The sequence below is a fragment of the Streptomyces sp. NPDC004327 genome (genome assembly GCF_042873935.1).
GTDB lineage: Bacteria > Actinomycetota > Actinomycetes > Streptomycetales > Streptomycetaceae > Streptomyces.
The window spans coordinates 1-56372 of the sequence record NZ_JBIAME010000014.1 but is presented as its reverse complement, the minus strand read 5'-3'; the positions used below and the strand labels follow the sequence as shown (position 1 = coordinate 56372).

The window sequence follows — 56372 nt, the reverse complement described above, 5'->3', positions numbered from 1 at the left end:
TACGGGCACGGGCGTGTCCGGGATCTATCTGCTGCTCGGGATGCGTCCGGACGGGGTGCTGACCACCGTGGACATGGAGCCGGAGCGGCAGGCGCACGCGAAGGCGGCGTTCCGCGCGGCGGGTTTCGCCGGCAACCGGGCCCGCTTCATCCCGGGCCGCGCCCTGGAGGTGCTGCCCCGGCTCGCGGACGGCGGCTACGACCTCGTGTTCTGCGACGGCGACCGGCTGGAGCTCCTGGACTACCTCGCTGAATCGTTGCGCCTGCTCCGGCCTGGCGGTCTGGTCTGCTTCGAGGGCGTCTTCGCCGACGGCCGCACGGTCGACTCGGCGGCCCAGCCGGCCGAGGTGCAGCGGATACGCGAGCTGCTGCGGACGGTGCGCGAGAGCCGGGAGCTGCTGCCGACGCTCCTCCCGGTGGGCGACGGCCTGCTGTGCGCGGTGCGCCGCAGCACGTAGGCCCCGGCCCTTCCCGGCCCGCCCTTCCCCTTCCAGGCCCGGCCCCCTGGCGCCCCTCGGCGCCCCTTCCCGGCCCGGCCCTTCCCGCCCCTTCCCGGCCCGGAGGCCTACCGCCCCGACCGGCCCCTGACGCACCACTGCCCCGGCGCGGTGGGTACCGGACCGGGGCAGAAGCGGAAATTCGCGTCAGGCTTGTCCTAGCCGACGACGTCCTTCAGGGCGTCGCCGAGCGCCTTCGCCTCGTCCGGGGTCAGCTCGACGACGAGCCGGCCGCCGCCTTCGAGCGGAACGCGCATGACGATGCCCCGCCCCTCCTTGGTCACCTCGAGCGGGCCGTCACCCGTCCGCGGCTTCATGGCCGCCATGCTCGTTCCCCTTCCTGAAACCAGCTCATCGTCAGCATCGAACACGATTGCTTCCAGGTCATTATCCCGCATCACAGGACCCGATGACCAACATCAGGTGGCATCGCTTCCGCAACGCGCTTTCACAAAGCCGCACATTTCGCCGATCCACCTGCGATACTTCGCCGCCCTCGGTCGGTGCTCGACGGGCCCCCGGACGGCGATTCTTTGACGCAGCTCACATGTGCGACGGGGGTGATCTCCGCCATGCTGAGCAGGTCACACAACGCGACGAAGCGCAGACGCGAAGGGAAGCCTCGATGGCCGACACGGTCCTCTACGACGTGAACGACGGGCTCGCCACGATCACCCTCAACCGCCCCGAGGCGATGAACGCCCTCAATGTGGCGGCCAAGGTCGCCCTGCGCGACGCGGCGGAGGCGGCGGCCGCCGATCCGGCCGTACGGGCGGTGCTGCTCACTGCGGCCGGCGACCGCGCGTTCTGCGTGGGCCAGGACCTGAAGGAGCACATCGGACTGCTGCAGCAGGACCAGGAGTCCGGCACCAGCAGCACCATGAACACGGTCCGCGACCACTACAACCCGATCGTGCGGGCGCTCACCGGGATGGCCAAGCCGGTCGTCGCGGGTGTGAACGGCGTGGCCGCCGGAGCCGGTTTCGGCTTCGCGCTCGCCGCCGACTACCGCGTGGTCGCCGAGACCGCCTCCTTCAGCACCGCCTTCGCCGGCGTGGCGCTCACCGCCGACTCCGGCATGTCCTGGACGCTGCCCCGGCTCGTCGGCCACAGCCGCGCCTCCGACCTGCTGCTCTTCCCGCGCACGATCAGCGCGCGGGAGGCGTACGAGCTGGGCATCGTCAACAAGCTCGTACCGGCCGATGCGCTCGCCGAGGAGGCCGCGAAGGTCGCCCGCAAGCTGGCCGCCGGCCCGACGGTCGCCTACGCGGCCCTCAAGGAGTCCCTCGCCTACGGCGCGGACCACTCCCTCAGCGAGGCCCTCGACAAGGAGGACGAGCTCCAGACGAAGGCCGGCGGGTCCGAGGACCACCGGATCGCGGTGCAGGCGTTCATCGCCAAGGAGAAGCCGAAGTACCTGGGCCGCTAAGGCCGCCCAGCCACCGGCCCCCGCCCCGGGCCGTCAGGACCTGGCCGGCTCGCGCCCTAGGCCCGGCCGCGCGCGATGCAGCCGGTGACGTGGTCGTCGACCAGGCCGCACGCCTGCATCAGCGCGTAGGCCGTCGTCGGGCCGATGAAGCGCAGGCCGCGCTTCTTCAGGTCCTTGGACAGCGCCGTCGACTCGTCCGTCACCGCCGGCACGTCGCCGATCGTGAGCGGCGCCGGGCGGGTCGCCGGATCCGGCGCGTACGACCAGATCAGCGCGTCGAGCTCGCCGGGGTCCCAGCCGGCGAGCAGCTTGGCGTTGGCCAGGGTGGCGTCGATCTTGGCGCGGTTGCGGATGATGCCCTCGTCGGCGAGGAGCCGCTCGCGGTCGGCGTCGGTGAAACGGGCCACGTCGGCGATCCGGAAGCCGGAGAACGCCTTCCGGAAGCCCTCGCGGCGGCGCAGGATCGTGATCCACGACAGGCCGGACTGGAACGCCTCCAGGCACAGCCGCTCGAACAGCGCGTCGTCGCCGTGGACCGGGCGGCCCCACTCCTCGTCGTGGTACGCCACGTAGTCCTCGGTCGACAGGCCCCACGGGCAGCGCAGCCGCCCGTCCGGACCGGCGACGGCCAGGCCCACGGCCGGCTCCGTGCTCACGTCGCTCATGCCTCGTCCTCCTCGCCCCGCTCGTCCCGCTCGCCTCTCTCGCCGCCGGACCGGGCGGTGGCGAGCGCCGCCTCCAGGCCGGCGATCCGCGAGTCCCGCTCCGCCAGCTCGGCGCCGAGCCGGCCGAGGACGTCGTCGACGTCCGCCATCCGGTAGCCACGGGCCGCGACCGGCAGCCGCAGCGCCTCGACATCGGCCTGGCCGACCGGCCGGGCCGCGGGCAGCGGGTCCACCAGCTGCTCGGGGGCCACCTCCGGCAGCACCTCGCTCTCGCCACCGCCGACCACGGCCAGGGTGACCGCCGCGACGACCACGACCATCGTGATCAGCAGAAACCAGAACACCTGCGCGCCTTTCCCCGTCAGTCTTCCGTGCGTGGAAAACGTCCCGTGCCGATCGTGCCATGCGCCACCGACAGTTAGGGTCGCAGACGATGCAGGCGGCCGGTCGCGACGGAGGACATAAGGGATGCTGCGCTTGGGACGGCGGGAATTCGGACCCCACGAGCCGGTGATCATGGCGATCGTGAACCGGACCCCGGACTCCTTCTACGACCAGGGGGCCACCTTCCAGGACGAGCCGGCGCTCGCCCGGGTCGAGCAGGCCGTGGCCGAGGGCGCGGCGATCATCGACATCGGCGGCGTCAAGGCGGGCCCCGGCGAGGAGGTCACCGCCGAGGAGGAGGCCCGGCGCACGGTCGGCTTCGTCGCCGAGGTCCGGCGCCGCCACCCCGACGTCGTCATCAGCGTCGACACCTGGCGCGCGGACGTCGGCGAGGCGGTCTGCGAGGCCGGCGCGGACGTGCTGAACGACGCGTGGGGCGGCGTCGACCCGCGGCTCGCCGAGGTCGCCGCGAAGTACGGCGCCGGGCTCGTCTGCACCCACGCGGGCGGCGTCGAGCCGCGCACCCGGCCGCACCGGGTCGAGTACGAGGACGTGATGGCCGACATCCTGCGGGTGACCATCGGCCTCGCGGAGCGCGCGGCCGCGCTGGGCGTGCGGCGCGACGGCATCATGATCGACCCCGGCCACGACTTCGGGAAGAACACCCGACACAGCCTGGAGGCGACCCGGCGGCTCGGCGAGATGGCGCAGACGGGCTGGCCCGTGCTCGTATCGCTGTCCAACAAGGACTTCGTGGGCGAGACGCTGGACCGGCCGGTGAAGGAGCGGTTGCTCGGCACGCTGGCGACGACGGCGGTGAGCGCGTGGCTCGGCGCCCAGGTGTACCGGGTGCACGAGGTCGCCGAAACGCGTCAGGTGCTCGACATGGTGGCGTCCATCGCCGGGCACCGGCCGCCGGCGGTGGCACGGCGGGGACTGGCGTAGTCGGACGGGCGCGGGAGGAGGGCGGGGCGCCTGCGGCGGGCTCTTCCCCCGCCTCACCCCACCCCGCCCCTTCCCGGACCGGGGGCTCCGCCCCCGCCACGGGTCCTCGGACTCCCCCTGCGCCCGAGGGACGTGGGGGGGGACGCCCGGACGGGCCCATTCCGCCTAGCGGCCCGTCTCCTTCGACACCAGGGACACCGCCTCGTCCACGTCGTCCGTCACGTGGAAGAGCAGCAGGTCGTGCTCCGATGCCTTGCCGCCCGCGACGACCGAGTCGCGGAGCCAGTCGACGAGCCCCTTCCAGTACTCCGACCCGAAGAGGACGATCGGGAAGCGGGTGACCTTGCGGGTCTGGACGAGGGTCAGGGCCTCGAAGAGCTCGTCGAGGGTGCCGAGACCGCCCGGCAGGACGACGAAGCCCTGCGCGTACTTCACGAACATCGTCTTGCGGACGAAGAAGTAGCGGAAGTTCACGCCGATGTCGACGTGCGGGTTGAGGCCCTGCTCGAAGGGGAGCTCGATGCCGAGGCCGACCGAGACGCCCTTGGCGTCCCGGGCGCCCTTGTTCGCCGCCTCCATGGCGCCCGGGCCGCCGCCGGTGATCACCGCGAAGCCCGCCTCGACGAGCGCGCGGCCGAGCCGTACGCCCGCCTCGTACTCGGGCGTGCCCGGCTTCGTGCGGGCCGAGCCGAAGACGCTGATCGCGCTCGGCAGTTCGGCGAGGGCCCCGAAGCCCTCCACGAACTCGGACTGGATGCGCATGACCCGCCAGGGGTCGGTGTGCACCCACTCCGAGTCGCCCTCGGTGTCGAGCAGACGCTGGTCGGTGGTGCCGGGCTGGACCTGGTCACGACGCCTGAGCACCGGTCCGAGGCGCTGCTCCTCCGGCTTCTTCGGCTCATCGGGTACACCCATGGTCCGCTCCTTTCACCGTTCTCTGATCTTCCCGGTCAGGGTAGGTCCACAGAGGTGAAGAAAAGCGAAATTACGGGAATCGGACAGTGATCCTGTGGCCGGCCGGGGCCGGGGCGGGTCAGTGCAGCTCGGTCAGCCAGTCGCGCAGCCGCGCCTCGCAGTGGTGGATCCGGTCGACGTGCACGTGCTCGTCCCGCTTGTGCGCGAAGAACGGGTCGCCCGGGCCGTAGTTGACCGCCGGGACGCCGAGCGCGCTGAAGCGGGCGACGTCGGTCCAGCCGAACTTGGGGTGGGCGGCGCCGCCGACCGCCTTCATGAAGGCCGCGGCGGCCGGGTGGGACAGGCCGGGCAGGGCGCCCGGGCTCTCGTCGTCGATGATCGTCTCGGCGACGCCGCAGTCGGCGAAGACCTCGTGGACGTGGGCCAGGGCCTGGGCCGGGGAGAGGTCGGGGGCGTAGCGGTAGTTGACGGTGACGACGCACTCGTCGGGGATGACGTTGGTCGCGACGCCGCCCTCGATGGCGACCGCGTTGAGACCCTCGTGGTACTCCAGGCCGTCGATGACCGGCTTGCGGGGCTCGTAGGCGGCGAGGCGGTCGAGGATGGGGGCGGCGGCGTGGATGGCGTTGGAGCCCATCCAGGAGCGCGCGGAGTGGGCGCGCTCGCCGGTCGTGCGCAGCTTGACGCGGAGCGTGCCCTGGCAGCCGCCCTCGACCTGGCCGTCGGAGGGCTCCAGCAGGACGGCGAAGTCTCCCGCGAGCCAGTCCGGGTGGGCGTCGGCGATCTGGCCGAGGCCGTTGAGGTGGGCGGCGACCTCCTCGTTGTCGTAGAAGACGAAGGTGAGGTCGCGGTTGGGCTCGGGGACGGTGGCGGCGATGCGCAGCTGCACGGCGACGCCGGACTTCATGTCGGTGGTGCCGCAGCCCCAGAGGATGCCCTCGTCGTCGAGGCGCGAGGGCACGTTGTCGGCGATCGGCACGGTGTCGATGTGTCCGGCGAGGACGATCCGCTCCTCGCGGCCCAGGTTCGTGCGGGCGACGACGTTGTTGCCGTACCGGTCGACGGTGAGGTGCGGAAGCCCGCGCAGGGCCTGCTCGATGGCGTCGGCGAGCGGCTTCTCGGTTCCGCTCACGGACGGGAAGTCGACGAGGACCGCGGTGAGCGCGGCGCCGTCCAGCGTCAGGTCCAGCGGGCGGCCGTCGGGGGTCTGGTGAGAAGCGGTGTCAGCCATGTGCCGACCCTAACCCGGGCTCCAGTACGGTGGGGCGCGTGTCCGAGCCCCGCCGTGTCCCCGCCCCCGCCCGCCGCGGCCGCGCCGCCCGGTTCGTGGCGGCGTTCTCCGTGCTCCTCGGCCTGGTCGCCTACGTGACGGTGCACTACGTCACGGGCAGCAAGGGCGCGCCGCGCTGCCGGGTCGGAAGCGGGGCGAACCAGTACGAGTTCACTCCGGAGCAGGCGTCCAACGCGGCGACGATCGCCGCCGTCGGATCGAGCCGCGGCCTGCCGGAGCGCGCGGTGACGATCGCGCTCGCCACCGCGATCCAGGAGTCGGGGCTGCGCAACATCCAGCACGGCGACCGCGACTCGCTCGGCCTGTTCCAGCAGCGGCCGTCGCAGGGCTGGGGCGATCCGGAGCAGATCCTCGACCCGGTGTACTCGTCGACGAAGTTCTACGAGGACCTCGAGAAGGTCCCGGGCTACTCGCGGCTGCCGCTGACGGTGGCGGCGCAGAAGGTGCAGCGCAGCGGCTTCCCGCAGGCGTACGCGAAGCACGAGCCGGACGCCACGCTCCTGTCCGCCGCCCTGACCGGCCGCGCGCCCGCCGCGCTGAGCTGCACCGCCGACACCAGGAAGGGCCGCCCGGGCGATCCCGTACGGGTCCGGGACGAGGTGGTCAGGGCCTTCGGCAAGGAGACCGCGCCCCGGCCCGCCCCGACGGCCGGCGGCACGGCCGGCGCGAACGCGGCGGTTTCGGCCGTCGAGCTCACGCTCCCGGTGCGCGAGTCGCGCGACCCGCGCGAGCAGCGCGGCTGGGAGCTGGCGCAGTGGGCCGTGGCCCGGGCCGGCGAGCTGCGCATAACGGAGGTGTCGTACGGGGACCGGGTGTGGGTCGCGGACGACTCGGCGGGCGGGTGGTCGACGGCGGACGGCGGCGACCGCGACCGGGGCACGGACGGCTCGTCGGTGCGGCTGAGGCTCGCGGCGGGCTAGCGGCGGACCGGCGGCCGTACGAGACCGGCCGGCGAGAGGGTCCGTACGAGAGCGCCGTACGAGAGCGTCCGTACGGGACGGGCCCCGCGAGATCCGGCGCCCGCCGGCGGCCGTACGAAAGCGACCCCGCGAGGGCGACCGCACGAGAGCGTCCTACGGGTGGGGCGCAGGTGCGGGGCGTGCGTGCGGGGCGTACGGGCAGTCGTGCGAGGTATCCCCCGAAGGTGTCGCGTGCCCGGCGCGCCTCCCGCCCCTCCGGAAGGGTTCACATCACCCTGTCATGTCACCGCAAGATCCTTGCGGGGCAAGGGAAGTGACGGTTCACCAACCCCGCTCGCTCTGCGGTGTTCGTCCGCTTTCCTCCCCGCACGACAATACGACGCATTACCCAGTCTTTGCCTTCGGCGTCCGCAACCTCCCCCGCCCCGGGGCCGGTTGTCACCGCGTACACGTCCTCACGTCCCCTCGTCGAAGGAGCACCATGTCCCTCCCCCTGACCCGCCGGATCGCCCAGGCCGCCCTGCTCGTCGCGGCCGGAGCGGCCCCCGTGGTCGCGGCGGCCGGCTCCGCCGTCGCCGCGGAACCGTCGCTCGCGCCCACCGGCGCCCTGTCGGGTCTGACCTCGCTGGACAAGGCCGGTGCCGAGGGCGCCCTCGGCACCGCGACCGGCGTCGCGAACAAGGTCCCGGCCGCGCAGAAGCTCACCGGCGGCAACGCCGCGGGCCAGGCGACCGACACCGTCGGCCGGACCACCGGCACCGTCACCGAGCAGGCCGAGGCCCCGACCGGCGGCGCGCTCGGCAAGCTGCCGACCGGCCAGCTGATGGGCGGCCTGCCGCTCGGCGGCTGATCCACGGCGCGGAAAACAGGAGGGCCCGGGGAGCGTGATGCTCCCCGGGCCCTCCCGTGCGTGCGCGGTCAGCCCAGGCGCTTCACGGCGGCCTCGACCCGCTCGTCGGTCGCCGTGAAGGCCACCCGCACGAAGCGCTCGCCGGCCTCGCCGTAGAAGTCGCCGGGCGCGACCAGGATGCCCTTCTCGGCCAGGTGGGCCACGGTGTCCCAGCAGGGCTCGTCGCGGGTCGCCCACAGGTAGAGGCTGGCCTCGCTGTGCTCGATCCGGAAGCCGTGCGCCTCCAGGGCCGCGCGCAGGGCGGCGCGCCGGGCCGCGTACCGCTCGCGCTGCTCGGCCACGTGCGCGTCGTCGCCGAGCGCGGCGACGGTGGCGGCCTGGACCGGGGCGGCGGTCATCATGCCGCCGTGCTTGCGGATCTGGAGCAGCTCGCCGAGGACGGCGGCGTCACCGGCGACGAAGGCGGCGCGGTAGCCGGCCAGGTTGGAGCGCTTGGAGAGCGAGTGGACGGCGACGATCCCCTCGTACGAGCCGCCGCAGACGTCCGGGTGCAGCACGGAGACCGGGTCGGCCTCCCAGCCCAGCTCCAGGTAGCACTCGTCGGAGAAGACGAGCACGCCGTGCTCGCGCGCCCAGGCGACGATCCGGGTCAGCTCGTCCTTGCCGAGGACCTTGCCGGTCGGGTTGGACGGGGAGTTGAGCCAGAGCAGCTTCAGGCCGGCCGGGTCGAGCTCCGTGCCCGCGGGGTCACTCGCGAATGTCTCCGCGTCGTAGACGACGGGGGTGGCGCCGCACAGGCGCGCGCCGACCTCGTAGGTCGGGTAGGCGAGCCGCGGGTAGGCGACCGTGTCGCCCGCGCCGAGGCCGAGCTGGGTCGGCAGCCAGGCCACCAGTTCCTTGGAGCCGACGACCGGCAGCACGTTCTCGTGGGCGAAGCCGGTGGCGCCGAGTCGCCGCTCGCACCAGCCGGTGAGCGCGTCGCGCAGCTCCTTGGTGCCCCACACCGTGGGATAGCCCGGCGAGTCCGCCGCCGCGACGAGGGCCTCCTGGATCAGCGCGGGGACCGGGTCGACCGGCGTGCCCACGGACAGGTCCACGATGCCGTCGGGGTGCGCGGACGCGGTCGCCTTGTAGGGCTCCAGCTTGTCCCAGGGGAAGACGGGCAGACGCGAAGAGACGGGGGCGCTCACGGTGGGGCTCACTTCCTCGTACGTACGGAGAACACAACGGTCCCGTACAGCGGCTGCGACGCCGTACGGGACCGAGGGTGGATGATCGTCCGATCAGCCGTTCTGCGGCGGCAGGGCGGCGATGAAGGGGTGGTCGCGCTCGATGAGACCGAGCTTGGAGGCACCACCGGGCGAACCGAGCTCGTCGAAGAACTCGACGTTCGCCTTGTAGTACTCCTTCCACTCCTCCGGGGTGTCGTCCTCGTAGAAGATCGCCTCCACCGGACAGACCGGCTCACAGGCCCCGCAGTCGACGCACTCGTCCGGGTGGATGTACAAGGACCGCTGGCCCTCGTAGATGCAGTCGACGGGGCACTCCTCGATGCACGCCTTGTCCTTGACGTCGACACAAGGCTGCGCGATGACGTAGGTCACGCTGTCGTTCCTCCTCGATAGGGCTGGTCTGCGCGGGAGCGCGGTGTCGTCGATGCCCGCCCCTAGTATCTCCGTTCTTGGGGACGATCCGAACAGGAGGGGCTGAGAAGCTGTGGAATTCACCGATGGCGGACGCCTCGAAGTGCGAATTACCGCTGCTGACGTGGGGAAACGTGTCTCAGTTCGGTACGTGACGGACTCGGTCGCGGCGGGGGAGAAATTCACCGACGCGGTCGGGGTTCTCACATCATGGGACGAGGGTGTGCTGCTGATCACACGCCGGACCGGGCAGACCGTCCGGATCGCGGAATCCGCCCTCGCCGCGGGCAAGGTCGTCCCCGCCGCCCCGGCCCGCCGCCGCGGCCCCGCCGCCACCTTCCCCGAGCTCGCCCGGGCCGCCGCGCGCGCGTGGCAGCCGCTGGAGAGCGAACCGCTCGGCGAGTGGACCCTGCGCGCCGCGGGCGGATTCACCCGGCGGGCCAACTCGGTGCTGCCGCTCGGCGACCCCGGCATACCGCTGGACGCGGCGCTGACCCGCGTACGGGAGTGGTACGCGGCGCGCGAGCTGCCCCCGTACATCCAGACGTCGACCGGCGCGGAGGGCGCCCAGGAGCTGCTGAGCGCCGAGCTGGAGCGGCGCGGCTGGGTCCGCGAGGTCTCGGCGGAGCTGCGGATCGCCGGGCTCGCGCCGATCGGCGACCTCGACGCCGACGTGTCGCGGGTCCGGCTGTCACGCTCGGTCGACGACCCGTGGCTGCGCCGCTACCAGCGCTTCGGCGAGCCCGGCCCGCACGTACTGAAGGTCCTCGGCAGCGGGCCGAGTGTGTGGTTCGCGTCCGTACCGGGCACGGGAGACATACCGGCGGCTATCGGACGCCTGGTGGTCGACGGACGCTGGGCCGGTTTCATGGCGGTCGAGGTCGGTCCGGACCAGCGGCGGCGCGGGCTCGCGACGGCGGTCATGACCGCGCTCGCCCGCCGGGCCCTGGACGAGGGCGCCTCGGCGGCCTGGCTCCAGGTGGAGTCGGACAACGACGGCGCGCGGGCGCTGTACGACGGGATGGGTTTCACCGTGCACCACCACTACCACCACTACCGAGGGACCGGGACCGAGGCGTGACCGGGGCAGGCGCCGAGGGCGACGACGACGGGGCGCGCGGGGGCGGCGAGGCGCACGGCTGCGGCGGGTCTCACGGGAGCGGCGAGGCGCACGGGGGCGGGGACGGGAGCGGGGTGACCGACTGGCGGCGCGAGTTCGCCGAGGAGGCCAGGTCCGAGCGGCCCGACCTCGCCCGGCTCTGTCTGCTCGTCGGCGCCGTCGCCGACCCCACGGTGACGCAGGCCGACCTGGACCTCGCCGAGATCGAACTCGACCGGCTCGCCGGGCTCGTCCCGTACGGGACCCGCGGCGCCGATGCCTGGGTCGCGGCCCTCGCCGAGCTGCTCGGCCGGCGCGCGGGCTTCCAGGGCGTGACCGCCGACTACCAGCGCCTGGAGTCCTCGCTGCTGCACGAGGTGCTGCGGCGGCGGCGCGGGCTGCCGATCCTGCTCTCCGTGGTGTGGCTGGAGGTCGCCCGGCGGGCCGGTGCGCCGGTGTACGGGCTCGGGCTGCCCGGCCACTTCGTCGTCGGCTTCGGCGACCCGGCCGAACTCCACCTCGCCGACCCGTTCGCGGGCGGCCGGCCCATGACTGCCACCGACGCCGAACTCCTCGTCGCGAGCGCCACCGGCGAGGCCCTCGACCCGGCGATGCTGCGGCCCGCGACGGCCCCCGCGATCGTGCTCCGCATCCTCAACAACATCCGCGCCTGGGCCGCCGCCCGCCCCGAGCGCTCCGCCGTCGCCCTCTGGGCCGTCGAGCTCTCCCTCCTGCTCCCCTCGCACCCGGCCCGGCTGCGCTACGAGCGTGCCGAACTCCTCGTCCAGCGCGGCGACTTCCTCACGGGCGCGGCGGAGATGGAGGCGTACGCGACGGTCATGGACGCCGTCGAACCGAGCGCGGCGGAGACGATCAGGCAGCGGGCGAAAGCGGCGCGGGCGCGGCTGAACTGAGGCGCGGCCGAGCTGAGGCGCGGCCGAGCTGAGGCGCGGCCGACGGCTACGGGACCTCGTGAGCGTCGCCGCGACGGATCCGGTAGAGCACGCACGGGCGGAGCGGGCCCTCGGGGCTGACATGCCCGGCAGCCGACCCGACCGGCGTCCGGTGTGCCGACCGTAATTCGGTTGACCGGGCCGCGGGCCGCCGATGCACTGGGGCGGGGCACCACGAACCGGGGAGACAGCGACAGGCATGCGGATCCGTTCCACGACCGAACAGGACCTCGGCGTCTTCGTCGACACCCTCCACGCCGCCTTCGGGATGGTCCCGGAGACCCCGGACGAGAACGGCGGCGGGGTCTGGTGGGCGGCGCTCGAACCGGACCGCTGCCTGCTCGCCACGACGGACGGGGGCCGTCCCGTCGGCACCGCCGGCGCGTACTCCTTCGAGCTCACCCTGCCCGGCGGGATCATCGCCCCGGCCGCCGGGGTGACCTGCGTGGGCGTGCTGCCCACGCACCGCCGCCAAGGCGTGCTCACGGCGATGATGCGGCACCAGCTCGACGGGCTGCGGGAGCGCGGGGAGTTCCTCTCGGTGCTGCTGGCCTCCGAGGCGGTGATCTACCGCAGGTACGGCTACGGCCCGGCGACGTACACGGGCCGGCTGACGGTGCAGCGCCACAAGGCGGCGTTCGCCGCACCCCGGGCGGGCGGGGTGCCCGCCACCGGGACGCCGTCCAGAGCCACGGGCTCGGACACGGGCACAGACTCGGCCACGGGCTCGGGCTCGGCCACGGGCTCGGTCGAGGTGCTGCGGCGCGCCGAGTGCGGTGACGTCCTCGAAGAGGTCTACGACCGCTACCGCCGCGCCCAGCCCGGCGCGCTGTCCCGGCCGCACCGCTGGTGGACCCGGGGCGCCGGACGGCCGCCCGTCGCCGCCGCGCCGCGCTACATCGCCGTCCACCGCGACGCCGACGGCGTCCCGGACGGCTACGCCGCCTACTCCCGCGCCGACAGCACCCTCACTGTCGACGAGACCGTCGCCACCGGCGACGCCGCCTTCACGGCCCTGGCCCGCTTCGCGCTCGGCCACGACCTGGTCACCGAGGTCGTGTTCAAGCACCTCCCGTACGAGCACCCGCTGCGCTGGCAGCTCGCCGACTTCCGGGCCGGCGAGGCGAGCGGCGACACCGACTGGCTCTGGGTGCGGATCCTGGACGTCCCGCGCGCGCTGACCGCCCGCGGCTGGTCCACCGACGGCGAGCTCGTCCTCGACGTCGACGACCCGTTCCTCGCCGAGCGCGGCCGCTGGCTCCTCACCGTCCGCGACGGCAGGGCCACCTGCGTCCCCACGGACCGCTCGCCCGACCTCTCCCTGGACGTCAGCGACCTGTCCTCGCTCTACCTGGGCGGCACGACCCCGAGCACCCTCGTCAGAGCGGGCCACATCCGCGCCCACCACCCGGACGCGCCGGCCCGGGCCGACACCCTCTTCGGCACGGAGCGCAAGCCGCACTGCCTGCACTGGTTCTGAGGCGCGTCGCGTCGCCGGGACCCGTCCGGCCCAGGAGCCGGTGTCGTCGATCGGCGGCGCCGAGGAGCGAGAAGAGCCCCCACCCGTCACGGGTGGGGGCTCCTCCTCGTATCAGCGCGTGGCCGTCAGCCGTTGCCCGAGAGGTCGATCGACTTGGTGCGCTCGGCCTTCGTCTTGCCGCGCAGCGCGTCGCGCATCACGAAGGCGACGTCGTCGGCGGAGACCTGGTGCTTGCTGCCGTCGCCCTTGGTGATCATGACGCCGTCGAAGACGCCGTCGAGGAGCTCGTTGATCGCCTTCTTGTCGTAGACCTCGACCAGGCGGCCGTCGACGGCCTTCATGGAGAGGATCTTCGGCAGGGAGCGGTTCGGGCCGAAGTCGATCTTCTTGCCGCCGGCCTCGATGGTGATGTTGCCGGACATCGCGGGCCGGGCGAACTCCTCCATGGCGCGGTCGAGCTCGGCCTTGGTGACGGTCGGCCGGCGGGTGACGACGGGCAGTTCGACGGTCTTGGCGAGGCCGGTCTGGACCTGGGCGCGGTAGGCGTCCTTGACCGAGATCACGGCGCGCTGGACGTCGATGCCCTTGCCGGCCTTGCCCTCGACCGGGGTGGCCTTGCCCGGGGAGAAGAGGATCGTGCCCTCGGTGACCGTGCCGGAGCTGCCGGAGAGGTCGGTGAGGGCGACGGCCAGCTTCTCCTCGTCGATCGGGAAGACCGGCTGGGCGACCCGCTCGCCGCCGAAGAGGGAGCCGATGACGGAGACGGGGTTGTAGTCGCTGCCCGAGGCCGCGCGCACGGTCTCCTGGGTGTCCAGGGCGAGGCCGGCCTTGTCGGGGGCGAGTTCGACCTTCTCGCCGCCGACGCTGAGCTGGAGCGGCGCGTTGGCGCGCTTGCCGAGGACCTCGTCGAGCTTGGCGACGGCCTCCTCCTTCGTCCCGCCGCCGACGTCGACGCCGAGCACCGTGGTGCCCTTGGGGACGTCGGCGTGGTTGAGGAGGAGCCCGGCGCCGTAGGCGACGCCGGCGAGGCCGATGACGCCGACGCAGGCGAGGACGAGCTTGGAGCGCTTCTTCACGGGCTTGGCCGTGGACGCCGGGGTCGGGCGCGGGGCGGCCGGGGCGGGGGCCGGGGCCGTGTCGTCGCGCTCGGGGATACGGGGCGTCAGGTCCGGGCCGTCGGTGCGGCCGAAGGGACCGCTGTTGAGCGTGGCGCCGGAGACGTTGCCGCCGCCGGTCATCGGACCGGTGACCGGGCCCGGGACGGGCGCCGGGGGCTGCGGGGTGAGGATCGCGGTGTCGTCGGACAGCCGGGGCGCGCCGTCGGCGTACGCCGGACCGGGGCCCTGCGGACCGGGACCCTGCAGGCCGGGACCCTGCGGACCGGCACCCTGCGGGCCGGGGCCCTGGGGCCCGCCCTGGGGGCCTCGCGGCTGGCCGCCGCGGGGCGCGCCGCCGCGCGGCCTGCCCGGGCCCGCGACCGGGCTGGTGCCCGTGACCGGGCCGGTGGTCGGGCCGGTGGGGGCCGCGGGGCCGCCGAGGACGGGCGTGCCGGCGGCCGGGGTGCGGCCGGGGCCGTCGTCGTAGAGCGGGTTGGCGGGCGCGGCGGCCATCGGGTCGACGATCGGGGTGCCCTGCGGCGGCGTGCCGGCGGGGCCGACGGTCGGCAGGGTGACGATCGGCATGCTCTGGGTGGTGCCGGCGCCGGACGGGACGCCGTCGGAGGCGGAGCCGGTGAAGCCGGGGGCGCCGACGGGCGCCGACGGGCCGGCGCCGAGGGCGCGGGGGCCGGTCGGGGCGGCGGGGGCCGGGGCGGGCTTCGGCGCGGGGGCGGCGGGCGCGGGGGCCGCGGACGCCTTGCGCGGGGCGAACCAGTCGCTGGCCGGCTTGTCGCCCGCCGCGTCCGGCGCGGCCGGCTCCGGCTCGGGGGCGGGCTCCGGGCGGACGGGCTCGGGCTCGGGCCGTACGCCGGAGGCGATGCGCTCGACGTCGGCGGCGCGCGCGGCCCGGTCGTCCGCGGGGGCACCGCCGTCGCCGACCGGCTTGCGGACGACGACGGGCGGGATCGGCCGCGAACCCGGGATGTTGATCCGGATGCGGGTGGTCAGCGTGGTTTCGGTCTTGGGCTCCTCCGGCGGTGCGCCGGCGGCGTCCTCGGCGCCCTCCTGGCCCGGGCGGAGCCCGTACGGCGGAGTGCCCGAGGGGTACGCGGCCCCGCCGCGCCCCTGGGCGCCGGAGGACGAACGGTCTGTCTCTCGACCAGTTTCACGACTCAAAGCAGGATCTCCCGGTTGGCTCCGCCGCCCGCTCTCGCTGATGCTCGTGGTGATTCGGGCGGTCGGCGGCGCGCACCACCATACTGGCCGCCGCCGATCGGCACCCGACCCGGCGGGGATCCGCCACGGGCAATCCGGCCGAAGTCAAGACACTCTCCCGTCAATTCGCCGCCCGCCAACTCGGGCTTTGGACGGGGCCGGTCAGGCCGGCGGCGGGGCGAGGCGGGTCATCGTGGCGCACATCACAGCGACGGCCATGCCGCCGAGCAGGAACACCATCTCGCCGAGCCCGCCGCCGAACAGGCCGTCGCCTTCCGGGCGTCCGAAGCTGAGCAGCACGATGGCGACGAGCCAGCCGGCGCCCGCCGCGGCGACGCCGAGCTGGTTGCCGGTGGCGCGCCGGCCGCCGTAGAAGAGTGCGGCGGTGGCGAGCAGGGCGAGGAGCAACCCGGCCGGGAACCAGGCGGCTTGGACGAGCGAGCCGGCGGTGCCGACGAGCAGGCCGAGGACGAACAGCCCCGCGTACCAGGCATATCGGGCGCCCGCGCCGATGCCGCTCATGCGCCCGCCTCCGCCTCGGTCAGCCCGGCGAACAGGTCGGTCTCGTGTTCGCCCGCGGGCGCGCCGGACGCGCCCTGGACGAGCTCGTAGTACTCGGTGGTCTGGACGGGCTGGCCCAGGTTGTTGGAGAGGGCGAAGAAGGGGCCGTCGACGGCGATCTGGGTGGCGTGGACGGCCATGGCGGCCGTCTTGCGGGCCGCGTGCGGGGTCGCGCCGCCGGCCGCCTCTCCGCGCCCGTCGCTCGGCCCGTCGCCGGTCCCGCCGTCGATCTCGGTGGTGATGCGCGACGGGTCGACGACGCCGGGCAGGTCGGCGATCGAGGCGGCGGCCGGGAAGACCGAGCCCTCGGCGTCGAGCCGGGCGAAGCCGGCCTCGGCGACCGGGCGCGGGATCCGGTTCCAGTAGATCTTGGCGATGGTGTGGGCGGGGCCGAGGTCCGGGCGGTACGCGGGGTCGGCGGCGAGCTCGGCGGCGCGCATGGCGACCCGGTGGGCCTGGATGTGGTCGGGGTGGCCGTAGCCGCCGTCGGGGTCGTAGGTGACGAGGACCTGGGGACGGACCTCGCGGACGATCTCGACGAGGTACGGGGCGGCCGTGTCGACGTCCGTGTTCCAGAAGGCGTTCGGGCGGTGGTTCTGCTCCGCGCCCATCATCCCGGAGTCGCGGAAGCGTCCGGGGCCGCCGAGGAAGCGGTGGTCGGTGACGCCCAGCTCCTTCATGGCGGCGGCGAGTTCGCCCGCGCGGTGGGCGCCGAGCCGGTCCTCCCGGTCGGGCGCGAGGTGGGCGAGCTCGGGCGGGATGACCTCGCCCTCCTCGCCCAGGGTGCAGGTCACCAGGGTCACGAGGGCACCCTCGGCCGCGTACCTGGCCATGGTGGCGCCGTTGTTGATCGACTCGTCGTCCGGGTGCGCGTGCACCAGGAGCAGCCGACGGGCTGGGAGATCCGTCATGGCCCCAGCCTACGAGGCGGGGCCACGCGGAACCCGGCAGGTCAGAACTTGAGGCCGCCGATCATGCTGGCCACGTTGGTCGTGAGCGTCTTGATCGACGGGGCGATGGTGGAGCTGGCCAGGTAGAAGCCCAGGAGCGCGCAGACGGCCGCGTGACCGGCCTTGAGCCCGGATTTCCGGATCAGCAGGAAGACGACGATCGCCAGCAGCACCACCACCGAGATCGAGAGTGCCACGGCGGTTCACCTCCACACTTCTTCGGTAGGACGTTCGGTCGGATGGTTCGGTCGGACGTTCTCTTGGCATGTGCCTGATGGATGCTTACCCACCTAGCGCTACGGATCATAACTATCCGTGCCATCGCATCGATCGGTGTACGGGGGCATGAGGGGGCGCACGGACGCTAGTTTCGGTCACATGACTTCGTCTCACGAGCAGATCTCGTTTCCCCGTCAGTACGCCAGGACACAGCGGTTCACTCTGGGCGCACCGCGCGCGTTCACCGCGTCGCCGGACGGCGAGCGGGTGGTGTTCGTCCGCTCCGGTTCGGGGACGGACCGCACGCACCGGCTCTGGGTGCTCGACCTGAAGGAGGGCGTGGAGCGGCCGGCGGCGGATCCGGAGGCGCTGCTCGCGGGCGCGGCAGAGGAGTTGTCGCCGGAGGAGCGGGCGCGCCGGGAGCGCAGCCGCGAGGGCTCGGCGGGCGTGGTGGGCTACGCGGTGGACGCGGCCGTGGAGTTGGCGGCGTTCGCGCTGTCGGGGCGGCTGTTCACGGCGGAGCTGCGGGCGGGCACGGCCCGCGAACTGCCGGTGCCGGGCCCGGTGATCGACCCCCGGCCGTCGCCGGACGGGCGGCTCGTGGCGTACGCGGCGGGCGGGGCGCTGCGGGTGACCGGGGCGGGCGGGACGGGCGACCGGGCGCTCGCGGAGCCGGATCCGGCGACGGAGGCGGACGGGGTCACGTACGGGCTCGCGGAGTTCGCGGCCTCGGAGGAGATGTCCCGCTCGCGCGGCTTCTGGTGGGCGCCGGACTCGGACCGGCTCCTGGTCGCACGGGTGGACGAGCGGCCGGTGCGGCGCTGGTGGATCGCCGATCCGGCGCATCCGGGGCGGGAGCCGCAGCAGGTGGCCTACCCGGCGGCGGGGACGCCGAACGCGGAGGTCCGGCTCTTCGTCGTGGATCTGTCCGGAAACCGCACCGAGGTCTTGTGGGACCGGGCCTCCTTCCCGTATCTGGCCCGGGTGCACTGGTCGGCGGCGGGTGCCCCGCTGCTGCTCGTGCAGGCGCGGGACCAGCGGACGCAGGCGTTCCTGACGGTCGACCCGGAGTCGGGGGCGACGACGGCGGTGCATGTGGACGAGGATCCGGTTTGGCTGGAACTCTTCGGCGGGGTGCCGGCCTGGACGCCGGACGGGAAGCTCGTGCGGATCACGGACGAGGGCGGGGTGCGCGCGCTCGCGGTCGGCGACCGGGTCCTGACGGACGGACGGCTGCACGTCCGGGCGGTGCTCGACGTCGGCGCGGAAGATGTCCTGATCTCGGCGTCCACGGGTGAGGCGGCCGAGTCCGCCGAGACGGGTGAGATCCATGTGTACCGCGTGGGTGAACGGGGCGTGGAGCGGGTCTCCGAGGCGCCCGGCGTGCACGCGGCGGTGCGCTGCGGCGCGGTCGTGGTGCTGTCCTCGGCCCGGCCGGACGCGCCGGGGAGCGTGGCGCGGGTGCTGCGGGACGGCAAGCAGCTCGCCGAGGTCGTCTCGCACGCGCAGCGGCCGGTGCTGACGGCCCGGGCGCGGCTCGTCGAGGCGGGCGAGCGGCGCATCCCGTGCGCGGTGCTGCTGCCCTCGTGGTGGTCGGCGGGCGACGGGCCGCTGCCGGTGCTCATGGACCCGTACGGCGGTCCGCACGGCCAGCGGGTGCTCGCCGCGCACAACGCGTACCTGACGTCGCAGTGGTTCGCCGAGCAGGGTTTCGCGGTGGTCGTGGCGGACGGGCGGGGCATGCCGGGCCGCTCCCCCGCGTGGGAGAAGTCGGTGCGCGACCGGCTGACGCTGGCGCTCGACGACCAGGTGGCGGCCGTCCAGGCGCTCGCCGCGGACTTCCCGCTGGACCTCGGGCGGGTGGGGATCCGCGGCTGGTCCTTCGGCGGCTATCTCGCGGGGCTCGCGGCGCTGCGGCGGCCGGACGTGTTCCACGCGGCCGTGGTGGGCGCGCCGGTGACGGACTGGCGGCTCTACGACACCCACTACACCGAGCGCTATCTGGGCCTGCCCGACGAGCGGGAGGGGGCCGTCTACGCGGCGAACTCCCTGGTCACGGACGCCGGTCTGGTCGACGCGCGGGAGCCGGCCCGGCCGATGATGCTCGTGCACGGCCTCGCCGACGACAACGTGGTCGCCGCGCACACCCTGCGGCTGTCCTCGGCGCTGCTCGCGGCCGGGCGGCCGCACGAGGTGCTGCCGCTGTCGGGCGTCACGCACATGACGCCGCAGGAGCAGGTGGCGGAGAACCTGCTGCTGCTCCAGGTGGACTTCCTCAGGCGGTCGCTGGGGCTCCAGGGCTGAGCGGAGGTCACCAGCCGGGCGGGCGGTGCGCGGGCGGGGCCGGCGGGAGCGCGGCGGCGGGGCGGTAGGGGACCCGGCGCGGCTGCCAGGAGCGGGCGAGCAGCACGAGCACCGCGAGCCCGGCCAGCAGCGCGTAGCCGGCGGCGAGGTCGTACAGGCGGGCGTAGAGGTCCGGTTCCGGCACGAGCGCGGGCCGGCCGGACCGCAGCGCGGCCGCGACCCCGGCAGCCCCGCAGCCGGCGAGCAGCAGCCCGCCGAGCAGGCCGAGCGGGCGGGTGTGCCGGGCCCGCGCGAAGGCGCTGCCGGCCGCGGCGAGGAGCAGCAGGACGAGGACGGCGTCGAGCCAGCCGGGCGGGACGGCGAGGGAGGGCAGGAGCAGGGCGCGGCTGCCGGTGAAGCGGCTGACGGTGTACTCGGGCGGCAGGAGCGCGGCCCAGCGGGCCTCCATGCCCGCCCACATCAGGCCGCCGGCCGCGCACAGGATCCCGGCGGCGACGGCGGGTCCGGTACGGGGCCGGGCGGGCGCGCCGCCCGGCCCCTCGCCGTCGCGCGCGCCGTCCCGGCCGGCGGCCGCGGTGACGACGAGGCCGGTGCCGAGGCCGAGGCTGAGGAGCGTGGTGACGAGCGGCTCCACTCCGGAGGCCCACAGGCCCGGCAGGCGCAGTGCGAGCGTGGTGAGTCCGGTGGCGGCGAGCGCGGGCCCGGCGAGCGGGGAGCGCAGGGCGGTGACGGCGGTGACGACGTAGGCGACGAGCAGCAGCGGGTCGACGAACGAGGTGGCCGTGGTGCCGTTGACGCGGACGGCGTGGTCGCCGGCCCAGTACTGGAGGAGTGCGGGCGTCGGGCCGAAGGTCGCGAGGTCGCGCAGCAGCCAGACGACGAGGACGAGCGCGAGCGCGCCGCACAGGGCGGCGCCGGTGAGGCGTGCCGTACGTGTCACAGTCACGGGGCCGATACTCACGGTTGCGGTGGCCCGAAACAAGGCGTTCCGCATAGCGGGGGGCTTATGCGTCACGTCGGGTGTGCGGGGTGGCCAACCGGGGCGACATGGCGCGCCCCGGTTGACCGAACGGCACCCGCACGGCCGAACTGGATCCAGCATCCAGTGTTCGTATATCGGATCCAATTCGCGTGAGTTGCCTGCGCGTTAAGGCCCCTCGGACGGCGGCTCCCCCGTGCCGCTCCCCGTGCCACCCGCTGTCCCGTTCTCCGCGCCGCCCTCCGTGCCCTTCCCCGTCCCGCTCTCCGCGCCGCCCTCCGTCCCGTTCTCCGGCGGCACCACCGTCTTCTCCTCCGCGAAGTGGCAGGCCGAGTCGTGCTTCGCCGGACTGTCCGTCAGCCGGAAGACCGCCGGGACCGCGAGCAGCGGCACTTCGAGCGCACACCGCTCCTGCGCCTTCCAGCACCGCGTGCGGAAGCGGCAGCCGGAGGGGATGTTCGCCGGGGAGGGGACGTCGCCGGCCAGGAGGATGCGCTCGCGGTGCTCGCGCGCGTCAGGGTCGGGGACCGGCACGGCGGAGAGCAGCGCCTGGGTGTAGGGATGCGTCGGGTGGTCGTAGATCTGCGCGTCGGATCCGATCTCCATGATCCGGCCCAGGTACATGACCCCGACCCGGTCGGAGATGTGCCGCACGATCGACAGGTCGTGCGCGATGAAGACGTACGACAGCTTGAACTCGTCCTGGAGCCGTCCGAGCAGGTTCACCACCTGTGCCTGCACGGAGACGTCGAGCGCCGACACCGGCTCGTCCGCGACGATGATCTCGGGCTGCAGCGCGAGGCCGCGGGCGATGCCGATGCGCTGGCGCTGGCCGCCGGAGAACTGGTGCGGATAGCGGTTGATGTACTCGGGGTTGAGGCCGACGACGTCGAGCAGGTCCTGCACCTTGCGGCGCCGGTCGCCCTTCGGGGCCACCTCGGGGTGGATCTCGTAGGGCTCGCCGATGATGTCGCCGACCGTCATGCGCGGGTTCAGCGAGGTGTACGGGTCCTGGAACACCATCTGGATGTTCCGGCGCACGGCCCGCAGGGCGCGCGGCGACAGCTTGGTGATGTCGTCGCCCTTGTACGAGATGGTGCCCGAGGTCGGCTTCTCCAGGTTGACCAGCATCTTCGCGACCGTCGACTTGCCGCAGCCGGACTCGCCGACGATGCCGAGGGTCTCGCCGGTGGCGAGGTCGAAGTCGACGCCGTCGACCGCGCGGACGGCGCCGACCTGCTTCTTGAAGAGGATGCCCTGGGTCAGCGGATAGTGCTTGACCAGGTCGCGGACCTGGAGAATCGCCTCAGCCATGGAGGCACTCCTTCCAGAAGTGGCAGGCGCTGGCGCGGCGCACGGGCGACTCGGTGACGTCGTACAGCGGCGGCTCGTCGATCCGGCAGATGTCCCGGGCGAGCGGGCAGCGCGGGTGGAAGGCGCAGCCCGTGGGGATCTTCAGCAGGTTGGGCGGCAGGCCCTTGATGGCGTAGAGCTCCTGGCCCTTCTGGTCGAGCCGCGGGATCGATTCGAGCAGGCCCTTGGTGTAGGGGTGGGCGGGCGCCTTGTAGATCTCGTGGACGGGGGCCTGTTCGACGATCCGGCCCGCGTACATCACGGCGATCTTGTCGGCGACGTCGGCGACGACGCCGAGGTCGTGGGTGATGAGGATGAGGCCCATGTTGTACTCGCGCTGGAGCTCGGCGAGCAGGTCCATGACCTGGGCCTGGACGGTGACGTCGAGGGCGGTCGTCGGCTCGTCGGCGATGATCAGCTCGGGTTCGAGTGCGAGCGCCATGGCGATCATGATGCGCTGGCGCATGCCGCCGGAGAACTGGTGCGGGTACTGCCCGACGCGCTCCTTGGCGGCGGGGATGCGGACCCGGTCCATCAGCTCGACGGCCTGGGCGCGCGCGTCCTTCTTCGACATGCCCTTGTGGACGACGAACATCTCGCCGAGCTGTTCGCCGACGCTGAGCACCGGGTTGAGGGAGGACAGGGCGTCCTGGAAGATCATCGCCATCTTGGCGCCGCGGATCTTCCGCCGCTCGTCCTCCTTGAGCTTCAGCAGGTCCTGGTCCTGGAAGCGGATCTCGCCGCCGGTGATCCTGCCGGGAGGCATGTCGAGGATGCCCATGATCGCCTGCGCGGTGACGGACTTGCCGGAGCCGGACTCGCCGAGCACGGCGAGGGTCTCCCCCGCGTCGACCGAGTAGTCGACGCCGTTGACCGCCTTGGCCACGCCCTCCCGGGTGTGGAACTCCACGTGCAGGTCGCGCACTTCGAGCAGCATGGTCGGCTACCTCAGCTTGGGGTCGAGGGCGTCGCGCACCGCGTCGCCGAGCATGATGAACGCGAGCACCGTGATGGCGAGCGCGCCGGCCGGCCAGAGCAGCATGTGCGGCGCGTTGCGGACGTACTGCGAGGCCGAGGAGATGTCGATGCCCCAGGAGACCGTCGGCGGCTTCAGGCCGACGCCGAGGTACGACAGGGTGGCCTCCAGGGCGATGTAGGTGCCGAGCGCGATGGTCGCGACGACGATCACCGGGGCGACCGCGTTGGGCGTGATGTGGCGCAGCATCATGCGGGAGTTGGAGGCGCCGAGCGCCCGGGCGGCCTGGACGTAGTCGTTCTGTTTGGCCGTGATGACGGAGCCGCGGGCGATGCGGGAGACCTGGGGCCAGCCGAGCAGCACCATGAAGCCGATGACGGGCCAGACGGTGGAGCTGGTCACCACGGAGAGCAGGACGAGGCCGCCGAGGACGACGGGGATGGCGAAGAAGACGTCGGTGATCCGGGAGAGCAGGCCGTCCCAGGCGCCGCCGAAGAAGCCGGCGAGCCCGCCGAGGATGCTGCCGAGGACGGCGACGCCGAGGGTGGCGAGGACGCCGACGGTGACGGAGGTGCGGGCGCCGTAGACGACCCGGGTGTAGACGTCGCAGCCCTGGCCGTTGAAGCCGAAGGGGTGGCCGGGCTGGGAGCCTTCCTGGGCCTTGGCGAGGTCGCAGTCGAGCGGATCCCCGGAGGCGATCAGCGAGGGCCACAGGGAGATGACGACCAGGAAGAGGATGACCAGCGCGGAGATGATGAAGACGGGGTTGCGGCGCAGGTCGCGCCAGGCGTCGGACCACAGGGAGCGGGGCTTCTTCTCGGCCGCGGCCTCGGTTCCCTCAAGGGTCTTCTCCAGGCTCTCGGCCTCGGCGGTGCCGAAGTCGGCCGCGCCTCCGGCACCGGTCGAGGCCACAGCGCGTCCTTCCTCACCGTACGACTCCAGCGGCTCGAACGACTCAGGCGGCTCAGGCATAGCGGATCCTCGGGTCAAGGACGGCGTACAGGAGGTCGACCAACAGGTTGGCGAGCAGGAACACCAGGACGAGGATGGTCACGAAGCCGACGACCGTCTGGGTGTTCTGGCGGACGATGCCCTGGTAGAGCTGGTAGCCGACGCCATGGATGTTGAAGATCCGTTCGGTGACGATGGCGCCGCCCATGAGGGCACCGATGTCGGCGCCGATGAAGGTCACCACGGGGATGAGGCTGTTGCGCAGCAGATGGCGGATGATCACCCGGCGGCGCGGCAGGCCCTTGGCGACGGCGGTGCGGACGTAGTCGGCGCGCTTGTTCTCGGCGATGGAGGTCCGGGTGAGCCGGGTGACGTACGCGAGCGAGACGGAGGCGAGGACGAGTCCGGGGACGATGAGTTCGTTGAAGGGCGCCTCGGGCGAGACGGCCGGTGAGATCCAGCCCCACTTCACGCCGAGCAGGTACTGGACGAGCAGGCCGGTGACGAAGGTGGGCACGGACAGGACGACGAGGGTCAGCAGCAGGACGCCGGTGTCGACGGGGCGGCCGCGCTTGAGGCCGGTGATGACGCCGAGGCTGATGCCGATGACGATCTCGAAGAGGATGGCGACGATCGTCAGCCGGATGGTGACGGGGAAGGCGCTGGCCATCAGCTCGGTGACGGGCTGTCCGTTGAAGGCGGTGCCGAAGTCGCCGGTGAAGACGTTGCCCATGTAGGTCAGGTATTGCTGCCAGACCGGCTTGTCGAGGCCGAACTCCTTCTTCAGCTGGGCGGTCGTCGCCGGGTCGCACTGGCGCTCGCCGCACAGACCGGCGATGGGGTCGCCCATCACGTTCACCATCAGGAAGATCAGCAGCGTGGCGCCGATGAAGACCGGGATCATCTGCAGCAGCCGCCGGATCACGTATCGACCCACGGGGGCCTCCAGGGAGGGATGTGAGAAAGGCGTGCGGCCCGGCGCGCGAGGAGGTCCGCGGGCCGGGCCGTACGCCCTCGGCCTAGGGCGTCACTTGACCTTGATCTCGTTGTAGACCGGGACGCTGAACGGGTTGAGGGCCACGTTCTCGATCCGGTCCGAGTAGCCGGCGCTGCCGTTCTGGTACCAGAGCGGGATGGCTCCCATGTCGTCGCGGAGCACTCCCTCGGCCTGCTGGAAGAGCCCGACGGCCTTGGCGGTGTCGGTCTCGGCGTTGGCCTCGTTGACGAGCTTGTCGAACTGCGGGTTGGAGTACTTGCCGTCGTTCGACGAGGCGCCCGTGAAGTACAGCGGCTGCAGGAAGTTCTGGATCAGCGGGTAGTCCATCTGCCAGCCGGCCCGGAAGGGTCCGGTGAGCTTGGACTGGGTGACCTGGTTGCGGTAGTCGGCGAAGGTGCCGATGGGGTTGCCGACGCACGCCTTGTTGTTGCCGAGGGCCCGGTTGATGGAGTTGCAGACGGCGTCCACCCACTCCTTGTGGGAGCCGGTGTCGGCGTTGTACGAGATCTTCATCGTGCCGCCGGGGATGCCGCCGCCCTCGGCGACGAGCTTCTTCGCCTCGGCCGCGTTGTACACGCAGAAGTTGCCGCAGACGTCCTTGAAGCCGCCCTTCTCGCCGAGGACGGGCGAGGTCCAGTCCTGGGCGGGGGTGCGGGTGTTGTTGAAGATCGTCTGGGTGATCTGCTTGCGGTCGATGGCCATCGACAGGCCCTGGCGCAGCTTGTTCTGGTTGGGCTTGTTCCACGCGGGCTCGTAGAACGGGCAGGCGATCGTCTGGATGATGCCGGCCGGGGTGTTGATGTAGCGGCTGCCGAGGTCGGCGGCGACGTTCTTGAGCTGCGAGGCGGGGATGTCGTCGACGAGGTCGAGGTTGCCGGCCGTCAGGTCGGTGTAGGCGGTGTTGTTGTCGGTGTAGACCTTGAGGGTGATGCCGCCGTTCTGCGCCTTGTCCGGGCCGGGGTAGGCGTCCCACTTCTTCAGGACCATCTGGGAGCCGCGGGAGTAGGTGTCGACGGTGTACGGGCCGTTGCCGATGGGCTTGGCGAGCCAGCCGGCGTGGTCGTCGTAGAACGCCTTGGGCAGCGGCGAGTAGGCCGCGTAGCCGAGGGTGTCGGGGAAGGTCGAGAACTTCTGGGTCAGCTTGATCGTGAAGCTCGTGTCGTTGACGACCTTGAGGCCCGACATGGTGGTGGCGGTCGGCGCGCCCGAGTCGGGGTGGACCTTGGCGTAGCCGTCGATGTAGCCGAAGAAGTAGGCGTTCTTCTGGTTGTTCTTCAGGCTGGCGCCGTAGTTCCAGGCGTCGACGAAGGACTTGGCGGTGACCTTCTCGCCGTTGGAGAAGGTCCAGCCGCTGTTGAGGGTGACCGTGAAGTTCATCGAGTCGGTGGTCGTGATGTCCTTGGCCACCATGTTCTCGGCCGCGCCGGTCTTCGGGTTGTACCGCTTGAGACCGCGGAAGATCATGTCGAGGACCTTGCCGCCCTGGACCTCGTTGGTGTTCGCCGGTTCCAGCGGGTTCTGCGGGTCGCCCCACGACGAGGTCACGACGCCGTTCGCACCCCCGCCGCCGCCACCGCCGCCTCCGCCGCCGCAGGCGGTCGCCGCGAGGGCGACGGCGGTGGCCAGAGCGGCCCACTTGGCGTGCGTGGCTCCGCGCATGGAGTGCCTCCCGAATGTCCTGAAGCTGACTTAGGCCCCAATATCACCCGATATTGACGGGAGTGCACTTTTACGGCGTCCGGACGTACGAAGGCCCCCGGCACCCTCCGTGGGGGTGCCGGGGGCCTTCGCGGCTCCGGGCCGGCCGGACGCCGGAACGGACGCCGGGTCAGACGGCGAGAACCGGCTTGTCCTCGGCGAAGTGGCACGCGGACTCGTGCGCGGCCGGGGTGTCCTGGCCCTTGAAGCGCTCCGGGACGGCGAGCAGCGGCACCTCGGTGGAGCAGAGGTCCTGCGCCTTCCAGCAGCGGGTGCGGAAGCGGCAGCCCGACGGCGGGTTGGCCGGCGAGGGCACGTCACCGGTGAGGATGATGCGCTCGCGGTGCTCGCGGGCGTCCGGGTCCGGCACCGGCACCGCGGAGAGCAGCGCCTGGGTGTACGGGTGCGTCGGGTGGTCGTAGATCTCGGTGTCCGTACCGATCTCGGCCATCTTGCCGAGGTACATGACGCCGACGCGGTCCGAGATGTGCCGGACGATCGACAGGTCGTGCGCGATGAAGATGTAGGAGAGGTTGAACTCGTCCTGCAGCTTCTCCATCAGGTTGATGACCTGCGCCTGGACGGAGACGTCCAGGGCCGAGACCGGCTCGTCGCAGATGATGATCTCCGGGTTGAGCGCGAGGCCGCGGGCGATGCCGATGCGCTGGCGCTGACCGCCGGAGAACTGGTGCGGATAGCGGTTGATGTACTCGGGGTTCAGACCGACGACGTCGAGCAGCTCCTGCACCTTGCGGCGCCGGTCGCCCTTCGGGGCCACCTCGGGGTGGATCTCGAAGGTCTCGCCGATGATGTCGCCGACCGTCATGCGCGGGTTCAGCGAGGTGTACGGGTCCTGGAACACCATCTGGATGTTCCGGCGCACGGCCTTCAGGGCGCGGCCGGACAGCTTGGTGATGTCCTGGCCCTTGTAGAAGACCTCGCCCGCGGTGGCCCGCTCCAGGTTCATCAGGAGCTTGGCGACCGTGGACTTGCCACAGCCGGACTCGCCCACGATGCCCAGGGTCTCGCCCTGGTACAGGTCGAAGGAGACGCCGTCCACGGCCTTGACCGCGCCGACCTGCTTCTTGAAGAGGATGCCCTGCGTCAGCGGGAAGTGCTTCTGCAGGTTGCGGACCTGGAGGATCGGCTCGCCGCGCTTGGCCGGCGTCTCGATCGCGGCCACGGCCGCCTCCTCGGACACGCCCTCGGCCGTGTCGTTCTTGGTCATGTCAGCCATGGATCGTCTCCTTCCAGAAGTGGCAGGCGCTCTTGCGGCCCGGCAGCTCGCCGCCGTCCTGCTCGGTGACCGGCACCAGGGCCGGGATCTCCGTGTGGCAGATGTCGTCGGCCTTGGGGCAGCGCGGGTTGAAGGCGCAGCCCGACGGGATCTTCAGCAGGTTGGGCGGCAGGCCCTTGATCGCGTAGAGCTCCTGGCCCTTCTGGTCCAGGCGCGGGATCGAGTCGAGCAGACCGCGGGTGTACGGGTGCGCGGGGCGCTTGTACAGCTCGTGCACGGGCGCCTGCTCGACGATCCGGCCCGCGTACATGACCGCGATCTTGTCCGCGACGTCGGCGACGACGCCGAGGTCGTGGGTGATCAGGATCAGACCCATGTTGTACTCGCGCTGCAGCTCCGCGAGCAGGTCCATGACCTGGGCCTGGACCGTCACGTCGAGCGCCGTGGTGGGCTCGTCCGCGATGATCAGGTCCGGCTCCAGGGCGAGCGCCATGGCGATCATGATGCGCTGGCGCATACCGCCGGAGAACTGGTGCGGGTAGTCGCTGACCCGGGCCTTGGCGGCGGGGATCTTGACCTTGTCCATCAGCTCGACGGCCTTGGCCGTGGCTTCCTTCTTGGACAGGCCGTGGTGCACCCGGAACATCTCGCCGAGCTGGTAGCCGACGGTGAGGACCGGGTTCAGGGAGGACAGCGCGTCCTGGAAGATCATCGCGATCTTGCGGCCGCGGATCTTCCGGCGCTCCTCGTAGGACATCTTCAGCATGTCCTGGCCGCGGAACAGGATCTCGCCCTGCGGGATCTTGCCGGGCGGCATGTCGAGGATGCCCATGATCGCCTGGGCGGTCACGGACTTGCCGGAGCCGGACTCGCCGAGGACGGCGAGGGTCTCGCCGGCGTCCACGGAGTAGTTGACGCCGTTGACCGCCTTGGCCACACCGTCGCGGGTGTGGAACTCGACGTGCAGGTCACGGACTTCGAGGAGCGGACCGGTGTGGTCGGATCCGTCGCGCGGCGCGGGGACGGCCGCGGTCTTGTCGATGGTGCTCACGTGTACGCCCTCCTCAGCGCATCTTGGGGTCGAGGGCGTTGCGGACGGCTTCGCCGAGCATGATGAACGCCAGAACGGTGATGCTCAGCATGATCGACGGCCACAGCAGGATGTGCGGGGCAACGCGGATCTGGTCGACGGCGGTGGAGATGTCGACACCCCACGAGACGGTCGGCGAGGCCAGACCGAGACCGAGGTAGGACAGGGTCGCCTCGGCGGAGATGTAGCCGCCGAGCGAGATGGTCGCGACGACGATCACCGGGGCCATGGCGTTCGGCAGGATGTGCTTGAAGAGGATCCGCGTGGTGCCGGCACCGAGCGCCTTGGCGGCGTGCACGTAGTCGGCCTGCTTCACCGTGATCACGGCACCGCGCATGACGCGGGCCATCTGCGTCCAGCCGAGGAAGGCCAGCGCGCCGACGACGACCCAGACCGTGCGCTCCTCGAAGGCCTGCAGGACGACCATGGCGCCGAGCAGGAACGGGATGCCGAAGAAGATGTCGGTGATCCGGGAGAGGATCGCGTCCCAGATGCCGCCGAAGTAGCCGGCGAGCATGCCCACGAGGCCACCGAGGACGGTGACGATCAGGGTGACGGTGATGCCGACGATGACCGAGGCACGGGTGCCGTGGATCATGCGGGCGTACACGGAGCGGCCCTGGCCGTCGTAGCCGAGCCAGTCGGGCGCGCCGACGTTGCCGAGGTCCGGCTGGCCCAGGTAGTGCTTCACCAGGTCACCGGCGGTCGGCGAGGCCGAGCTGAACAGGCCCGGGAAGGTCGCGATCGTCAGCAGGAAGAGGATCAGCACCGCGGAGACGATGAAGTACGGGTTGCGGCGCAGGTCGCGCCAGGCGTCGCCCCACAGGGAGCGGGCCTTCTCCTGCTTGGCCGGCGTCGCGACTGCGGCCTCGGCCGGAGCGGCGACGGCGTCCTCGACGGCGGAGGCGGTCTTGGTCACGTCAGGCATACCGGATCCTCGGGTCCAGGACCGCGTACAGCAGGTCGATGAGCAGGCTGGTGACGAGGTAGACGATCACCAGGATGGTGACGAGGCCGACCAGGGTCGTGCCTTCGCGACGGGAGATCGACTCAGCGATCAGACCGCCGATGCCCTTGATGTTGAAGATCTTCTCGGTGACGACCGCACCGCCCATGAGGGCGCCGATGTCGGTGCCGAGGAAGGTGATGACCGGGATCATCGAGTTGCGCATCAGGTGCACACCGATGATGCGGCGCTTCGGCAGACCCTTGGCGACGGCGGTGCGCATGTAGTCGGCGCGCAGGTTCTCCGCCATGGACGTACGGGTCAGTCGGGTCACGTACGCGAGGGACAGACCGCCGAGCACGATCGCCGGGGCGATCAGCTCGTTCCACTGCACGTCGTTGCTGACGTTCGGCGGGATCCAGCCCAGGTTGAACGCGAAGACCATCTTGATGATGAAGCCGAGCACGAAGACCGGGATCGAGATGATCAGCAGGGTGAGGATCAGGATCGCGTTGTCGGCGAGCTTGCCGGCCTTCAGACCACCGATGATGCCGAGGCCGATGCCGAAGATGAGCTCGAACGCGAAGGCCAGGGCAGCCAGTTGGAGCGTGACGGGGAACGCGTCTCCGAGCACCTCGGTGACCGGGCGACCGTTGCGGATCTGGGTGCCGAAGTCCAGGTGCAGGACCATGTCCCGCATATAGACGAAGTACTGCTCCGGCAGCGACTTGTCGAGACCCAGCTCATGGCGCTTCGCGGCCAGGGTCGCGGGATCCGCGCCCTTGTCACCGAACATCGCCAGCACGGGGTCGCCGGGCAGGCTGTGAACCATGAGGAAGATCAGCAGGGTTGTCCCGAGGAAGACCGGGATCATCTGGAGCAGTCGTCGTGCGACATAGCGCCCCATCATGCCTCCGTTGAGATGTGACGGCCGCAGCCGACGGGCCCTCCCCCGACAGCATGCCCGTTTCCGGGCAGGCTGATGTCGTGGAAGGGCCCCCCAGCCACTGCGTAAGGCACCGGCACGCGGAGTTGACATCCCGTCAACTCCGCGTTCGGTGAGCGGACTACGCTTGGGTGATTACTTCTTGACCTCGACGCCGGTCAGGATCGGGTCGCCGTCCTGGCCGTACGCCACGCCGGAGACGCGCTCCGAGTAGCCCGCGTTGACCTTGTAGTACCAGAGCGGGATGGACGGCATGTAGTTGACCAGGTCCTTCTCGATGGCCTGGTACGCCTTGACCGACTCGTCCAGCGTCTTGGTGTTGTCGGCCGCCGCGATCTTGGCGTCCAGCTCCTTGTTGGAGAAGTCACCCTGGTTGCCGCCCGCACCCGTACGGAACAGGTCCGAGATGAAGTTGGCGTTCACCGGGTAGTCGAGCACCCAGCCGGAGCGGTACAGGGACTTGACCTGCTTGGTCTTACGGGCCGTCAGGTCGGCCTGGAAGTCCGGCTTGCCGTCGCCGACGCACTGGACGCCGGTCGCCTGCTGGATGGAGTTGCAGACGGCCTCCACCCACTCCTTGTGACCACCATCAGCGTTGTACTGGATGGAGATCTTGTTGTTCGGGACGCCGCCGCCGGCCTTGATCAGGTCCTTGGCCTTCGCCGGGTCGAACTTGGTGATGTCGCCGGCCGCGTTCTCCTGGAAGCCCAGGACACCCTTGGCGACCCAGCCGGTGGCGGGCTCGCGGGTGCCGTTGAGCACCGTCTTGGTGATGGTGGCGCGGTCGATCGCCATCGACAGACCCTGGATGACGCGCGGGTCGACCTGCTTCGGCTTCTTCCACTGGTCGGCGTAGAAGGCGACGGCGATGGTCTGGATGGCCGAGTACGGCTGGTCCACGGCGCGGTCGCCGAGGTCCTGACGGTAGACCGGGAGGTCCTTCGGGGCCAGCTGACGCAGGACGTCGACGTTGCCCGACTTCAGGTCCTCGTAGGCGGCCTCGAGGGTGGTGTAGTTCTTGAAGACCACACCGCCGTTCTTCGCCTTGTCCGGGCCCTTGTAGCCGTCGAAGCGGACGATCTCGATCTGCTTCTTGTGGTCCCAGCTCTTGAACTTGTAGGGACCGTTGCCGACCGGGTGCTGACCCGCGGCCTTCGGGTCCTTGTAGAAGGACTCGGCCAGCGGCGCGAAGGCGATGTACGCGAGCTTGTGCGCGAAGTACGGAACCGGCTTCGTCAGCTCGATCGTGAAGGTGTTGTCGTCGACGATCTTCAGACCGTCGAGCTTGTCCGAGGTCGGCTTGGCCTTCTCGTCCTCGGGGTGGACCTTCTCGAAGCCCTTGATGTCGGCGAACCAGGACGAGAGGCCCATGGCGTTCTTGATGTTGGCGTTCCAGTTCCACGCGTCCACGAAGGACTTGGACGTGACCGGAGTGCCGTCGTGGAAGGTCCAGCCCGGCTTCAGCTTGACGGTCCACGTCTTCGAGTCCGTCGAGGTGACCGACTCGGCGTTGACCATCTGGAGCGAGCCGTCGGCCTTGTAGTCGACCAGGTTCGAGTACAGGCCCTTCATGACCGCGGAGCCGTTGGACTCCATCGTGTCACCGGTGTACAGCGGCTTCTCCGGCTCACCGAGCTCGATCGAGTAGATCCCGTTCGGGTCGACCTTGCCCTTCGCGTCGGAGCCGCCGTCGCTCTTGCCCCCGCCACAGGCGGTCGCTGCCAGGGCGACAACGATCGCGCCCGCTACCCACTTGGCGCTCTTGGCACCGCGCATGGGTTCCTCCTCATGAGTCCACTTTGTCACTACAAGAGAGGCACTCCATGTGCGCTGCCGACACCCCTGACGGCGTTGCACTCAAGTGCCTCGAGTGTGCTCGTGAGTCGGCACTCCCCACAGTGCGTGACCCATTGACCCGAGCTCAATGGAGCCAACTATTAAGTACGTCCGGGCTGTAAACCACACTTAAGTGGTCTCGTTTTGACAACATCGCCAAGCCACCCAAGACCGAAATCCGGACAAAGCGAGCACAGACAGACAGCGACGAAACGGACCGTTAACACACGTTCCGGAGAGCGACGACCGATATCCGGACGGCCCCGAGACCAAACCGACTTGACGAAAAGTTGAAAAGGGCTCGGCCCCCCGCACGTGGTGCGGGGGGCCGAGCCCTTGAATGTGAGCTTCCGCTCGATCAGCCGTCGCTCAGCCGTCGATCAGCCGTCGATCAGCCGTTCTTGGCGCGCGAGGCGGAGCGGCCGCGCTCCTTCTGGTCCAGGACGACCTTGCGGATGCGCACGGCCTCCGGGGTCACCTCGACGCACTCGTCGTCGCGGCAGAACTCCAGGGACTGCTCCAGGGAGAGCTTGCGCGGCGGGACGATCGCCTCGAAGGAGTCGGCGGAGGAGGAGCGCATGTTGGTGAGCTTCTTCTCCTTGGTGATGTTCACGTCCATGTCGTCGGAGCGGGAGTTCTCGCCGACGATCATGCCCTCGTACACCTCGGTGCCGGGGTCGGTGAACAGGACGCCGCGCTCCTGGAGGTTGGTCATCGCGAAGGCGGTGACCGCACCCGCGCGGTCGGCGACCAGCGAACCGTTGTTACGGGTCGTCAGCGTGCCGAACCACGGCTCGTGGCCCTCGTGGATCGAGTGGGCGATGCCCGTGCCACGGGTGTTGGTGAGGAACTCCGTACGGAAGCCGATGAGGCCACGGGACGGAACGACGAACTCCATGCGGACCCAGCCGGAGCCGTGGTTCGACATGTTGTCCATGCGGCCCTTGCGGACACCCATGAGCTGGGTGACGGCGCCCATGTGCTCCTCGGGCACGTCGACCGTGAGGCGCTCGACGGGCTCGTGGATCTTGCCGTCGATCTCCTTGGTGACGACCTGCGGCTTGCCGATGGTCAGCTCGAAGCCCTCGCGGCGCATCTGCTCGACCAGGATGGCGAGCGCGAGCTCACCACGGCCCTGGACCTCCCAGGCGTCCGGGCGCTCGGTGTCGAGGACGCGGAGCGAGACGTTACCGATGAGCTCGCGGTCCAGGCGGTCCTTCACCTGGCGGGCGGTGACCTTGCGGTCCTTGACGGCGGACTTGGCGTCCGCGCCCTTGCCGGTGCCACCGCGGCCGACGAGCGGCGAGGTGTTCGTACCGATGGTCATGGAGATGGCCGGCTGGTCGACCGTGATCAGCGGCAGCGCGATCGGGTTCTCCGGGTCGGCCAGGGTCTCGCCGATCATGATGTCCGGGATGCCGGCGACGGCGCAGATGTCACCGGGGCCCGCGACCTCGGCCGGCTTGCGGGTGAGCGCCTCGGTCATCATCAGCTCGGTGATGCGGACGTTGGAGATCGTGCCGTCACGCTTGATCCACGCGACCGTCTGGCCCTTGCGCAGCTCGCCCTGCTCGACGCGGAGCAGCGCGATGCGGCCGAGGAAGTTGTCGGCGTCCAGGTTGGTGACGTGCGCCTGGAGCGGCGCCTCCTCGTCGTAGGACGGGGCCGGGACGTGCTCCAGGATGGTGGAGAAGAACGGCTCCAGGTTGTCCGAGTCCTGCGGGACCGTGCCGTTCTCCGGCTTGGTCAGCGAGGCGATGCCGTCACGGCCGCAGGCGTAGACGATCGGGAACTCGATCTGGTCCTCGTCGGCGTCCAGGTCGAGGAAGAGGTCGTAGGTCTCGTTGACGACCTCGTCGATCCGGGAGTCCGGGCGGTCCGTCTTGTTGATGCAGAGGATGACGGGCTTGCGCTGCTGGAGGGCCTTGCGCAGCACGAAACGGGTCTGCGGCAGCGGACCCTCGGAGGCGTCCACCAGCAGGACGACGGCGTCGACCATCGACAGACCGCGCTCGACCTCGCCACCGAAGTCGGCGTGGCCGGGGGTGTCGATGATGTTGATCGTGATCGGGGCCCCGCCGTCCTTGGGGTGGTACTTCACCGCCGTGTTCTTGGCGAGGATCGTGATGCCCTTCTCACGCTCCAGGTCGTTCGAGTCCATCATGCGGTCGTCGAGCTGCTGGTGGGCGGCGAAGGCACCGGCCTGCTTGAGCATGGCGTCGACGATGGTCGTCTTGCCGTGGTCGACGTGGGCGACGATGGCGACGTTACGGATGTCGTGGCGCGTGGGCATGGGTGGCTTGCGCTTCTCTCGGATCGTGGGATGCGGCGTCAGTTCCTCTTACGCCCGCCGGGCGGACGCGCCACGGCTATGTCCTATGGTACGGGGCCGCCGCGCAAGGGGCTTCCCCGGAGGGATCCGAGAGGGTCTACTAGGGGGTTTGGGCCGTGCTTCAGGGGTGGGGAGGGGTCCTGCGGGTGAACGCTGCCGGGTCAAGGGGCGAACATGATCCTGCCCGCCGGCAGTACCGGCGGGCAAGGAAATTGAGCTGCTTCTGAGCTTGCGATTTGGTCTTTCGGTTACTTTCGGGTAATGCGCTACTTCCGCGCGTTCCGTTCCGCGCCCCGCGCCGACTCCGGCTTCTTGAAGCCGATGTCCTGGTAGCGGGGGGCGGCGAAGCCGAAGGCACCCGCGTTCACCACGTCCGGCTTGGCGGCGACCAGCTGCGGGCGCTGGTAGAGCGGGATGGAGCCGGCCGCGGCCCAGATCCGGGCGTCGGCCTGCCGGACCAGGTCACGGGCCTCCGCCTCGTCGAGGGTGGCGGCCGCCTGGTCGAACAGCTGGTCGATGCGGTCGGTGCCGACCCGGGCGTAGTTCTGCTCGACGAGCAGCGAGCCGTCGGACGCCGGCTCGGGCTTGGCGTAGATGGGCCGGGCGTCGGTGGCCGGGAAGGCCGTCGCGGGCCAGGAGTAGAGGGCCAGGTCGTAGTCGCCGGAGGCGATGTGGTCCTTGAAGAAGCTGTCGTCCGAGACCTTGGTCACCTCGGTGTGGATCCCCACGGCGTCGAGCATCCGCACGATCCGGTCGCCGACCGCCCGCAGCGCCTCCGAGCCGGGCCCGGACGGCAGCACGAAGCGCAGGCTGAGCGGCTTGCCGTCCTTGCCGAGCGCCTGCGCGGCGGCGTCCACGGCGGCGGGGGCGGCCGGGGCGGCGCTGCCGCGCGGGGCGTAGGCGCCGGCGACCGGCTGGGCGGGGTGCGCCTCGACCTGCGACTGGGCCTCGGGCCGGGTGCCGGTCTTCGCCTGGGACCTGCCCGGGGAGCCGGCGCCGGTGTCGAGGGCCTCGGCCTGGCGGAGCAGGGCCTCGCCCTGGCGGGCGGCGCCGGGCGCGGGGGCCAGGGCGCCGGTGCCGTTCTCGGGCCTGGTGTCCCCGGGCTTGTCGTCGCCGACGATGTAGAGGCCCTCGTCGGAGGGGCTGTCGTCGCCCTTGTCGTCGCTCTTCTTCGTGGCGGCCGCGGCGCCCTTGGCGCCCTTCTTCGCGGCCTCGCTGCCCGCCTTCGTGCCGGCGGCCGGCTTCTTCAGCGCGCCGCCGGGCACCCAGCCGGCGTCGGCGAGCAGCGCCCGCGCCTCCTTGGTGTCCTGGTCGCCGAGCGCGTCGCTGCTGTCGGCGTAGGCGGGCTGGCCGAGCAGGGCCAGGTGGCTGCCCGGCGGCCTGGCCGGCAGGCCGAGCGGCTTGAGGACGGTGTCGGCCAGTTCCTGGCGGTTGATCGCGCGGGCGACGGCGCGGCGGACCCGTTCGTCGGCGAGCGGCCCGGACTCCCCGTTGAGGGAGAGCTGGGTGTAGGCGGGCTCCAGGGACTTGCGGACGACGAACTTCGAAAGACCGCTCTGCTCCGCCGCGTACCGCGCGATGGCCTGCTGGTTCTTCTCCCGGGCGGCCTGCACCTCGGCGGCCTTGTCCTCGTCGGAGCCGTTGGCGAGCGCCCAGGACTTCAGGGCGGCGGCGGGGGTGATCGCGGAGCCGGGCCCGTGGGTGAGGGTCTGCGCGCCGCCGCGGCCGGCCCGGGCGTCCCGTACGGCGAGCGCGATGCGCTCGGCGACGGACCGGTCGATGTCGGCGAGGTCGAGCTTGCCGGCGGCGAGCGCGGTGGCGCGCTCGGCGCGGGGCACGACGGACAGCACGAGGGAGTCGAGCTTGGCGCTCCGGCCCCACCAGCGCGGGTTGCGGACGAGGGTGATGACGCCGGCCGGGCGGTCGATCGCCTTCAGCAGGAACGGTCCCGCGGTGGCGGCGAGGGCGGGCCTGGCGCCGTCGTTGAAGGTGGCCGGGGTGCCCGTCACCTCCTTGGGGTAGAGCGGCGTGAAGAGCGCGCGCCAGTCGGCGTACGGCTTGCCGAAGGTGACCCGGACCTCCAGGTCGTTCTTGCCGCGCTCGATCTTCTCGATCCGCTCGTAGCCGGCGTTGCGGGCGGTCCAGTAGGCGGTGTCGCGGCCGCTGAGCGCCCGCCACTGGGCGACGAAGTCGGGGGCGCCGATCTCGCGCCCGTTGCTCCACACCGCCTGCTGGTTGAGCTTGTAGAGCACGACCTGCTTGGGCTCGGTCTCGATGACCTGGGCGGATTCCAGGTAGTCGGGGTTGAGTTGCGGCCGGCCGCGCTCGTCGAGGGTGTGCAGCGCGGGCAGTACGGCGCCGGCGATGCGGGCGGTGGTGGCGTCGGCGTCGGCCTGGTACGCGTTGAGGGTGGTGGGCAGCGCGTCGACGGCCCAGCGCAGGGTCCCTCCGTCGGCGATCTTGTCCCGGGTCGCCGGGGCGTCGTCCTGGGCGGCGGCCGGCGGTTCGTCGCCGCTGTCGCCGGAGCTGCATCCGGCCAGCACGGCGAGGGCGAGCACCGCGCTGCCGAGGGTGGCGACGGAGCGGAGCGTGCGGGCACGGGGGCTGCGGAAGCCCGTCCTCCCGCGAGGGGCGCCGACCTGGGCCATGACTTGTACCCCTTCGTCCAGTTTCATGCCATTTGGAGATGATCACACCTATTGCTCATACACTGAAAAGGACGGAGCGGATCCGGTGACGGCGACACGGCGGCACGGCCGGCCAACCCCACTCGTGCGGCCCAATCGCCCGGGCGCCGGGGCGCTCCGGACGAGTGGAATCACGTGCACACGGCTTCCCAAGCGGGATGTGACGCGCGACACTCGCGTGAGTCCCGCGCTGGCGGAAGTCGCTCGCGGAAGTGAGGGCAACCATGTCCGTTCAGGACGACCTGGCGGCCGTCAAGCGCCGTCTGCAGGACCTGGAACGCACCGTCGAGGATCTGGAACACCGCGTCGGGACGGAGCGGGGCGCGCCCCGGGCGCCGGCCGGAGGCCGCGCCGAGAGCATGGTGACGATCCCCGACGCCCCGTACGACTTCGAGAAGTGGACCGGCACCGACGACGAGGGCCTGGGCGCCCCCGACCGCCACGCGCCGTAGCAGTAGGTCACCGACCGGCCGGACCCCAGGAGGCCCCGTTGGCCACAGGTACCGAACCCCCAGGAACCGGAGCGGCGACGGGGGTGCGCTCCCCGGGGCGCGCCTCCCTCGCCGTCCGCCATCTGCGCACCGACCGCTGGTGGCTGGCGCCCGCCGCCACCGCCGCCGGACTGCTCGCCTTCGTCGCCTACTCGACCTGGCGGGCCTTCGCCAACGCGCACTACTACCACGCGCCCTACGTGTCGCCGTTCTACTCGCCGTGCCTCGCCGAGAACTGCGTCCCGATGCCCGGCGGGCCCAACTGGCCGCTCTTCGGCAGCTGGTGGGGCCTCTCCCCCGCCCTGCTGATCCTGGTCTTCCCGCTCGGCTTCCGGCTGACCTGCTACTACTACCGCAAGGCGTACTACCGCGGCTTCTGGGCCTCTCCACCGGCCTGCGCCGTCGCCGAGCCGCACCGCGCCTACAGCGGCGAGACCCGCTTCCCGCTGATCCTGCAGAACGTCCACCGCTACTTCTTCTACCTGGCGCTGCCGGTCGCCGGCATCCTCACCTACGACACCGCGCTGACCTTCCGGGACGAGCACCACGCCTGGGGCCACGCGGGGCTCGGGACGCTTCTCTTCGTCGTCAACATCGTGCTGATCTGGGCGTACACGCTCTCCTGCCACTCCTGCCGGCACGTCGTCGGCGGTCGGCTGCGGCACTTCTCGAAGCATCCCGTCCGCTACCGGCTGTGGACCTGGGCGGGCCGGCTGAACAACCGCCACATGCGGCTCGCCTGGGCCTCCCTGATCAGCGTCGCGGTCTGCGACCTGTACGTGTACCTGCTCGCCACCGGCGCCTTCGACGACCCGAGGTTCTTCTGACATGACTTCCGTGGACCGGCTGTCCGTCGAACGACAGCAGTGGGACGTGATCGTGGTCGGCGCCGGCGGCGCCGGGCTGCGCGCGGCGATCGAGGCGCGGCGCCGGGGCGCCCGTACCGCCGTCATCTGCAAGTCCCTCTTCGGCAAGGCGCACACGGTGATGGCCGAGGGCGGCATCGCCGCATCCATGGCCAACGCCAACCCGCACGACACCTGGCAGACCCACTTCCGCGACACCATGCGCGGCGGGAAGTTCCTCAACCAGTGGCGGATGGCCGAGCTGCACGCCCAGGAGGCGCCCGAGCGGGTGTGGGAGCTGGAGACCTGGGGCGCGCTCTTCGACCGCACCCCGGACGGGCGGATCTCGCAGCGCAACTTCGGCGGCCACGAGTACCCGCGGCTCGCGCACGTCGGCGACCGCACCGGCCTGGAGCTGATCCGCACCCTCCAGCAGAAGATCGTCTCGCTCCAGCAGGAGGGCCACCGGGAGAGCGGCGACTACGAGAGCGGCCTGAAGGTCTTCCAGGAGTGCACGGTCACCCAGATCCTCAAGGACGGGACCGGGCGGGTGGCGGGGGCCTTCTGCTACGAGCGGGAGTCCGGCCGCTTCTTCGTGCTGGAGGCGCCCGCGGTCGTCCTGGCGACCGGCGGCATCGGCAAGTCGTTCAAGGTGACGTCGAACTCCTGGGAGTACACGGGCGACGGGCACGCGCTCGCGCTGCTCGCCGGGGCGCCGCTGGTGAACATGGAGTTCGTGCAGTTCCATCCGACCGGGATGGTCTGGCCGCCGTCGGTGAAGGGGATCCTGGTCACCGAGTCGGTGCGCGGCGACGGCGGGGTGCTGCGGAACTCCGAGGGCCGGCGGTTCATGTTCGACTACGTCCCCGAGGTCTTCAAGGAGAAGTACGCGCAGAGCGAGGACGAGGGCGACCGCTGGTACGAGGACCCGGACCACAACCGGCGACCGCCCGAGCTGCTGCCGCGCGACGAGGTGGCCCGGGCGATCAACTCCGAGGTCAAGGCGGGCCGCGGCTCCCCGCACGGCGGGGTGTTCCTCGACGTGTCGACGCGGATGCCGGCGGACGTGATCCGGCGCCGGCTGCCGTCGATGTACCACCAGTTCAAGGAGCTGGCGGACGTCGACATCACCGCCGAGCCGATGGAGGTCGGGCCGACCTGCCACTACGTGATGGGCGGCATCGGCGTCGACTCGGAGACGGCGGCCGCGGCCGGCGTCCCCGGGCTCTTCGCGGCGGGCGAGGTCGCCGGCGGCATGCACGGATCGAACCGGCTGGGCGGGAACTCGCTGTCGGACCTGCTGGTGTTCGGGCGCCGGGCCGGACTGCACGCGGCCGAGTACGCGGCGGGGGCGGAGCGGGCCGCCGGCATCGGCGACGAGGCGGTGGCCGCGGCCCGGCGGGAGGCGCTCGCCCCGTTCGACGGCGGCTCCTTCGGCGACGCCGCCGAGAACCCGTACACCCTCCACCAGGAACTCCAGCAGACGATGAACGACCTCGTCGGGATCATCCGGCGGGAGGGCGAGATGGCCGAGGCCCTGGAGCGCATCGCCGCCCTGCGCGCGCGGACGGGCCGGGTCGCCGTCGAGGGCCACCGGCAGTTCAACCCCGGCTGGCACCTCGCCCTCGACCTGCGCAACATGCTGCTGGTCAGCGAGTGCGTGGCCCGCGCGGCCCTGGAGCGCACCGAGTCCCGCGGCGGCCACACCCGCGAGGACTACCCGGCGATGGACCGCGACTGGCGCCCGGTGAACCTGCTGTGCCGGACCGGGGCGGACGGCATCGCCCTGGAGAGGGTGCGGACGGAGCCGATCCGGGCGGACCTGCTGGCGCTCTTCGAGAAGGAGGAGCTGGCGAAGTACCTCGCCGAGGAGGAGCTGGAGTCATGAGCACGTACGAGGCACGGTTCCGGATCTGGCGCGGCGACGCCGACGGCGGCGAGCTGACCGACTACGCGGTCGAGGTCCACGACGGCGAGGTCGTCCTCGACATCGTCCACCGCCTCCAGGCCACCCAGGCCCCCGACCTGGCCGTCCGCTGGAACTGCAAGGCCGGCAAGTGCGGCTCCTGCTCGGCCGAGATCAACGGCCGGCCCCGGCTGATGTGCATGACCCGCATGTCGGTCTTCGGCCGCGACGAGACCGTCACCATCACCCCGATGCGCGCCTTCCCGGTCGTGCGCGACCTGGTCACCGACGTCTCCTTCAACTACGCGAAGGCCCGCGAGATCCCGGCCTTCGTGCCGCCCGCCGGCCTCGCGCCCGGCGAGTACCGGATGCGGCAGGAGGACGTCGACCGCTCGCAGGAGTTCCGCAAGTGCATCGAGTGCTTCCTGTGCCAGAACACCTGCCACGTGGTCCGCGACCACGAGGAGAACAAGGCCGTCTTCGCCGGCCCCCGCTTCCTCATGCGGATCGCCGAACTCGACATGCACCCGCTCGACGCGGCGGAGGAGGCGGGCCTCGACCGCCGGCGCACGGCCCAGGACGAGCACGGCCTCGGCTACTGCAACATCACCAAATGCTGCACCGAGGTGTGCCCGGAGGACATCCACATCACCGACAACGCGCTGATCCCGATGAAGGAGCGGGTGGTGGACCGCAAGTACGACCCGGTTGTGTGGCTGGGTGACAAGATCAGGCGGCGCAAGCGCACGCCGTAGCCCCGGTCGCGGGGCCGCAATCCCGGACATAACCTCCCTTCTGTGACGCGAAGAGCCACCCGGGCCCTGCTGTCGGTCCTTGTGGCGGCGTGGTGGCTGGTCGTGCCCGGCACTCACGGCGCCCACAGTGCCCCTGCCGACGCTCCCGTCGCGCTGCCCCGGGAAGGCCGGATCACCGACCGCGCGGGGGCCGGCGGCGAGCGGCACGCGGTCGTCGTCACGGCACTCGACCGGCTCCACGACGCCCCTCGCTCGCAGCGCTCGCAGCTCTGCGTCATCTACGTCATCTGCGTACGGGACTTCTCCGGGCGTTACGGGCCCGGGCCCGTAACGGCGGCCGCCCCGGGGCCGTCCGATCCGGGGCCGGCCGATCCGAGGCCGGCCGATCCGGACGCCGCGGTCACGGACGCCGCGGTCACGGACGCCACCAACGGCACCTATCTGATCCTCCCGGTGGCCCTGGTCGTCGGCGCCGGGGCGGTCGCCGCCCACGCGTACACCCGGCGCCGCCGCAGGGCCCGGACGCGGACCACGCCGGGCGGCGGGCGCTGGGGCGGGGCGGCGTCCGGCGGCGCCGGCTGGGGCACCCCGCAGGGCCCGCCGGCCACACCGCTCGCCGAGCTCGACGGGCAGGCGCGGCGGGCGCTGGTCGAGACCGACGACGCGGTCCGCACCAGCCAGGAGGAACTGGGCTTCGCGACCGCCCGGTTCGGCGAGGAGGCGGCGAAGCCGTTCACCGGGGCGGTGGCGTACGCGCAGGGCGAGCTGACCGCCGCGTTCCGGCTGCTGCAGCAGCTCGACGACGCGATTCCCGAGGACGACGCGACCCGCCGGGCCATGCTGGAGGAGATGCTGAGGCGGTGCGCCGACGCGGACGCCCGGCTCGACGCCGAGGCGGCCGGCTTCGACGGGCTGCGGGCCCTGGAGCACACCGCGCCCGAGGCGCTGGCCGCCGTCGAGACGGCGTACGGCGAGCTGAGCGGCCGGGTGGCCTCGGCGCAGGCGGCGCTCGACACCATGCGCGAGCGGTACACCGAGTCGGCGGCGGCCCCGGTCTCCGGCGCCGTCGAACAGGCCAGGGAGCGGCTGGTGTTCGCCGCCGCCGCCGTCGACCGGGCCCGCCACCACCTCGACCGGGGCGACGGCTCCGCCGCCGCGGTGCAGATCCGGGCCGCCGAGGGCGCCGTCGACCAGGCCGCCCGGCTGTTCGGGGCCGTGGACCGGCGGGCCCGGGAGCTGGCGGAGGCGGTGGGCGGGCTGGCCGCGGCGCTCGCCGCGACCGAGGCCGACCTCGCCGACGCCCACGGCCTGCTCCAGGGCACCGCGCCGGACCCGCCGACGGCGGACCTGCGCGGCAGGGTCGGCCGGGCCGAGTCGGTGCTCGCCGACGTCCGGGCGGCCGTCGGCTCCGGCCGCTACGACCCGCTCGACGCGCTGCGCCGCGTCGAGGAGGCCGACACCGCGCTCGACCGGGCCCTCACCGGGGCCGGGGAGCGCGCGCCGGACGACCGGCGGACCCGCGCGCTCCTGGAGCGGGCCGCACTGACCGCCCGGTCCGCGAGCGGCGCGGCCGGCGACTACGTCACCACCCACCGCGGTGCCGTCGGCGCCGAGGCCCGCACCCGCCTCGCCGAGGCGCGCCGCCGCCTCGACCGGGCCGCCACCCTCGCCACCGGCGACCCGCGCTCCGCCCTCGCCGAGGCCCAGCGAGCCGACGCCCTCGCGCGGCGCGCCCAGGACCTCGCCGAACAGGACGTGCGCCAATACGGCAACCCCGACGGCCTCGGCGGCGCGGCCGGCGACCCGGGCTCCGGGGGCGGCGGCCTCGGCGGGGCGGTGCTCGGCGGCATCATCCTCGGCGGACTCGTCGACGACGGCCGCTCGGACCCCGGGGGCGGCGGCTTCGGCGGCGATTTCGGCGGCGGCCCCGGCAGCTTCGGCGGCAGCGGCACACGCGGCCGGCTCGGCAGCGGCCGGTAGACGAAGGAACGCGGCCGGCGGGAGCTCGGCGCCGCCTCCGCGGCCGCCCTGGTGGAACGGCCGGACGAGCTCGGCGACCAGGCGGAGATCGAGGCCCGGCTCGCCGCGCGGAAGCACTGAGCCGGGCCCGCGGGCCAGTGGTCCCGTGGCCCCGTGGCCCCGCCGCCTCGCGGCCCGGTGGCCTCGCGGCCCGGTGGCCTCGCGGCCCGGTGGCCTCGCGGCCCGGTGGTCGGCGGCCCTGTGGCCCCGCGGCCCCGCGGCCCCGCGGCCCCGCGGCCCTGCGGTCAAGCGGCCCCCGGCCCCCGGCCCTCAGAACATGCTGAGCAGCTGGTCGACCGTCGGTTCGGCGGCTCCGTCCCCGTCCGGCAGGGGCAGTTCGAACCACACCGTCTTGCCGCGCGGGGTGCGCCGCGAGCCCCAGGCCGCGCTGAGCAGTCCGACCAGCTGGAGTCCACGGCCGCCCTCGTCGGTGTCCTTGGCCCGGCGCCGCCGGGGCTGGACCAGGCCCGCGTCCCACACCTCGCACACCAGCGTGCGGTCGCGCAGCAGACGCAGCCGGATCTCGCCCTCGCCGTACCGCAGGGCGTTGGTGACGAGCTCGCTGACGAGCAGTTCGACGGTGTCGACCAGGGGTTCCAGCTCCCAGGCGGTGAGCTGGGCGCGGGCCAGTTCGCGGGCGCGGCCGACCGAGCGGGGCTCGCGGGGCAGCCGCCAGTCGCCGACGGCCTCGCTGGGCAGGCCCTGGATCCGCGCCATGAGCAGGGCGATGTCGTCCTCGCCGTGCCGGGTGTCGAGGGTGGTCAGGACGTGGTCGCAGACGTCCTCCAGGGGCCGGTTGGGCTTGGCGAGGGCGTTGCGGAAGGCGCTCAGGCCCTCGTCGAGCGGATGGTCGCGGGACTCGACGAGCCCGTCGGTGTAGAGCGCGAGCAGCGCGCCCTCGGGGAGTTCGAGGGTGACCTCCTCGAAGGGCTCGCCGCCGACGCCGAGCGGCATCCCCGGCGGTACGTCGAGGAGCCGGGCCTCCTCGCCGGGTTCGACGAGCACGGGCGGCAGATGGCCGGCGTTGGCGAACGTACAGCGCCGGGTGACCGGGTCGTAGACCGCGTAGACGCAGGTGGCGAGGTAGACCTCGGAGAGTTCCGGGCCGCGGGCCTTGTGCGCGCGGGCGGACTGCTGGGCGCCGGCCGGGGCGCCGAGGCCGCGGGCGATCTCGTCGAGGTGCGAGAGGACCTCGGCCGGTTCGAGGTCGAGCTGGGCGAGGGTGCGGACGGCGGTGCGCAGTTCGCCCATGGCGACGGCGGCGCGCAGGCCGCGGCCCATGACGTCGCCGATCACCAGGGCGGTGCGGTGGCCGGGGAGTTCGATGACGTCGAACCAGTCGCCGCCGACCTCGGAGCCGACGGTGCCGGGGAGGTAGCGACAGGCGATGTCGAGGCCGGCGGCCTCGGGGTCGCCGGGCGGCAGCAGGCTGCGCTGGAGGATGAGCGCCCGCTCGTGCTCGCGCCGGTAGAGGCGGGCGTTGTCGATGCAGACGGCGGCGCGGGCGGCGAGTTCGACGGCGAGGGCGCGGTCGCGTTCGCCGAAGGGTTCGCTGCCCTTGGCGCGGGAGAACTGGACGAGTCCGACGACGGTGTCGTGGGCGACCATCGGCACGACCAGGGTGGACTGGACGAGGCTGCCGTCCGGGCCGGGCACGGTGTGGACCCGGCGGGTGCGCAGGGCGCCGGCGCAGGGCGAGTTGAACGGGAAGCGGTGCACGGAGCCGACCTCGACGGGACCGGTGTCGCCGCAGTCGTCGCCGAGGAGCGGGCCGGCGGGCGTGCCCGGGACCGCCGGGCCGTGAGCCCCGGTGCCGGTGCCGGTGCTTGTACTTGTCCCGGTGCCGGTGCCGGGGCTTGTCCCGGTGCCGCTGGCGGTGCCGGCGCCGGTGGCCGGGTGTTCGCCGGTGCGCGGTTCGGTACGTGCCGCGGTCTGCTGTTCGGTGGGCGGCGCGGTGCGCGGTCTGCCGACGCGTACGGCGGGGGTGTCCGCGATCGCGCTGGCGACGGCCACCCGGCGGACCTCGGCGCTGCCCGCCCCGTACCCGACGTCGTGGGAGCTGCCCCAGCGGCCCGGCGGGGCCTCGTCGCCGGTGAGCAGGCCCTGGTAGAGGTCGACGGTGGCGAGGTCGCAGAAGCCGGGGACGGCGACGTCGAGGAGCTCGCGGGCGGTGGCCTCCAGGTCGAGGGTGTTCCCTATGCGCGCGCCGGCCTCGTTGAGCAGGGCGAGGTTGCGGCGGGCGCTGGCGGCCTCGCGGGCCGCGTTGTAGCGGCGGGTGACGTCGATGCCGAGGCCGGCGACGCCGATGGGGCGGCCGGTGCCGCTGTGCACCCGGTAGAGGTTGATGGACCACTGGCGGCGGTCCTTGGCGCCGGGCGCGGCGCCGACGATCTCCAGGTCGGTGACGGCCTCGCCGGTGTCCAGGACCTTTCGGAGGGCCGCGTTCAGCCGCTCGGCCTCGGGCCGGGCGAGGTAGTCGTCGACGGTCCGGCCGCGGTGGTCGTCGGCGGAGCCGCCGAAGACGGTGGCGAAGCGGCGGTTGGCGCGCTTCACGGTGAGGTCGGTGCCGAAGAGCAGGAAACCGAAGGGGGATTGGCCGAAAATGGCCTGCGAGGCGGCGAGGTCGGTCTCAATGCGGCGCAGCGCGCGGACGTCGACGACGATGCACAGCGCGGCCCGTTGCCCGCTGCGGGTCTCGCTCGGCATCACGTACATCTCGGCGATGCCGTGCGGTCGGCCCGCCCCCGGCCCGCCCTCGTCATCCGGCATCCGGAACGGGACCAGGCCCGTCCACTCCTTGCCGTCGAGGATCTCGCGGACCTTGCGGTGGCCGCGCTCGCGCAGGTCGGCAGGCATGAAGGCGTCGACGGGATCCTTGCCCCTGGCCTCCTCGGCGGTCACGCCGAAGAGTTCCACGGCGCGCCTGCTCCACTGGTCGACCAGCCCGTCGGGGCCGATCGAGAAGGAGGCGACCCGGATGAAGTCATAGATCGACCCGGGCGGGCTGCTCTGCCACACGACACCGCTCGCCGTCTCAGGTATCTCGCTCACGCGACCGTCCCCTCCAGCTCACCGCACCGGACCGGCCATGTGCGCAGTATTCAGCACCAAGGCCCTGGTCGGCACGACGTTCACGATCACAGGGTGGTCTCGTTCGTTTCCGGCCGAGGCCCGCTGATCGTCGTCCCACCCTGTTTACTCACCAGGGAGGGCGAGCTCGAACCACACGGTTTTTCCGGTCCTGCCCGCGCGGGTGCCCCAGCGGCGTGCGGAACAGGCCACCAGCTGGAGCCCGCGGCCGCCTTCGTCGTCGGGCCCTGCGGGGCGTTCGGTGGGCTCGACCGGAAGCGGATCGGAGACCTCCACGAGGAGCGCGGGGCCGCGCGCCGGACCGTGCGCGGGGCCGCCCCCGTCGGGCCCGAGGCGGACGAGGCGGACGCCGATGGGCCCGGAGGCATAGCGCAGCGAGTTCGTCACCAGCTCACTGACGAGCAGGACGGTCACGTCCCCGATCACCGCGTCGAGCCGCCAGGCGCGCAGGGTGTCCCGTACCGCGTGACGGGCCGTGCGCACGGCATTGGCCTCCGCCGGGAAATGCCACTCGGCGCAGTCGCCTTCGGTGTCGATCACGAGGCCCACGTCCTATTTCGGGGGGTTAATCACGACATACCCGATATTCGGAGTGGGATATCGCGCCGGGTGGGCCCATCGGCGCATGGTGGCACGAACGGCGTACGGCCCGGTCGCGGGCGCCGCGGGGGGCGCCGGAGCGATGCCGGGACCCCCGGAACCTACGGAAGCCCGGGCCCGGGCAGCAGGCGGGCGGCCTCGGCGACGGCGGGGCGGTCGGCGTCGATCCAGTCGACGGAGTCGAGCTCGTGACGGGCCAGCCAGCGCAGTTCGTCGTGGTCCTGGAGCGGCTCGGGCCGCGCCGCGCCGTCACGGAGGCGGGCGGCCCAGACCCACAGCACGTAGCCGGGCTTGAGCGGCCACTCGCCGGGGATGCGCGCCACGGTCTCGGTCTCGACGCCGAGCTCCTCGCGCAACTCCCGGACCAGCGCCCCCTCCGGCGTCTCGCCCGGCTCCAGCTTGCCGCCGGGCAGCTCCCAGCGGCCGGCCAGCTCGACGGGCGCGCTGCGGCGCGCGGCGAGCAGCCGGCCCTGGTCGTAGAGGGCCCCGGCGACGACCACGACGGGGTCGGTGCGGTGATCAGTCGTCATGGCCCGGAGCGTAACCCGGGCGTGGTCAGCACCCGGGGCGGGCGGGTCAGAGCGCGGGCTGGCCGATGCGCTCCACCCAGTAGATCTGCTTGTGTCCGCGGTCGTCGAGGCTGTCGGCGATCCGCTGGGCCTCGTCCTTGGTCGCGTACCGGCCCACGCGGTAGCGGTTGCCGTTGTCGTCCTGCCTCACGACCAGCCAGGTCAGGTCTGCGGCGTTGTCGTTCATCGGACTCATCGGATTTCCCCCTCCACCGGTCCGGCCGTGTCTGACGATCTCCAGGAAATCGCATTCCGCATATGCCCGAGCTTACGCCCGACCTTTACACAGCGGATACGGGTTTTCACAAAGAGGTATGTATCTGGCCAGTAACCAGCGGTCCGGGGGAAAAGAGGGGGATTCCGGGCGGGGTCAGCGCACCGGCAGGTGGTACGCGATCTTGTAGCGGTCGGCCGGGATGACGACGTCCGCGGCCTCCACCGCGCGCCCCGAGGCGTAGAAGGTCCGCTCGATCACCATCACCACGTGACCGGGCACGCCGCCGAGCGTCAGCAGCTCCTCCGCGAGCCCGGGCCGGGCGGTGACCTCCTCCACCACGTTGTCCACGACGACGTCGATCGCGGCCATCCGCTCGACGACCCCGCAGCCGCCCAGCGGTCCCTCCTCGGGCAGCATCACCGGCGTGCGGCCGGTGACGGCGAGCGGCTCCCAGGAGGTCGAGATCATCATCGGCTCGCCGCCCTCCCGGTACACGTACCGCGTGCGCATCACCCGCTCCCCCGCCTCGATGCCGAGCCGTGCGGCGACCTCCGGGCCGGCATCCTCCTGCTCGCTGCCCGACTCCCAGGTGCCGCGCGCCCCTTCGGCACCCTGCTCCTGACGGAAGGTGCTCGCACCGGAGGCGGGCCGGTATCCGGAGCGGGCGATCCGGCGCGGCACGGGCCGCTCGCGCACATAGGTCCCCGAGCCGGAGCGCCCCTCGACCAGGCCCTCCGCCATGAGGACCTTGCGCGCCTCCAGCGCGACGGTGTCCGACACCCCGTACTCCTCGCGGATGCGCGCCTGCGAGGGAAGGCGGGTGTGCGGGGGAAGCGAGCCGTTGGCGATCTTCTCCCGAAGGTCGCTCGCCACACGCAGATAGGCCGGCTGCTCACCGAACGTCACTGGACACTCCCCTCGGCTTGACTGTGAGCCACAGCGTCGCAACCGAGGGTGCGCACCCGCAAGCATGGGCCAGAGTTTCACCCGAAGTGATGATTTGCCTTTACGTGAGGCCTTACCGCAGGTATAGCCACCGAACGCCCGTCGGAATCCTCGGCATCCTCAGACCTTCCTGCTCCCGCTGTCACCGTCACCACTGCTGTCACCACTGCTGTCACCACTGCCGCCGCCCGTGCCGCCGCCACCGCTGTCGCTGCTGTCGCTGCCCTGCGGGACCGGCGTGAGGCCGAGCGCCGCGCGGGAGTCCTTGCCGAGGTCCGGGGGGAGCGCGTCGTACGCCTCGTCGTAGGACTCCCGGAAGGCGTCCGCGTCAGTCGCCGTCGCGAGCTTCTGCCACGTGCGCGCCGCCGCGTCCAGCTTGGCCGCGAGCCGCCCGACGGACTCGGCGGACTCCGCCGGCCAGGCGTGGGCGCGCAGGCCGTCGCCGGCCGTGGTGACGGCGTGGTGCACCTTCTGCGCCCACGCCTTGTTGGCCTCCAGATCGGCGTCCGCGTCCTCGTCCGGCTCCTCGAAGACGGCGTCGTCGACCGGGTTCATGGTCGTGAGGAAGTGCAGCTGGTGAAGGTCGAGCGTGGTGGCGTCGCTGCGCAGGGAGGTGGTGAAGGGCTCCTCCTCGGTGGCGAGCGCACAGGTCACCGTGCGGTCGCCGCTCCGCCAACTCTCCTTGCTCGGCAGGTAGTAGTAGGTGACCGCGGCCTCCGGAACGGCCCAGGTGTCCAGCGCGTACGCGTTGTTGATCCGCTCGCAGCGCTTCTCGGCGATCTTGTCGATCGCGTCCTCTCCGGGCCACTTGGTGAAGCCGGTGACCTTGAAGCCGCCGCTGACCTCGCCCTGGTGCGGCTTGGTGCACACGACCGTCTTCACGTCGGTCGTGTACGCCTCCAGCTTGCCGTCGACCTTGAAGCAGTCGCCCTTCTGCAGGTCGAACGCCGACCGCTGGGACGCGGCCTCGTCCATGCCCTTCTTGAAGTCCCGCCAGGCGTCGGCGAATCCGCCCGACGCGATGCCGAGGACCATCAGGAGGCTGGCGAGGGAGGAGAGCACGATGCCCGCGACCGCGAACCCCTTGCCCCTCTGCTGCTTCCGTTTGATCTGCGGCAGCGCGATCAGGCCGAACACGAGGCCGAGCGGCGGCAGACAGCACACGATGCCGGAGACGAGCGACGCGACCGCGAGTCCGTTGGTGCCCTGAGGGGGCGTCCCGTAGGGGCCCGGACCGCCGGGCACGAGGCCGGGGCCGTAGGGGCCGGGCAGCGGCGAGGTGTACGGGCCGGGGACCCCGTACGGGCCGGGCACGCCACCCTGACCGGGCACCGGCCCGAACCCCTGACCCCCCTGACCTGCTCCCTGACCCGCTCCCTGGCCAGGCGCGGGCCACTCCTGGCTCGGCGGCTGCGGAGGCTGCTGCGGGGCCGGGAAATCCTGGGGCGACGGGGAGGGATCCACGAGTACGGTGCTCCTGTTTGGGGCGGGGAATTCGGCACGGATTCAGAGAATCGAACGGGCGCGCGCATCGTACGTGGTCCGGGGACAGGGGCGGAATGCGGGTCTCTACGGTGCGGGCGGTCAACCGGCTGACGGCCCGTTGGGCCGGGGCGCTGCCGCCCGACGGCGAGGGCACCGTCCTGTCCGCGACCGGCGTCTGGCCGCTGCTCGCCTTCCTCGCGGACGGCGCGGGCGGCCCGGCCCGGGGCGAACTGGAGGAGGCCCTCGGCATGGCGGCCGGCCCGGCCGCGGACGCGGCGCGCGAACTGCTCGCGGGCCTCGCCCGGATCCGCGGCGTCGGCTCGGCCGTCGGCCTGTGGACGCGCCCCCGGGTGGCGCTGAACGACGCCTGGGCCGCGGGCCTGCCGGACGCGGCCCTCGGCCGGCTCGGCGCGGACGACAAGGCGAACCAGCGGCTCCTGGACGCGTGGGCGGCGGAGCGCACCGGCGGCCTGATCCCGCGGATGCCGGTCGCCGTCAACGAGGAGACGGAGCTGGTCCTGGCCGCCGCGCAGGCGGTCCGCACGAGCTGGCTGCGGCCCTTCCGCGAGGGCGGCATGCTGCCCGAGAACGGCCCTTGGGCGGGGCGCGAACTGGTCGCGCTGCACCGCACGACCGGGCTGCTCGACCGGGTCGGCGTGGCCGGGACGGCCGCGGGGCCACTGACGGTCCTGAAGGTCCTCGGCGACACGGGTGTCGACGTGCACCTGCTGCTCGGCCCGGAGGACGCGGACCGCGGCGCGGTGCTGCGCGCCGGACTCGACGTGCTGGCCGGCACCGTGACGACCGTGCCGGGCGACCGGCTGCCGCTGGGCGAGCCGGGCCCGGGCCTGCGCGTCCGCAACGTCCGCAGCACCTCGCGCGATCCGTACCTCTCGGTCAGCACCTCGCCGTTCTCGCTCACCGCCACCCACGATCTGACCGCGCTGCACGAGGTGTTCGGCCTGACGACGGCGAGGACGGGGGACGACGCGCTCGGGCACTTCCCGGGCGTCGCCGACAATCCGCCGCTCTTCGTCCAGGAGGCCCGCCAGGCGGCGCTGGCCCGCTTCACCGCGTCGGGCTTCGAGGCGGCGGCGGTGACGGCGTTCGGGATCGCCGGCGGGAGCGCCGTGCCGCGCTTCCCGTACGTCGTGCGGCACGTCGACCTGGACGTCGACCGCCCCTTCGGCTTCCTCTGCGTCCACCGCACCTCGCGGCTGGTGCTGTCGGCGGGCTGGGTGCGGGATCCGGTCCCGTACGTCTTCGAGGAGGAGTGACCGAAGGGGCGGCCGCCGTACGAACGGCGACCGCCCCTCCCGATGACCGCGGGCGTCAGAACTGCAGCGCCCAGGAGTCGATGTAGCCGGTGTCCTGGGCCGCGTTGTCCGTGACCCGGAGCTTCCACGTGCCGTTCGCGACCTCGGAGGAGGCGTTGACGGTGTAGGTGGTGTTGATGTTGTCCGCGCTGCCGCCGGTGCCGAACGCCTTCAGCGTGTACGCCGAGCCGTCGGGGGCGATCAGCTGGACCTGGAGGTCACCGATGTAGGTGTGGACGATGTTCACCGGCACCTGGAGCGCGGCCGGGGCGTTGCCCGTGACGCCGCTGACGGTGACCGGGGACTCGACGGTCGCGTTGTCGTTGATCGTGTAGTCGGCGGTGTTCTCGAAGCGCGGGCCGGTGGGCGGCGGGGTGGTGCCGGTGCCGACGTAGAGCAGCTTGTTCGGCGAGCCGGTGCCGGGGCTGGTCACCACGTTCGGGGTGGCGGCGGCGGTGAGGGCCGAGGAGACGGCGGCCGGGGTCGCCGTCGGGTGGTCGGCCAGGTAGAGGGCGGCGGCGCCGGTGACGTGCGGAGTCGCCATCGACGTACCGGAGATGGTGTTGGTGGCCGTGTCGCTGGTGTTCCAGGACGAGGTGATGGAGGAGCCCGGGGCGAAGAGGTCGAGGCCGGTGCCGTAGTTGGAGTAGCTGGCCTTGGCGTCGGTGGACGTCGTCGCGCCGACCGTGATCGCCTCGGCCACGCGGGCCGGGGAGTGGTTGGCGGCGTTGTCGGTCTCGTTTCCGGCGGCGACCGCGTAGGTCACGCCGGAGGCGATCGAGCGGCGCACGGCGTCGTCGAGGACGGTGTCGACACCGCCGCCGAGGCTCATGTTGGCGACGGCCGGCTTGACGGCGTTCTGGGTCACCCAGTCGATGCCGGCGACGACCTGGTCGGTGGTGCCGGAGCCGGAGTTGTCGAGGACCCGGACGCCGACGATCTTCGCCTTCTTGGCGACGCCGTAGGAGTTGCCCGCGACCGTGCCGGCGACGTGGGTGCCGTGGCCGTGGCCGTCCTGGGCGGTGTTGTCGTTGTCGATGGCGTCGTAGCCGTAGGAGGCGCGGCCGCCGAAGTCGCTGTGGGTGATGCGGACGCCGGTGTCGATGATGTACGCCGTGACGCCCTGGCCCGCGCTGTCCGGATAGGTGTAGCTCTGGTTCAGCGGCAGGGCCTTCTGGTCGATCCGGTCGAGGCCCCAGGACGGCGGCGAGGGCTGGGTGCCGTCGACGTGGAAGACCCGGTTCTGGCTGACGGACCGGACCGCCGGGTCGGCGGCGAGCCGCTTGGCCTGCGCCTCGGAGAGTTCGACGGAGTAGCCGTTGAGCGCCGCGTGGTACGTCCGCTTGATCTTGGCGCCGAACTTCGTGGCGACCGCCCGGCCCTGCGCCGAGTCCGCGCGGGCGGCGGAGTCGCGGAGGGTGACGATGTAGCTGTCGGCGACGGTCCCTTCGGCGCCGGCGTTGAGGATCACGCCTTCGGCGCTGCTCCCGGCGGCCATGACCGGGGCGGTGGACAGGGAGCCGAGCGCGAGGGCGGCGACGGCGATGGCGCCGGCGGCGGCGAGCCTGCGCCGCGAGTCACGCATCACGGACATGTGAGGGGTCCTCCTCATTGGTGGTGCGCTGCTGTGGGGGTACGGGTTTTCCTGGGCACTCTTCATGGACATGACAAGACTTCGTCCGGGGTCGCGGACGGTTCGTCATATCCGGGTGCCGAACGAAAGATTGACCGAGTCATGGGAATCACACAAGAGTCCCGAGCGTCATGACACGCGTCCGCCACAAGGCTGACATCCTGGCGGCCATGACGGCCTACGTATGCCCCCGCTGCCACGTCCGGGCCCCCGCGTCCGCCCTCACCTGGCGTTGTCCGCACTGCCACGGCCCCTGGGACCTCGACTTCGCCGCCGCACCCGTCTCCCTCCCGTCCCTCTCGTCACGCGTGAATTCACTGTGGCGTTACGCGGAGGCGCTGCCGCTCGCCACCGAGATCCCCCATGTGACGCTCGGCGAGGGCCGTACGCCCGTCGTCCCGCTGACCGAGCGGGTTTCGGCCAAACTCGACTTCCTCATGCCGACCTCCTCCTTCAAGGACCGCGGCGCGGTGATGCTCGCCGAGCTGGCGCGCCGGCTCGGCCCGCGCACGGTGATCGCCGACAGCAGCGGCAACGCGGGCACGGCGATCGCCGCGTACGGCGCCCGGGCCGGACTCGACTGCGCCGTGTACGTACCGGAGGGGACGTCCCCGAAGAAGCTGGAGCAGATCCGGGCGCACGGCGCCCGGGTGGTGGTCGTGGCGGGCGACCGGGAGGAGACCGCGCGGGCGGCGCGCGCTGCGGCTGACGCACCGGACGTCATGTACGCCTCGCACGCGTACAACCCGCACTTCCTGCACGGCACCAAGACGTACGTCTACGAGCTCTGGGAGGACCTCGGCGGCCGGCTCCCCGACACCCTCGTCCTGCCCGTCGGCAACGGAACGCTGCTGCTCGGCGCGGCCCTCGCCGTCGAGGAGCTGTACGGGCACGGCCTCGTCGAGAGCCGCCCCGCCCTGGTCGCGGTCCAGGCGGAGGCCGTCTCGCCGCTGGCCGCCGCCTTCCACGCGGGCGCGGACGAGCCGGCCGGCCCGGCCGAGAGCCGCCCCACCCTCGCCGAGGGCATCGCCATCAGCGCCCCGCCCCGCGCCGCCCAGATCCTGCGCGCCGTCCGGCTGAGCGGCGGCACCTTCCACACCGTCACCGACGACCAGGTCCGCACCGCCCAGCTCGACCTCGCCCGCCGCGGCCTGTACGTCGAGCCGACGGCCGCCGTCTGCTGGGCCGCGGTCCGCGCGGCCCCGGACCGCCCGGGCACCACGGTCGTGCCGCTGTGCGGCGCGGGCACGAAGACGGGCCTGGCGGGCGCGGGCACGGCAGAGGGCCGGCGCGCCTAGGGCCTGTCCGGCGGATCAGGGCCGGACAGGCCCTAGCGGCGGCACCGGCCCTCACGCGGAGCTCTCGGTCAGGCTCAGAACTCGTCGGCGCCGTTGCGGAGCTCCGGCGTCCAGTAGCCGGTCTTCGCGACGGCCTCGTCGACGGCCAGGCCGCCGGCCGGGGCCTTGACGACGATGCTGCCCTCGGTGGGGGCGTCACCGGTGAAAAGGTTCACGTTGAAGGACGTAACAACCTTGTTGTCCTCGTGGACGCCACCGTTCACGACGCGCACGTTGGCGTACGCCGGGCTGCCGGCCTGGAGGACGACCGGGCTCGCCGGCTTGCTCTTGGCGACTGCCGGGATGTCCTTGGCGGTCTGGATCTGGCCGAACGCGAGCAGCGGGTAGCCGTCCAGGCGGCAGGTGCGGCCGGAGGTGTTGGTCGCGGTCAGCACGATGTGCTCGGTGGGCGTCTCGTCGGCCTTGGCGGCCGTGATCTTCACGTCCTTGACGGTGCAGGACGGGGTGGCGCCCGACGTCTTGCCGCCGGTCTTGGAGGAGGTCTTCGTCGTGCTCTTGCCGCCGCCGGTCGTCGACCCGCCGGTGGTGCTGCCGCCCGTGGTGCCGCCGGCGGTGGTCGAGCCCGCGGCCTCGGTGGTCGTCTGGCCGCCCTGACCACCCGACGTGGCGGCGGCGCCGGCCGACGCGGCGCCCTCGTCCCGGCTGCCGCCCTTGTCGTCGCCGCCCTGGCAGGCGGTCATACCCAGCGACAGCACGGCAACGGCCGCGACGGCGAGGACGGTGTTCTTACGGATCGTACGCATGGTCAGGCTCCCCCGGTCAGGTTCGGACGGCACCACTCCCTGTCGGTGCCACGACCACTCTCCCGCCGGCCCTTGCCGTCCGGCTTGCGTACCGCTAACGCGCCTTTGCCGTCACCCGAACGCCCTTGTCGCGTTGCCCCGCGCCCGCCCCGGCCCTCGCATGGAAGGCGGGGAAGAACGAGCACTCACCGGGGGCACCGGAAGGCAGGAAGGCCGCTATGTACGTGCGCACCATCTACATGACGGGTGATCCGGCACAGCTCGACGACGTCGCCGAGTCGGTCCGGAGCGAAGGGCGCGAGCTGCTGTCGGGGCAGCGGGGCTATCGCGGCATGGGAGTGTTCGTCGACCGGACGGTCGGCAAGCTCCTGGTGGGGTCCTGGTGGGAGGACGAGGCGTCCCGGCAGGCCAGCGAGGAGGCCCTGCGCGCCCGGCGGACCGAGATGTTCGCGCCGTTCTCACGGACCGGGGCCATCGACAACTGGGAGGCCGCCGTCGCCCGCCGCCGCGAGGACGTCGGCCCCGGCGCGACGTTCCGGCTGGCCCGGCTCGACGTCGAGCCCGCCGGCATCGACCGGCTCGTGACGACGTTCCGCGAGACCGCGCTGCCGAAGGTGGAGGCCATCCCCGGCATGAAGGGCGTCTCGCTCCTCGTCGACCGCGCCCACGGCAGGGCCGCGGTGGGCACGCTGTACGCCGACAGGGCCGCCCTCGACGCGTCCCGCTCCACCGTGACGGCGATCCGCGACGAGGCCACGGCGAAGGCCGGCGTCGTCACGCGCAGCCTGGAGGAGTTCGACGTCCTCGTCGCCACGGCCGTCCCTCATACCTGACACGCAGATGAACCCAGTGAACGCAGATAAAGTCCTGTAAACGCAGAAAAGCCCCGCACCATACGGTGCGGGGCTTTCCCACAATGATTGTTCGGCGGCGTCCTACTCTCCCACAGGGTCCCC

The 56372-nt window shown here is 72.2% G+C and carries 49 protein-coding genes (1 of these 49 running past the window's edge); 17 read left to right on the top strand and 32 right to left on the bottom strand.

The features are described 5' to 3' along the window. Window positions 1-457: the 3' portion of an O-methyltransferase gene (locus ACFYU9_RS35885; RefSeq protein ID WP_389209179.1), read on the top strand. It extends 224 nt beyond the left edge of the window; only the last 457 of its 681 coding nucleotides appear in the window; the start codon falls outside the window, past its left edge; it ends in the stop codon at window positions 455-457. A gap of 197 nt (window positions 458-654) precedes the next feature. On the opposite strand, the gene ACFYU9_RS35880 is transcribed toward ACFYU9_RS35885, so the two are convergent. After that, entirely contained in the window at window positions 655-822 is a 168-nt protein-coding gene (locus ACFYU9_RS35880) for a DUF3117 domain-containing protein (protein ID WP_205628308.1), read from the bottom strand. A 299-nt stretch (window positions 823-1121) separates the two neighbouring features. Between ACFYU9_RS35880 and ACFYU9_RS35875 the strand changes: the two genes are divergently transcribed. Further along, window positions 1122-1925 carry an enoyl-CoA hydratase/isomerase family protein gene (locus ACFYU9_RS35875; RefSeq protein ID WP_389208165.1) on the top strand — a complete coding sequence of 268 codons (804 nt, stop codon included), beginning with the start codon at window positions 1122-1124 and terminating at the stop codon, window positions 1923-1925. A gap of 56 nt (window positions 1926-1981) precedes the next feature. Here ACFYU9_RS35875 and ACFYU9_RS35870 read toward each other — a convergent pair whose 3' ends face one another. Together ACFYU9_RS35870 and ACFYU9_RS35865 are read right to left on the bottom strand one after the other, a co-directional pair. After that, entirely contained in the window at window positions 1982-2590 is a 609-nt protein-coding gene (locus ACFYU9_RS35870) for a DNA-3-methyladenine glycosylase I (protein WP_389347836.1), read from the bottom strand. Next, window positions 2587-2934: a hypothetical protein gene (locus ACFYU9_RS35865; protein ID WP_389208161.1), complete on the bottom strand. Its 348-nt coding sequence runs from the start codon at window positions 2932-2934 to the stop codon at window positions 2587-2589. Before ACFYU9_RS35865 ends, ACFYU9_RS35870 begins: the two co-directional genes overlap by 4 nt. Window positions 2935-3058: 124 nt before the next feature. Here ACFYU9_RS35865 and folP point away from each other — a divergent pair, with 124 nt between their 5' ends. Continuing rightward, window positions 3059-3919 carry a dihydropteroate synthase gene (gene folP / locus ACFYU9_RS35860; protein ID WP_389347834.1) on the top strand — a complete coding sequence of 287 codons (861 nt, stop codon included), beginning with the start codon at window positions 3059-3061 and terminating at the stop codon, window positions 3917-3919. A gap of 165 nt (window positions 3920-4084) precedes the next feature. On the opposite strand, the gene ACFYU9_RS35855 is transcribed toward folP, so the two are convergent. Both ACFYU9_RS35855 and dapE read right to left on the bottom strand, forming a co-directional pair. Next, window positions 4085-4834, bottom strand: coding sequence for a TIGR00730 family Rossman fold protein (locus ACFYU9_RS35855; RefSeq protein WP_389208157.1), 750 nt, complete (start codon window positions 4832-4834; stop codon window positions 4085-4087). Between the two features lie 118 nt (window positions 4835-4952). Next, on the bottom strand, window positions 4953-6065 hold the full coding sequence (dapE, locus tag ACFYU9_RS35850) for a succinyl-diaminopimelate desuccinylase (protein ID WP_389208155.1): 1113 nt from the start codon (window positions 6063-6065) through the stop codon (window positions 4953-4955). A 29-nt stretch (window positions 6066-6094) separates the two neighbouring features. Between dapE and ACFYU9_RS35845 the strand changes: the two genes are divergently transcribed. Then, window positions 6095-7045 (top strand): hypothetical protein, encoded by a 951-nt coding sequence (locus tag ACFYU9_RS35845; protein ID WP_389347832.1) that lies wholly within the window; start codon window positions 6095-6097, stop codon window positions 7043-7045. Between the two features lie 481 nt (window positions 7046-7526). Continuing rightward, window positions 7527-7895: an ATP-binding protein gene (locus tag ACFYU9_RS35840; protein ID WP_389208152.1), complete on the top strand. Its 369-nt coding sequence runs from the start codon at window positions 7527-7529 to the stop codon at window positions 7893-7895. Window positions 7896-7963: 68 nt separating this feature from the next. Here the strand turns inward: ACFYU9_RS35840 and ACFYU9_RS35835 are convergent, their stop codons facing one another. Both ACFYU9_RS35835 and fdxA read right to left on the bottom strand, forming a co-directional pair. After that, entirely contained in the window at window positions 7964-9097 is a 1134-nt protein-coding gene (locus tag ACFYU9_RS35835; RefSeq protein ID WP_389347830.1) for a bifunctional succinyldiaminopimelate transaminase/glutamate-prephenate aminotransferase, read from the bottom strand. 81 nt (window positions 9098-9178) lie between these two features. Continuing rightward, window positions 9179-9499: a ferredoxin gene (fdxA, locus tag ACFYU9_RS35830; protein ID WP_389208148.1), complete on the bottom strand. Its 321-nt coding sequence runs from the start codon at window positions 9497-9499 to the stop codon at window positions 9179-9181. A gap of 112 nt (window positions 9500-9611) precedes the next feature. On the opposite strand from fdxA, the gene ACFYU9_RS35825 reads away from it, so the two are divergent. From ACFYU9_RS35825 to ACFYU9_RS35815, 3 genes are all read left to right on the top strand, one after another. Beyond that, window positions 9612-10619 carry a GNAT family N-acetyltransferase gene (locus tag ACFYU9_RS35825; RefSeq protein ID WP_389208146.1) on the top strand — a complete coding sequence of 336 codons (1008 nt, stop codon included), beginning with the start codon at window positions 9612-9614 and terminating at the stop codon, window positions 10617-10619. Then, on the top strand, window positions 10508-11551 hold the full coding sequence (locus tag ACFYU9_RS35820; protein WP_389347856.1) for a tetratricopeptide repeat protein: 1044 nt from the start codon (window positions 10508-10510) through the stop codon (window positions 11549-11551). Before ACFYU9_RS35825 ends, ACFYU9_RS35820 begins: the two co-directional genes overlap by 112 nt. A 238-nt stretch (window positions 11552-11789) precedes the next feature. Next, the gene (locus ACFYU9_RS35815) at window positions 11790-13070 is read left to right on the top strand and encodes a GNAT family N-acetyltransferase (protein ID WP_389347828.1); all 1281 of its coding nucleotides are present in this window, start codon (window positions 11790-11792) and stop codon (window positions 13068-13070) included. 125 nt (window positions 13071-13195) lie between these two features. Here ACFYU9_RS35815 and ACFYU9_RS35810 read toward each other — a convergent pair whose 3' ends face one another. The 4 genes from ACFYU9_RS35810 to ACFYU9_RS35795 all read right to left on the bottom strand — a co-directional run bounded on the left by ACFYU9_RS35810 (window position 13196) and on the right by ACFYU9_RS35795 (window position 17090). Further along, the gene (locus ACFYU9_RS35810) at window positions 13196-14752 is read right to left on the bottom strand and encodes a hypothetical protein (protein WP_389347854.1); all 1557 of its coding nucleotides are present in this window, start codon (window positions 14750-14752) and stop codon (window positions 13196-13198) included. A 792-nt stretch (window positions 14753-15544) separates the two neighbouring features. After that, the gene (locus tag ACFYU9_RS35805) at window positions 15545-15904 is read right to left on the bottom strand and encodes a DUF6113 family protein (protein WP_389208142.1); all 360 of its coding nucleotides are present in this window, start codon (window positions 15902-15904) and stop codon (window positions 15545-15547) included. After that, entirely contained in the window at window positions 15901-16854 is a 954-nt protein-coding gene (mshB, locus tag ACFYU9_RS35800; RefSeq protein WP_389347825.1) for an N-acetyl-1-D-myo-inositol-2-amino-2-deoxy-alpha-D-glucopyranoside deacetylase, read from the bottom strand. The genes ACFYU9_RS35805 and mshB overlap by 4 nt, the downstream gene beginning before the upstream one ends. A 41-nt stretch (window positions 16855-16895) precedes the next feature. Further along, window positions 16896-17090 carry a hypothetical protein gene (locus ACFYU9_RS35795; protein WP_389208139.1) on the bottom strand — a complete coding sequence of 65 codons (195 nt, stop codon included), beginning with the start codon at window positions 17088-17090 and terminating at the stop codon, window positions 16896-16898. A gap of 181 nt (window positions 17091-17271) precedes the next feature. Between ACFYU9_RS35795 and ACFYU9_RS35790 the strand changes: the two genes are divergently transcribed. Next, complete coding sequence (locus tag ACFYU9_RS35790; RefSeq protein WP_389347823.1) at window positions 17272-19416, top strand: prolyl oligopeptidase family serine peptidase; 2145 nt, start codon at window positions 17272-17274, stop codon at window positions 19414-19416. Between the two features lie 7 nt (window positions 19417-19423). On the opposite strand, the gene ACFYU9_RS35785 is transcribed toward ACFYU9_RS35790, so the two are convergent. From ACFYU9_RS35785 to ACFYU9_RS35725, 13 genes are all read right to left on the bottom strand, one after another. Then, complete coding sequence (locus ACFYU9_RS35785) at window positions 19424-20362, bottom strand: hypothetical protein (protein ID WP_389208135.1); 939 nt, start codon at window positions 20360-20362, stop codon at window positions 19424-19426. Between the two features lie 201 nt (window positions 20363-20563). Then, window positions 20564-21709, bottom strand: coding sequence for an ABC transporter ATP-binding protein (locus tag ACFYU9_RS35780; protein ID WP_389347820.1), 1146 nt, complete (start codon window positions 21707-21709; stop codon window positions 20564-20566). Continuing rightward, the gene (locus ACFYU9_RS35775) at window positions 21702-22685 is read right to left on the bottom strand and encodes an ABC transporter ATP-binding protein (RefSeq protein WP_389208131.1); all 984 of its coding nucleotides are present in this window, start codon (window positions 22683-22685) and stop codon (window positions 21702-21704) included. Before ACFYU9_RS35775 ends, ACFYU9_RS35780 begins: the two co-directional genes overlap by 8 nt. A gap of 6 nt (window positions 22686-22691) precedes the next feature. Next, window positions 22692-23696, bottom strand: coding sequence for an ABC transporter permease (locus ACFYU9_RS35770; RefSeq protein WP_389208129.1), 1005 nt, complete (start codon window positions 23694-23696; stop codon window positions 22692-22694). Beyond that, a complete protein-coding gene (locus tag ACFYU9_RS35765) occupies window positions 23689-24612 on the bottom strand; it encodes an ABC transporter permease (RefSeq protein WP_389208127.1) in 924 nt (307 codons plus the stop codon). The genes ACFYU9_RS35770 and ACFYU9_RS35765 overlap by 8 nt, the downstream gene beginning before the upstream one ends. A 90-nt stretch (window positions 24613-24702) precedes the next feature. Continuing rightward, the gene (locus ACFYU9_RS35760; RefSeq protein WP_389347818.1) at window positions 24703-26331 is read right to left on the bottom strand and encodes an ABC transporter substrate-binding protein; all 1629 of its coding nucleotides are present in this window, start codon (window positions 26329-26331) and stop codon (window positions 24703-24705) included. A 169-nt stretch (window positions 26332-26500) separates the two neighbouring features. After that, the gene (locus ACFYU9_RS35755) at window positions 26501-27607 is read right to left on the bottom strand and encodes an ABC transporter ATP-binding protein (RefSeq protein WP_389208123.1); all 1107 of its coding nucleotides are present in this window, start codon (window positions 27605-27607) and stop codon (window positions 26501-26503) included. Beyond that, window positions 27600-28658 carry an ABC transporter ATP-binding protein gene (locus ACFYU9_RS35750; RefSeq protein WP_389208121.1) on the bottom strand — a complete coding sequence of 353 codons (1059 nt, stop codon included), beginning with the start codon at window positions 28656-28658 and terminating at the stop codon, window positions 27600-27602. Before ACFYU9_RS35750 ends, ACFYU9_RS35755 begins: the two co-directional genes overlap by 8 nt. A gap of 13 nt (window positions 28659-28671) precedes the next feature. Beyond that, window positions 28672-29625, bottom strand: coding sequence for an ABC transporter permease (locus ACFYU9_RS35745; protein ID WP_389208119.1), 954 nt, complete (start codon window positions 29623-29625; stop codon window positions 28672-28674). Continuing rightward, the gene (locus tag ACFYU9_RS35740; protein ID WP_389209173.1) at window positions 29618-30550 is read right to left on the bottom strand and encodes an ABC transporter permease; all 933 of its coding nucleotides are present in this window, start codon (window positions 30548-30550) and stop codon (window positions 29618-29620) included. The genes ACFYU9_RS35745 and ACFYU9_RS35740 overlap by 8 nt, the downstream gene beginning before the upstream one ends. 174 nt (window positions 30551-30724) lie before the next feature. Then, the gene (locus ACFYU9_RS35735) at window positions 30725-32365 is read right to left on the bottom strand and encodes an ABC transporter substrate-binding protein (RefSeq protein WP_389208117.1); all 1641 of its coding nucleotides are present in this window, start codon (window positions 32363-32365) and stop codon (window positions 30725-30727) included. A gap of 451 nt (window positions 32366-32816) precedes the next feature. Beyond that, window positions 32817-34718 (bottom strand): translational GTPase TypA, encoded by a 1902-nt coding sequence (gene typA, locus ACFYU9_RS35730; protein ID WP_389208115.1) that lies wholly within the window; start codon window positions 34716-34718, stop codon window positions 32817-32819. 305 nt (window positions 34719-35023) lie between these two features. After that, a complete protein-coding gene (locus ACFYU9_RS35725) occupies window positions 35024-37405 on the bottom strand; it encodes an ABC transporter family substrate-binding protein (protein WP_389347816.1) in 2382 nt (793 codons plus the stop codon). Between the two features lie 263 nt (window positions 37406-37668). On the opposite strand from ACFYU9_RS35725, the gene ACFYU9_RS35720 reads away from it, so the two are divergent. From ACFYU9_RS35720 to ACFYU9_RS35700, 5 genes are read left to right on the top strand one after another with little or no spacing between them, the layout of a single operon-like run. Beyond that, complete coding sequence (locus ACFYU9_RS35720) at window positions 37669-37896, top strand: hypothetical protein (protein WP_389208111.1); 228 nt, start codon at window positions 37669-37671, stop codon at window positions 37894-37896. Between the two features lie 38 nt (window positions 37897-37934). Beyond that, complete coding sequence (locus ACFYU9_RS35715) at window positions 37935-38762, top strand: hypothetical protein (protein ID WP_389208109.1); 828 nt, start codon at window positions 37935-37937, stop codon at window positions 38760-38762. Window position 38763: 1 nt separating this feature from the next. Then, entirely contained in the window at window positions 38764-40668 is a 1905-nt protein-coding gene (locus ACFYU9_RS35710) for a fumarate reductase/succinate dehydrogenase flavoprotein subunit (protein WP_389208107.1), read from the top strand. Beyond that, window positions 40665-41441 (top strand): succinate dehydrogenase/fumarate reductase iron-sulfur subunit, encoded by a 777-nt coding sequence (locus tag ACFYU9_RS35705; RefSeq protein ID WP_389347814.1) that lies wholly within the window; start codon window positions 40665-40667, stop codon window positions 41439-41441. The genes ACFYU9_RS35710 and ACFYU9_RS35705 overlap by 4 nt, the downstream gene beginning before the upstream one ends. A 42-nt stretch (window positions 41442-41483) precedes the next feature. Next, window positions 41484-43421: a TPM domain-containing protein gene (locus ACFYU9_RS35700; protein ID WP_389347812.1), complete on the top strand. Its 1938-nt coding sequence runs from the start codon at window positions 41484-41486 to the stop codon at window positions 43419-43421. Window positions 43422-43730: 309 nt separating this feature from the next. Here ACFYU9_RS35700 and ACFYU9_RS35695 read toward each other — a convergent pair whose 3' ends face one another. From ACFYU9_RS35695 to ACFYU9_RS35670, 6 genes are all read right to left on the bottom strand, one after another. Next, on the bottom strand, window positions 43731-46511 hold the full coding sequence (locus ACFYU9_RS35695; RefSeq protein WP_389347810.1) for a SpoIIE family protein phosphatase: 2781 nt from the start codon (window positions 46509-46511) through the stop codon (window positions 43731-43733). A gap of 144 nt (window positions 46512-46655) precedes the next feature. Beyond that, window positions 46656-47090 (bottom strand): ATP-binding protein, encoded by a 435-nt coding sequence (locus ACFYU9_RS35690; RefSeq protein WP_389208099.1) that lies wholly within the window; start codon window positions 47088-47090, stop codon window positions 46656-46658. Between the two features lie 161 nt (window positions 47091-47251). Then, a complete protein-coding gene (locus ACFYU9_RS35685) occupies window positions 47252-47680 on the bottom strand; it encodes a (deoxy)nucleoside triphosphate pyrophosphohydrolase (RefSeq protein WP_389208097.1) in 429 nt (142 codons plus the stop codon). 46 nt (window positions 47681-47726) lie between these two features. Next, window positions 47727-47906, bottom strand: a complete 180-nt coding sequence (locus ACFYU9_RS35680) for an SPOR domain-containing protein (RefSeq protein WP_389208095.1) — start codon at window positions 47904-47906, stop codon at window positions 47727-47729. Between the two features lie 183 nt (window positions 47907-48089). Beyond that, complete coding sequence (locus tag ACFYU9_RS35675; protein WP_389208093.1) at window positions 48090-48842, bottom strand: GntR family transcriptional regulator; 753 nt, start codon at window positions 48840-48842, stop codon at window positions 48090-48092. A 159-nt stretch (window positions 48843-49001) separates the two neighbouring features. Further along, window positions 49002-50213, bottom strand: a complete 1212-nt coding sequence (locus tag ACFYU9_RS35670; protein WP_389347808.1) for a DUF4190 domain-containing protein — start codon at window positions 50211-50213, stop codon at window positions 49002-49004. A 227-nt stretch (window positions 50214-50440) separates the two neighbouring features. Between ACFYU9_RS35670 and ACFYU9_RS35665 the strand changes: the two genes are divergently transcribed. Then, complete coding sequence (locus ACFYU9_RS35665) at window positions 50441-51643, top strand: serpin family protein (RefSeq protein ID WP_389347806.1); 1203 nt, start codon at window positions 50441-50443, stop codon at window positions 51641-51643. 55 nt (window positions 51644-51698) lie between these two features. On the opposite strand, the gene ACFYU9_RS35660 is transcribed toward ACFYU9_RS35665, so the two are convergent. Then, the gene (locus ACFYU9_RS35660) at window positions 51699-53276 is read right to left on the bottom strand and encodes a S8 family serine peptidase (protein ID WP_389347804.1); all 1578 of its coding nucleotides are present in this window, start codon (window positions 53274-53276) and stop codon (window positions 51699-51701) included. A 209-nt stretch (window positions 53277-53485) separates the two neighbouring features. Between ACFYU9_RS35660 and ACFYU9_RS35655 the strand changes: the two genes are divergently transcribed. Continuing rightward, complete coding sequence (locus tag ACFYU9_RS35655) at window positions 53486-54613, top strand: threonine synthase (protein ID WP_389347802.1); 1128 nt, start codon at window positions 53486-53488, stop codon at window positions 54611-54613. Window positions 54614-54687: 74 nt separating this feature from the next. Here ACFYU9_RS35655 and ACFYU9_RS35650 read toward each other — a convergent pair whose 3' ends face one another. After that, entirely contained in the window at window positions 54688-55416 is a 729-nt protein-coding gene (locus ACFYU9_RS35650) for a DUF4232 domain-containing protein (protein WP_389208083.1), read from the bottom strand. 218 nt (window positions 55417-55634) lie between these two features. On the opposite strand from ACFYU9_RS35650, the gene ACFYU9_RS35645 reads away from it, so the two are divergent. Next, window positions 55635-56249, top strand: a complete 615-nt coding sequence (locus ACFYU9_RS35645) for an antibiotic biosynthesis monooxygenase (RefSeq protein ID WP_389347800.1) — start codon at window positions 55635-55637, stop codon at window positions 56247-56249. The last annotated feature ends 123 nt before the right edge of the window (window positions 56250-56372 follow it).

What these genes read in the sequence shown, in the direction of transcription:
- ACFYU9_RS35880 (WP_205628308.1), bottom strand. Translation starts at nt 822, where the DNA reads ATGGCGGCCATGAAGCCGCGGACGGGTGACGGCCCGCTCGAGGTGACC.
- ACFYU9_RS35875 (WP_389208165.1), top strand. Translation starts at nt 1,122, where the DNA reads ATGGCCGACACGGTCCTCTACGACGTGAACGACGGGCTCGCCACGATC.
- ACFYU9_RS35870 (WP_389347836.1), bottom strand. Translation starts at nt 2,590, where the DNA reads ATGAGCGACGTGAGCACGGAGCCGGCCGTGGGCCTGGCCGTCGCCGGT.
- folP (WP_389347834.1), top strand. Translation starts at nt 3,059, where the DNA reads ATGCTGCGCTTGGGACGGCGGGAATTCGGACCCCACGAGCCGGTGATC.
- ACFYU9_RS35855 (WP_389208157.1), bottom strand. Translation starts at nt 4,834, where the DNA reads ATGGGTGTACCCGATGAGCCGAAGAAGCCGGAGGAGCAGCGCCTCGGA.
- dapE (WP_389208155.1), bottom strand. Translation starts at nt 6,065, where the DNA reads ATGGCTGACACCGCTTCTCACCAGACCCCCGACGGCCGCCCGCTGGAC.
- ACFYU9_RS35840 (WP_389208152.1), top strand. Translation starts at nt 7,527, where the DNA reads ATGTCCCTCCCCCTGACCCGCCGGATCGCCCAGGCCGCCCTGCTCGTC.
- ACFYU9_RS35815 (WP_389347828.1), top strand. Translation starts at nt 11,790, where the DNA reads ATGCGGATCCGTTCCACGACCGAACAGGACCTCGGCGTCTTCGTCGAC.
- ACFYU9_RS35810 (WP_389347854.1), bottom strand. Translation starts at nt 14,752, where the DNA reads ATGCCGATCGTCACCCTGCCGACCGTCGGCCCCGCCGGCACGCCGCCG.
- ACFYU9_RS35805 (WP_389208142.1), bottom strand. Translation starts at nt 15,904, where the DNA reads ATGAGCGGCATCGGCGCGGGCGCCCGATATGCCTGGTACGCGGGGCTG.
- mshB (WP_389347825.1), bottom strand. Translation starts at nt 16,854, where the DNA reads ATGACGGATCTCCCAGCCCGTCGGCTGCTCCTGGTGCACGCGCACCCG.
- ACFYU9_RS35790 (WP_389347823.1), top strand. Translation starts at nt 17,272, where the DNA reads ATGACTTCGTCTCACGAGCAGATCTCGTTTCCCCGTCAGTACGCCAGG.
- ACFYU9_RS35780 (WP_389347820.1), bottom strand. Translation starts at nt 21,709, where the DNA reads ATGGCTGAGGCGATTCTCCAGGTCCGCGACCTGGTCAAGCACTATCCG.
- ACFYU9_RS35775 (WP_389208131.1), bottom strand. Translation starts at nt 22,685, where the DNA reads ATGCTGCTCGAAGTGCGCGACCTGCACGTGGAGTTCCACACCCGGGAG.
- ACFYU9_RS35770 (WP_389208129.1), bottom strand. Translation starts at nt 23,696, where the DNA reads ATGCCTGAGCCGCCTGAGTCGTTCGAGCCGCTGGAGTCGTACGGTGAG.
- ACFYU9_RS35760 (WP_389347818.1), bottom strand. Translation starts at nt 26,331, where the DNA reads ATGCGCGGAGCCACGCACGCCAAGTGGGCCGCTCTGGCCACCGCCGTC.
- ACFYU9_RS35755 (WP_389208123.1), bottom strand. Translation starts at nt 27,607, where the DNA reads ATGGCTGACATGACCAAGAACGACACGGCCGAGGGCGTGTCCGAGGAG.
- ACFYU9_RS35745 (WP_389208119.1), bottom strand. Translation starts at nt 29,625, where the DNA reads ATGCCTGACGTGACCAAGACCGCCTCCGCCGTCGAGGACGCCGTCGCC.
- ACFYU9_RS35740 (WP_389209173.1), bottom strand. Translation starts at nt 30,550, where the DNA reads ATGGGGCGCTATGTCGCACGACGACTGCTCCAGATGATCCCGGTCTTC.
- ACFYU9_RS35735 (WP_389208117.1), bottom strand. Translation starts at nt 32,365, where the DNA reads ATGCGCGGTGCCAAGAGCGCCAAGTGGGTAGCGGGCGCGATCGTTGTC.
- typA (WP_389208115.1), bottom strand. Translation starts at nt 34,718, where the DNA reads ATGCCCACGCGCCACGACATCCGTAACGTCGCCATCGTCGCCCACGTC.
- ACFYU9_RS35725 (WP_389347816.1), bottom strand. Translation starts at nt 37,405, where the DNA reads ATGGCCCAGGTCGGCGCCCCTCGCGGGAGGACGGGCTTCCGCAGCCCC.
- ACFYU9_RS35720 (WP_389208111.1), top strand. Translation starts at nt 37,669, where the DNA reads ATGTCCGTTCAGGACGACCTGGCGGCCGTCAAGCGCCGTCTGCAGGAC.
- ACFYU9_RS35710 (WP_389208107.1), top strand. Translation starts at nt 38,764, where the DNA reads ATGACTTCCGTGGACCGGCTGTCCGTCGAACGACAGCAGTGGGACGTG.
- ACFYU9_RS35705 (WP_389347814.1), top strand. Translation starts at nt 40,665, where the DNA reads ATGAGCACGTACGAGGCACGGTTCCGGATCTGGCGCGGCGACGCCGAC.
- ACFYU9_RS35685 (WP_389208097.1), bottom strand. Translation starts at nt 47,680, where the DNA reads ATGACGACTGATCACCGCACCGACCCCGTCGTGGTCGTCGCCGGGGCC.
- ACFYU9_RS35680 (WP_389208095.1), bottom strand. Translation starts at nt 47,906, where the DNA reads ATGAACGACAACGCCGCAGACCTGACCTGGCTGGTCGTGAGGCAGGAC.
- ACFYU9_RS35665 (WP_389347806.1), top strand. Translation starts at nt 50,441, where the DNA reads ATGCGGGTCTCTACGGTGCGGGCGGTCAACCGGCTGACGGCCCGTTGG.
- ACFYU9_RS35660 (WP_389347804.1), bottom strand. Translation starts at nt 53,276, where the DNA reads ATGTCCGTGATGCGTGACTCGCGGCGCAGGCTCGCCGCCGCCGGCGCC.
- ACFYU9_RS35655 (WP_389347802.1), top strand. Translation starts at nt 53,486, where the DNA reads ATGACGGCCTACGTATGCCCCCGCTGCCACGTCCGGGCCCCCGCGTCC.
- ACFYU9_RS35650 (WP_389208083.1), bottom strand. Translation starts at nt 55,416, where the DNA reads ATGCGTACGATCCGTAAGAACACCGTCCTCGCCGTCGCGGCCGTTGCC.
- ACFYU9_RS35645 (WP_389347800.1), top strand. Translation starts at nt 55,635, where the DNA reads ATGTACGTGCGCACCATCTACATGACGGGTGATCCGGCACAGCTCGAC.